The sequence below is a fragment of the Pontitalea aquivivens genome (assembly GCF_046507575.1).
Classification (GTDB): Bacteria; Pseudomonadota; Alphaproteobacteria; order Rhodobacterales; family Rhodobacteraceae; genus Pontitalea; species Pontitalea aquivivens.
Genome location: NZ_JBKFEY010000007.1, coordinates 1 through 56,870, shown reverse-complemented (window position 1 = coordinate 56,870; position 56,870 = coordinate 1). Strand labels below are relative to the sequence as shown.

General features: G+C 66.9%; 50 protein-coding genes and 1 tRNA gene (1 of these 51 running past the window's edge). 15 read left to right on the top strand and 36 right to left on the bottom strand.

What is annotated here, in order from left to right; genetic code table 11:
• Nucleotides 1-1,261, top strand: partial view of an efflux RND transporter permease subunit gene (locus ACK8OU_RS10420; RefSeq protein ID WP_410303331.1) — the 3' end only. It extends 1,826 nt beyond the left edge of the window; only the last 1,261 of its 3,087 coding nucleotides appear in the window; its start codon lies beyond the left edge, outside the window; the stop codon is at nt 1,259-1,261.
• Between the two features lie 247 nt (nt 1,262-1,508).
• Here ACK8OU_RS10420 and ACK8OU_RS10415 read toward each other — a convergent pair whose 3' ends face one another.
• From ACK8OU_RS10415 to recA, 10 genes are all read right to left on the bottom strand, one after another.
• Nucleotides 1,509-2,057: a chemotaxis protein CheD gene (locus ACK8OU_RS10415; protein WP_410303330.1), complete on the bottom strand. Its 549-nt coding sequence runs from the start codon at nt 2,055-2,057 to the stop codon at nt 1,509-1,511.
• A complete protein-coding gene (locus tag ACK8OU_RS10410) occupies nt 2,054-3,127 on the bottom strand; it encodes a protein-glutamate methylesterase/protein-glutamine glutaminase (protein WP_410303329.1) in 1,074 nt (357 codons plus the stop codon). The genes ACK8OU_RS10415 and ACK8OU_RS10410 overlap by 4 nt, the downstream gene beginning before the upstream one ends.
• 13 nt (nt 3,128-3,140) lie before the next feature.
• A complete protein-coding gene (locus tag ACK8OU_RS10405; protein WP_410303327.1) occupies nt 3,141-6,206 on the bottom strand; it encodes a methyl-accepting chemotaxis protein in 3,066 nt (1,021 codons plus the stop codon).
• A gap of 113 nt (nt 6,207-6,319) precedes the next feature.
• Nucleotides 6,320-7,105 (bottom strand): squalene/phytoene synthase family protein, encoded by a 786-nt coding sequence (locus ACK8OU_RS10400; protein WP_410303326.1) that lies wholly within the window; start codon nt 7,103-7,105, stop codon nt 6,320-6,322.
• Nucleotides 7,102-8,724, bottom strand: coding sequence for a citramalate synthase (gene cimA / locus ACK8OU_RS10395; protein WP_410303325.1), 1,623 nt, complete (start codon nt 8,722-8,724; stop codon nt 7,102-7,104). Before cimA ends, ACK8OU_RS10400 begins: the two co-directional genes overlap by 4 nt.
• Before the next feature lie 68 nt (nt 8,725-8,792).
• Nucleotides 8,793-10,157, bottom strand: a complete 1,365-nt coding sequence (gene cysS, locus ACK8OU_RS10390; RefSeq protein ID WP_410303324.1) for a cysteine--tRNA ligase — start codon at nt 10,155-10,157, stop codon at nt 8,793-8,795.
• Nucleotides 10,158-10,246: 89 nt separating this feature from the next.
• Nucleotides 10,247-11,041: a class II glutamine amidotransferase gene (locus tag ACK8OU_RS10385; RefSeq protein WP_410303323.1), complete on the bottom strand. Its 795-nt coding sequence runs from the start codon at nt 11,039-11,041 to the stop codon at nt 10,247-10,249.
• A gap of 101 nt (nt 11,042-11,142) precedes the next feature.
• Nucleotides 11,143-11,433: a DUF1330 domain-containing protein gene (locus tag ACK8OU_RS10380; RefSeq protein ID WP_250041022.1), complete on the bottom strand. Its 291-nt coding sequence runs from the start codon at nt 11,431-11,433 to the stop codon at nt 11,143-11,145.
• Nucleotides 11,433-14,090, bottom strand: a complete 2,658-nt coding sequence (gene alaS / locus ACK8OU_RS10375; RefSeq protein ID WP_410303322.1) for an alanine--tRNA ligase — start codon at nt 14,088-14,090, stop codon at nt 11,433-11,435. Before alaS ends, ACK8OU_RS10380 begins: the two co-directional genes overlap by 1 nt.
• Nucleotides 14,091-14,237: 147 nt before the next feature.
• Nucleotides 14,238-15,305: a recombinase RecA gene (recA, locus tag ACK8OU_RS10370; protein ID WP_410303321.1), complete on the bottom strand. Its 1,068-nt coding sequence runs from the start codon at nt 15,303-15,305 to the stop codon at nt 14,238-14,240.
• Nucleotides 15,306-15,503: 198 nt separating this feature from the next.
• On the opposite strand from recA, the gene ACK8OU_RS10365 reads away from it, so the two are divergent.
• Nucleotides 15,504-16,097, top strand: coding sequence for a hypothetical protein (locus ACK8OU_RS10365; RefSeq protein WP_410303320.1), 594 nt, complete (start codon nt 15,504-15,506; stop codon nt 16,095-16,097).
• A 6-nt stretch (nt 16,098-16,103) separates the two neighbouring features.
• On the opposite strand, the gene ACK8OU_RS10360 is transcribed toward ACK8OU_RS10365, so the two are convergent.
• From ACK8OU_RS10360 to ACK8OU_RS10340, 5 genes are all read right to left on the bottom strand, one after another.
• A complete protein-coding gene (locus ACK8OU_RS10360) occupies nt 16,104-18,449 on the bottom strand; it encodes an ATP-binding response regulator (RefSeq protein ID WP_410303319.1) in 2,346 nt (781 codons plus the stop codon).
• 58 nt (nt 18,450-18,507) lie between these two features.
• Entirely contained in the window at nt 18,508-19,674 is a 1,167-nt protein-coding gene (locus tag ACK8OU_RS10355; protein ID WP_410303318.1) for an RsmB/NOP family class I SAM-dependent RNA methyltransferase, read from the bottom strand.
• 54 nt (nt 19,675-19,728) lie between these two features.
• A complete protein-coding gene (gene guaB / locus ACK8OU_RS10350; RefSeq protein WP_410303317.1) occupies nt 19,729-21,177 on the bottom strand; it encodes an IMP dehydrogenase in 1,449 nt (482 codons plus the stop codon).
• Between the two features lie 69 nt (nt 21,178-21,246).
• The gene (locus tag ACK8OU_RS10345) at nt 21,247-22,224 is read right to left on the bottom strand and encodes a TDT family transporter (protein ID WP_410303316.1); all 978 of its coding nucleotides are present in this window, start codon (nt 22,222-22,224) and stop codon (nt 21,247-21,249) included.
• Nucleotides 22,225-22,315: 91 nt separating this feature from the next.
• Nucleotides 22,316-23,272 carry a GNAT family N-acetyltransferase gene (locus ACK8OU_RS10340; RefSeq protein WP_410303315.1) on the bottom strand — a complete coding sequence of 319 codons (957 nt, stop codon included), beginning with the start codon at nt 23,270-23,272 and terminating at the stop codon, nt 22,316-22,318.
• A 46-nt stretch (nt 23,273-23,318) separates the two neighbouring features.
• Here ACK8OU_RS10340 and ACK8OU_RS10335 point away from each other — a divergent pair, with 46 nt between their 5' ends.
• From ACK8OU_RS10335 to ppk2, 7 genes are all read left to right on the top strand, one after another.
• Complete coding sequence (locus tag ACK8OU_RS10335; RefSeq protein ID WP_410303314.1) at nt 23,319-23,486, top strand: hypothetical protein; 168 nt, start codon at nt 23,319-23,321, stop codon at nt 23,484-23,486.
• Between the two features lie 128 nt (nt 23,487-23,614).
• Nucleotides 23,615-24,751 (top strand): hypothetical protein, encoded by a 1,137-nt coding sequence (locus ACK8OU_RS10330; protein ID WP_410303313.1) that lies wholly within the window; start codon nt 23,615-23,617, stop codon nt 24,749-24,751.
• Nucleotides 24,752-24,902: 151 nt separating this feature from the next.
• Nucleotides 24,903-25,862 (top strand): DMT family transporter, encoded by a 960-nt coding sequence (locus ACK8OU_RS10325; protein WP_410303312.1) that lies wholly within the window; start codon nt 24,903-24,905, stop codon nt 25,860-25,862.
• Nucleotides 25,863-25,962: 100 nt separating this feature from the next.
• Entirely contained in the window at nt 25,963-26,823 is an 861-nt protein-coding gene (locus tag ACK8OU_RS10320) for an ATPase (RefSeq protein WP_410303311.1), read from the top strand.
• 27 nt (nt 26,824-26,850) lie between these two features.
• Nucleotides 26,851-27,771, top strand: coding sequence for a homoserine O-succinyltransferase (locus ACK8OU_RS10315; protein ID WP_410303310.1), 921 nt, complete (start codon nt 26,851-26,853; stop codon nt 27,769-27,771).
• Nucleotides 27,746-28,714, top strand: a complete 969-nt coding sequence (locus ACK8OU_RS10310) for an alpha/beta fold hydrolase (protein WP_410303309.1) — start codon at nt 27,746-27,748, stop codon at nt 28,712-28,714. Before ACK8OU_RS10315 ends, ACK8OU_RS10310 begins: the two co-directional genes overlap by 26 nt.
• Nucleotides 28,715-28,752: 38 nt before the next feature.
• Complete coding sequence (gene ppk2 / locus ACK8OU_RS10305; RefSeq protein ID WP_410303308.1) at nt 28,753-29,640, top strand: polyphosphate kinase 2; 888 nt, start codon at nt 28,753-28,755, stop codon at nt 29,638-29,640.
• A 107-nt stretch (nt 29,641-29,747) separates the two neighbouring features.
• Here ppk2 and ACK8OU_RS10300 read toward each other — a convergent pair whose 3' ends face one another.
• Nucleotides 29,748-30,371, bottom strand: coding sequence for an outer membrane protein (locus ACK8OU_RS10300; RefSeq protein ID WP_410303307.1), 624 nt, complete (start codon nt 30,369-30,371; stop codon nt 29,748-29,750).
• Between the two features lie 251 nt (nt 30,372-30,622).
• Between ACK8OU_RS10300 and ACK8OU_RS10295 the strand changes: the two genes are divergently transcribed.
• Nucleotides 30,623-31,384 (top strand): SDR family NAD(P)-dependent oxidoreductase, encoded by a 762-nt coding sequence (locus tag ACK8OU_RS10295; RefSeq protein WP_410303306.1) that lies wholly within the window; start codon nt 30,623-30,625, stop codon nt 31,382-31,384.
• Nucleotides 31,385-31,420: 36 nt separating this feature from the next.
• Here ACK8OU_RS10295 and ACK8OU_RS10290 read toward each other — a convergent pair whose 3' ends face one another.
• Entirely contained in the window at nt 31,421-32,260 is an 840-nt protein-coding gene (locus tag ACK8OU_RS10290; RefSeq protein ID WP_410303305.1) for a DUF2059 domain-containing protein, read from the bottom strand.
• Between the two features lie 168 nt (nt 32,261-32,428).
• On the opposite strand from ACK8OU_RS10290, the gene ACK8OU_RS10285 reads away from it, so the two are divergent.
• A tRNA-Ser gene (locus ACK8OU_RS10285) sits at nt 32,429-32,518 on the top strand.
• Nucleotides 32,519-32,872: 354 nt separating this feature from the next.
• Here ACK8OU_RS10285 and ACK8OU_RS10280 read toward each other — a convergent pair.
• The 10 genes from ACK8OU_RS10280 to ACK8OU_RS10235 form a co-directional block, all read right to left on the bottom strand.
• Complete coding sequence (locus ACK8OU_RS10280; protein ID WP_410303304.1) at nt 32,873-33,397, bottom strand: DsbE family thiol:disulfide interchange protein; 525 nt, start codon at nt 33,395-33,397, stop codon at nt 32,873-32,875.
• Entirely contained in the window at nt 33,390-33,551 is a 162-nt protein-coding gene (gene ccmD / locus ACK8OU_RS10275; RefSeq protein ID WP_410303303.1) for a heme exporter protein CcmD, read from the bottom strand. The genes ACK8OU_RS10280 and ccmD overlap by 8 nt, the downstream gene beginning before the upstream one ends.
• The gene (locus tag ACK8OU_RS10270) at nt 33,548-34,276 is read right to left on the bottom strand and encodes a heme ABC transporter permease (protein ID WP_410303302.1); all 729 of its coding nucleotides are present in this window, start codon (nt 34,274-34,276) and stop codon (nt 33,548-33,550) included. The genes ccmD and ACK8OU_RS10270 overlap by 4 nt, the downstream gene beginning before the upstream one ends.
• A gap of 63 nt (nt 34,277-34,339) precedes the next feature.
• Entirely contained in the window at nt 34,340-34,996 is a 657-nt protein-coding gene (gene ccmB, locus ACK8OU_RS10265; protein ID WP_250045620.1) for a heme exporter protein CcmB, read from the bottom strand.
• 94 nt (nt 34,997-35,090) lie between these two features.
• Nucleotides 35,091-35,723 carry a heme ABC exporter ATP-binding protein CcmA gene (ccmA, locus tag ACK8OU_RS10260; protein ID WP_410303300.1) on the bottom strand — a complete coding sequence of 211 codons (633 nt, stop codon included), beginning with the start codon at nt 35,721-35,723 and terminating at the stop codon, nt 35,091-35,093.
• Nucleotides 35,724-35,761: 38 nt separating this feature from the next.
• Entirely contained in the window at nt 35,762-36,133 is a 372-nt protein-coding gene (locus tag ACK8OU_RS10255) for an Mth938-like domain-containing protein (protein WP_410303299.1), read from the bottom strand.
• Nucleotides 36,120-37,103 (bottom strand): protein translocase subunit SecF, encoded by a 984-nt coding sequence (gene secF, locus ACK8OU_RS10250; protein WP_410303297.1) that lies wholly within the window; start codon nt 37,101-37,103, stop codon nt 36,120-36,122. Before secF ends, ACK8OU_RS10255 begins: the two co-directional genes overlap by 14 nt.
• A gap of 12 nt (nt 37,104-37,115) precedes the next feature.
• Entirely contained in the window at nt 37,116-38,780 is a 1,665-nt protein-coding gene (secD, locus tag ACK8OU_RS10245; protein ID WP_410303295.1) for a protein translocase subunit SecD, read from the bottom strand.
• A gap of 101 nt (nt 38,781-38,881) precedes the next feature.
• On the bottom strand, nt 38,882-39,217 hold the full coding sequence (gene yajC / locus ACK8OU_RS10240; protein ID WP_410303294.1) for a preprotein translocase subunit YajC: 336 nt from the start codon (nt 39,215-39,217) through the stop codon (nt 38,882-38,884).
• Between the two features lie 191 nt (nt 39,218-39,408).
• Nucleotides 39,409-40,572 (bottom strand): M20 aminoacylase family protein, encoded by a 1,164-nt coding sequence (locus ACK8OU_RS10235; protein ID WP_410303292.1) that lies wholly within the window; start codon nt 40,570-40,572, stop codon nt 39,409-39,411.
• Between the two features lie 61 nt (nt 40,573-40,633).
• Here ACK8OU_RS10235 and mazG point away from each other — a divergent pair, with 61 nt between their 5' ends.
• Nucleotides 40,634-41,458: a nucleoside triphosphate pyrophosphohydrolase gene (gene mazG, locus ACK8OU_RS10230; RefSeq protein ID WP_410303290.1), complete on the top strand. Its 825-nt coding sequence runs from the start codon at nt 40,634-40,636 to the stop codon at nt 41,456-41,458.
• Between the two features lie 76 nt (nt 41,459-41,534).
• Here mazG and ACK8OU_RS10225 read toward each other — a convergent pair whose 3' ends face one another.
• From ACK8OU_RS10225 to ACK8OU_RS10190, 8 genes are all read right to left on the bottom strand, one after another.
• Complete coding sequence (locus ACK8OU_RS10225; RefSeq protein ID WP_410303289.1) at nt 41,535-42,350, bottom strand: sulfite exporter TauE/SafE family protein; 816 nt, start codon at nt 42,348-42,350, stop codon at nt 41,535-41,537.
• Nucleotides 42,351-42,379: 29 nt separating this feature from the next.
• Entirely contained in the window at nt 42,380-43,399 is a 1,020-nt protein-coding gene (gene dusA, locus ACK8OU_RS10220) for a tRNA dihydrouridine(20/20a) synthase DusA (protein WP_410303288.1), read from the bottom strand.
• Nucleotides 43,400-43,579: 180 nt separating this feature from the next.
• Nucleotides 43,580-44,644, bottom strand: coding sequence for a glycosyltransferase family 4 protein (locus ACK8OU_RS10215; protein WP_410303287.1), 1,065 nt, complete (start codon nt 44,642-44,644; stop codon nt 43,580-43,582).
• A 4-nt stretch (nt 44,645-44,648) separates the two neighbouring features.
• On the bottom strand, nt 44,649-45,956 hold the full coding sequence (locus ACK8OU_RS10210) for a 3-deoxy-D-manno-octulosonic acid transferase (RefSeq protein ID WP_410303286.1): 1,308 nt from the start codon (nt 45,954-45,956) through the stop codon (nt 44,649-44,651).
• A 143-nt stretch (nt 45,957-46,099) separates the two neighbouring features.
• Nucleotides 46,100-47,191, bottom strand: coding sequence for a 4-oxalomesaconate tautomerase (locus ACK8OU_RS10205; protein ID WP_410303285.1), 1,092 nt, complete (start codon nt 47,189-47,191; stop codon nt 46,100-46,102).
• Nucleotides 47,191-48,246: an isocitrate/isopropylmalate dehydrogenase family protein gene (locus tag ACK8OU_RS10200; RefSeq protein WP_410303284.1), complete on the bottom strand. Its 1,056-nt coding sequence runs from the start codon at nt 48,244-48,246 to the stop codon at nt 47,191-47,193. The genes ACK8OU_RS10205 and ACK8OU_RS10200 overlap by 1 nt, the downstream gene beginning before the upstream one ends.
• A 4-nt stretch (nt 48,247-48,250) precedes the next feature.
• Complete coding sequence (locus tag ACK8OU_RS10195; RefSeq protein ID WP_410303409.1) at nt 48,251-50,188, bottom strand: tripartite tricarboxylate transporter permease; 1,938 nt, start codon at nt 50,186-50,188, stop codon at nt 48,251-48,253.
• 133 nt (nt 50,189-50,321) lie between these two features.
• Nucleotides 50,322-51,431 carry a Bug family tripartite tricarboxylate transporter substrate binding protein gene (locus tag ACK8OU_RS10190; RefSeq protein ID WP_410303283.1) on the bottom strand — a complete coding sequence of 370 codons (1,110 nt, stop codon included), beginning with the start codon at nt 51,429-51,431 and terminating at the stop codon, nt 50,322-50,324.
• Between the two features lie 166 nt (nt 51,432-51,597).
• Here ACK8OU_RS10190 and ACK8OU_RS10185 point away from each other — a divergent pair, with 166 nt between their 5' ends.
• Both ACK8OU_RS10185 and ACK8OU_RS10180 read left to right on the top strand, forming a co-directional pair.
• Nucleotides 51,598-52,269, top strand: coding sequence for a response regulator transcription factor (locus ACK8OU_RS10185; protein WP_410303282.1), 672 nt, complete (start codon nt 51,598-51,600; stop codon nt 52,267-52,269).
• Entirely contained in the window at nt 52,266-53,642 is a 1,377-nt protein-coding gene (locus tag ACK8OU_RS10180) for a sensor histidine kinase (RefSeq protein WP_410303281.1), read from the top strand. The genes ACK8OU_RS10185 and ACK8OU_RS10180 overlap by 4 nt, the downstream gene beginning before the upstream one ends.
• A gap of 241 nt (nt 53,643-53,883) precedes the next feature.
• On the opposite strand, the gene ACK8OU_RS10175 is transcribed toward ACK8OU_RS10180, so the two are convergent.
• Nucleotides 53,884-56,148, bottom strand: coding sequence for an adenosylcobalamin-dependent ribonucleoside-diphosphate reductase (locus ACK8OU_RS10175; RefSeq protein ID WP_410303280.1), 2,265 nt, complete (start codon nt 56,146-56,148; stop codon nt 53,884-53,886).
• 128 nt (nt 56,149-56,276) lie between these two features.
• Between ACK8OU_RS10175 and ACK8OU_RS10170 the strand changes: the two genes are divergently transcribed.
• Nucleotides 56,277-56,699, top strand: a complete 423-nt coding sequence (locus ACK8OU_RS10170) for a DUF1489 family protein (protein ID WP_410303279.1) — start codon at nt 56,277-56,279, stop codon at nt 56,697-56,699.
• Nucleotides 56,700-56,870: the final 171 nt, after the last annotated feature.

The following is a 56,870-nucleotide window of genomic DNA, read 5'->3' as shown; positions in this document are numbered from 1 at the left end:
GGGGTCGGGCTTTGGCGGGGGGGCGCAGAACATTGCGCAAATCTTCGTGCGGCTCAAGGATTTTCCGGCGCGGCCCGGGCGCAGCGCGGCGATGCTGGCGCAGACGGGCAATGCCCGCTTCCGCAGCCATCGCGCGGGCAACATCACCTTCATGCAGCCGCCCGCGATTCAGGGGCTGGGGCGCAACGCGGGTTTTTCCTTCTTCCTGATCGACCAGGGTGCGCGCGGCCAGGCCGAGCTTGAAACCGCCGCCCAGGCAATGGTGGCGCAGGCAACCGAGGCGGGCTTTGCCACCGGATTCAACGGTCATGAACGCACCCAGCGCCCGGCGCTGAAACTGGACATCGACCAGCAGAAGGCCCGTGCCATGGGGCTGTCGGTGTCCGAGGTCAATGCGATTCTGCCGGTCATCTTTTCCGGGCGCGAGGTCAATGAATTCGCCCTGGGCGTCGATCTGCGGCCGGTGATCGTGCAGGGCGCGGCCGACTGGCGGATGCAACCCGAAGACATTCTGGGCTGGTTCGCGCGCAACCGCAGCGGCGAAATGGTGCCCTTCACCTCGTTCATCAATCTGGTCTGGGAACAGAATTCCCCGACCCTGAACCGATTTGGCGGCACAAGGGGGCTGGAAATCTCGGGCGCGCCGGCCGAGGGCGTCAGCACCGGCGAGGCAATGAACCGGATCGCCGCGATCGTGGCCGGGCTGCCCGGCGGCTATGGCCTGGCATGGACGGGAATTTCCTATCAGGAACAACAAGCTGGAAATCAGGCGCCGCTGATGTTCGCGATGTCGGCGCTGGTGGTGTTCCTGTGCCTGGCAGCCCTTTATGAAAGCTGGTCGGTGCCCTTTTCGGTGATGCTGGCGGTGCCGGTCGGCGTGCTGGGCGCGCTGGTGGCGGCCTGGACCTTCGGTCAATCGAACGATGTCTATTTCAAGGTGGGGCTGCTGGCGACCATCGGCCTTGCCGCGCGCAATGCGATCCTGATCGTGGAATTCGCCGAAAGCCTGCGGCAGGGCGGCATGGCCGCGGCCCAGGCGGCGCGCCGCGCGGCCCAGATGCGGCTGCGCCCGATCCTGATGACCTCTTTCGCCTTCGCGCTGGGGGTGCTGCCACTGGCCATCGCGACGGGGGCAGGCGCGGCCGCGCAGCGCGCGATCGGCATCGGTGTGCTGGGGGGGATGGTGGCCTCGACCGTTCTGGCGATCTTCATGGTGCCGGCCTTCTATGTCCTTGTAAAAAAGCTGGTCCGGCAAACCTGAGCGCAAAGACCAGGGCAGAGGGGCCAAGCCGAAGGGGCACCGGGCATGGCAGCGAACCCGGGCATGGCAGCAAACGGGACGGCCCGGGCGGATAGGTCTTCGCTGCGCGGGCACGCCCTGTGCGACCAGGCCAGGGCTGCCTCCGCGTCTTGGCGCGATCAGACCCGCGCCCTGGTTCCCCGGGGCCTGTGACGCGCCGCACGGCCACGCGGCGCTGGCCCCGGGAAGGTGCGCCAGGCCCGATCTGTCAGAACAATTCGACATCGTTGCCTGCCACCGGCACCGGAATTTTTTCCGCCACATTCGCTTCGCGCAGCTGACGCTGGCGGGCGCGGCCGCTTTCAGGCCAGAATTCCACCCGCCGCGCCGAAGTTCCGCCCAGGCTTTGCGCGACACAGGCAATGCCCTCGCGGCGCAGGAATTCCAGCACAAAGGCCGCATTGCGCTGGCCGATGTCGGACAGTCCCGCGATCATCCGCGCACCGCCGAACACCTTTGCCCGCAACCGCCCCCGCACCGCCCCCTGCTTGATCAGCGCGTTGATCAAAAGTTCCATCGCATGCACGCCAAAGCTTGCAGCCTGGATCCGGCTACCATTGCCTTCGGGCAGCAGGAAATGATTCATCCCGCCAAGCCCCGCGCGCGGATCATGCAGGCAGGTGGCAACGCAGGATCCCAGGATCGTGGAGATCGCACCGCCATCACCAGTGCCCACCGCATATTCGCCTTGCCCGATGTGGCGAATGCGCCGCAGCGCGACACCCGGGCCGCCAACCCCATGCGCGATGTCCGTCATCGCCCTGCCCCAACCCGCATCTGTTCCGGGCGGGCACAGAGTTTCAGGATTTCGGCAGTCATGCGCGACAGCGGAACCGCCGCCTGTGCCGCCCCCGTTTCCAGCGCCGCACGCGGCATGCCGAAAACAACCGAGCTCGCCTCATCCTGCGCCAGACATTGCGCCCCGCCCTGGCGCAGACGCCCCATGGCCTCGGCCCCGTCGCGCCCCATCCCGGTCAGCAACGCCGCGACGACCCGGGGCGCATGCGGCAGGGCGGATTCGAACAGCGCATCAACCGATGGCCGGTGGCCACTGCGCTTTTCGCCGGCCCAAAGCCGGCAGGCGGGTCGGTCACCAGGCGTCACAAGCAGATGGGTGTCCCCGCCGGGGGCCAGATAGACCTGACCCTGACGCAGCGGCGCGCCATTGGTTGCAAGCTGCAACTGCGGGGCGATCCGCCCGGCCAGGCGCTGTGCGAAAGTCGCCAGAAACCCTTCGGGCATGTGCTGGGTGATCAGCGTCGGAGGACAATTTGCGGGATAACCTGCCAGAAGCGTCTCCAGCGCCTCGACCCCGCCGGTCGACGATCCGATCAGCACATAGCGCCCGTTCCAGTCAAAACCCGCGCTCGGGCGGATCTGCGCCTGGGGCGCACGATGGCGCAGCCGCGCGCCCGCAGCCATGACCAGCATGTCGCCGAGGTCGCGGAAAGCCTCACGCAACCCACCCGCAACAGGCTTTCCGATACAATCCACCGCCCCGAGCGAAAGCGCCTCAAGCGCCGCGCGCGCCCCCTTTTGCGTGAGTGATGAAATCATCACCACAGGCATCGGCCGCAACCGCATCAGCTTTTCCAGGAACTCAAGACCATTCATCCGCGGCATCTCGACATCCAGCGTCAACACATCGGGATGCAGGATCTTGATCTTCTCCCGGGCTTCATAGGGGTCGTTGGCTTCGCCAACCACCATCAGCCGGGAATCCTGCGCAAGAACCTGCCGGATCAAGGCGCGAATGGTGATGGAATCGTCGACGATCAGAACCCGGATCGGGCGGCGCGCCGAGGGGCTGTTAGTTGCTGGCTCCATGCCTGTGCGCCTTTCAGAAATCTTCCCAGTCGTCTGCCGTGGCGCGTAGCGCCGGGGCGGTCGCCTGTGTCAGCCGTGCCGCCACGCGTGGGGTAGCGGCCACCGGGCGCGGCACCCGGGCCGAGCGGAAGCGCGCCGGATCAAGATCGCCCGGCGCGGCCGCCTGCGCCGTACGGAATTGCGCCATGGTCGCGGTCAGCGATTGCGCGCCCCGGCTAAGCGAATGGCTGGCCGCCGTGGTCTGTTCGAACATCGCCGCATTCTGCTGGGTCACCTGATCCAGCTGGTTCACCGCGACATTGATCTCGGCCAGGCCCGCCGATTGTTCCTGTGACGAGGCGGCAATTTCCGATACGCGCGCCGCGATGTCGTTCACTGACGCCAGGATGCCGTCAAGTGCCCGGCCGGTTTCATCGACAAGATCGACGCCGCGCCGGACATGGCCCGACGAAGCCGAGATGAGCGCGTCGATTTCCCGGGCCGCTTCGGACGAGCGCTGGGCAAGGCCGCGCACCTCCGAGGCGACGACGGCAAACCCCCTGCCGGCTTCGCCCGCCCGTGCCGCCTCGACCCCGGCGTTGAGCGCCAGAAGGTTCGTCTGGAAGGCGATATCATCGATCACGCTGATGATGCGCGAAATCTTTTGTGACGATTGCTCGATCTCGCCCATGGCGGCAACGGCCTGCTGCACGACCTGGCCCGAAGTTTCCGCGCTTGTGCGCGCTTCGGTGACGACGCGGTTCGCCTCGGCCACGCCCGTTGCGGCCGAAGACACCGAAGAGGTCAGTTCGTCCAGCGCGGCGGCGGTCTGTTCCAGGGTCGCCGCCTGCTTTTCGGTGCGTCGGCTAAGATCCTCGGCCGCATTGGAAATTTCCTGCGCTTCGCCTTCAATCGCACCGGCGTTTTCGATCACGACGCGGATCGCACGCGACAAGGTTTCTATCGCGGCGTTGAAATCGGCGCGCAGCTTTTCATATTCAGGCGCGAATGCAGCATCGATGCTTGCACTCAGATCGCCGTCGGACAGACGGTTGAGCGAGACACCCAGGCTTTCGACCACCGCGCGCTGGGCCTCGATCATCGCGGCGTTGCGCCGTTCCGAGGCGCGCAATTCGCGCTGGCTTTCAGTGACATCCTTCGCGATCAGTGCCACCCGCATCACCCGCCCCTTGTCGTCGCGCACAGGCGTCAGGCTGCCGTCGGCCACTGCCACGCGATCGTTGCCCATGCGCAGCGTGAAGCGCCCGATCAGCGGTTCGCGCCGCGACAGGATATCGCCGCAGTCGCCATCCTCAGTGAAAACAATATCGGGCAGGCGCCGCCCGGTCACCTCGGCCATTGAGGTCCCCAGCACGCGATGGAAAACGCTGTTGGCGTTGAACAGGCGCAGATCCGTATCGAAGTTGCAGACGATCTGGGTGGCTTCGATCGCCCCGAACAGGGCCCGGTTCAGCCGTTCCTCGGTCACGTCGCGCCATTCAACCATGAATCCGATGCGTCCCTTGCCGGGCATCACCACCTCATTCATGTCCAGTGAGAAGCGGCAGTCGCCCACGGCGATTTCGGTATGGAAGGGCAAGGCGCCCGGGCGGTTGATGATCTCGCGCTGATGCGCGGGAACGGCGTGGAAGTCATCCATTGACCGCCCGACGACCCGTTCCGGGTCGAAATCGGGTTTGTGGCCCTGCAGATCCTTAAGACGGTTGACAAAGGTCGACTTCAGGGCGGCGTTGACATAGGTGATGGTGAAATCGAGATCCATCATCATCACGGCTGAACTGCCGCGTTCCAGCGCCGCGCCCTTCATCACCAGATCGGCCTGCGCCAGATCGGCCGCGGCAAGTGCGTCGCGGCAGTCCTGCAGGGCGCGCGCGATTTCGCCCACCTCATCGCCGCGGGCAAGGCCGGGTACCGTCAGATCATATTCCCGTCCGGCAATCTTCTGCACCGCGGTTTGCAGCCGGGCCAGCGGCGCCGATACGGATCGCGCGTAAAGCCAGGACAGGGCCGCCAGAACCGCCATCATCCAGGACGCATCGAACAGCATCATCCGGCCAAGCGCGCGCGCGGGCTGAACAACCTCATCGACGGATTGTTCGAACGCAAGGACATAGCGATGACCGAACAGGTCGACGGGGGTATAGGCCACCTCGGCCAGGGTGCCCGACAGGCCGGTTTGCCGGGCCATGCCATCCCGACCCTGCAGCGCCAGCGGGACAAAGGCCGCGTCAACCCGACGGGCCGTGGCGCCCGCGGGGGCGGCGCCCTGCTGATCGCTGAGGATGGTGTTCTGATCCGTCACAAGATAGCTTTGGCCGGTTTCGCCCAGACCATGGCCATGCGCCATCATCGCATCGATCGAGGCTGCGGAAATCTGATAGACGATCGCCCCCAGCAGGCGACCGCCCGCACGCACGGGTGCCGCGACAAAGCTGTAATGGCCTGTGCCAGCGGCCTCATAGGCGCGGAACGGGGACCCGACCGGATCCTGCACACCCGGCGCCGTTGCCGCCGCCACCGCGCCTGCAAGCGCGCCCGCGGCCCAGGGCCCGCTTTGAAGGTTGACCGCGAAATCGGTCTTCTTGCGCGCGGAATAGATGACATTGCCCGCACTATCGACCAGATAGATGTCACTGAACCCGAACTGTTCCATCTGGGTGACGAAGCCCGGGTGATAATTGCGATGCGGCAGGGAATAGTCCCGCTGCTGGGGCACCCCCACAAGCCGCTGGCGGCTGTCTGCGGGATGCGGATTGTCGGCGACAAAGACCTTTTGCAATGTGGCCGCGGGATCGGCGCCCAGCCGCGACCAGGCCGCGCCAAATTCCTGCAAGGCGCCCACGACCGATTCGTTGGTCGCGCCGGTCCGCGCCAGCGCCATCACCTGCGCGGTCCAGGATTCCAGTTCGTCATGACGCGCCTCAAGCGCGCTGTGAAGCCGCGCTTCGGCCTCATGCATAAGCAGGTCGCGCGCGTCGATGTAAGACGAAACCCCCATTCTTGTCATCGCCAGGGCAGAAATCGCCACAAGCATCAGCGGCAGGGTCACCTTGATCTTGAATTTGTGCAGAAAGTCCATGGTCCGGTCTCCGGCGATGCCGCGGATGCGGAATCGGGTCAGTGTTCACCGGGCATCCGCCCGTGCCCCGGACCATCGCTGCAGAACCTGAAGATTCGTTTAAGCCCCGCGCGCTACCAGCGCCCGGTCATCGCCATCCAGGCCAGACGGGCGCGGCGCGCGAATTCCGACTGCGCAAGCCCCCCGGCGGCGACAAGGCCGGGCGCACGCACGACACGGGCCAGGATCGCCCCCGCCCCGGCCCCGGGCAAAAGCGCGGGCAGGGCCGCACGCGGCACCGCCCCGCGCTGCGCCCGCGCGCGCGCCAGCGCCGCCAGCCCGCGCCCCGCCAATGCCGCAACCGCATCGGGACACCCATCCACAAGCGGCACGCGACCGCGCGCCTCAAGCGCGGGGATCGCGCGCAAAAATGCCGCCAGACCAGCCGCATAGCCATAATCGGCCAGCACGGGGCTGGCCTCCGCCGACGCGCCAAGCGCCGCCGCCGTGATCTGATACAGCCCGCCCGAGGTTGCCGCCAGATAGGCGTCCAGCGCCGCCGCATCGGCAAAGGGATCGCGCCAGCAATCCCAGCGCCGTGCCTCGGCCAGCGCCAGCATCGGCGACAGGTCCAGCCCGTCCGCGACCAGCTGCGCCAGCGCCGGGCCGATTTCATGCGCCGGGGCCTGCCCGGTCCGGACCAGCGCCTCAAGCGCGTCGATCCACCATTGCAGGCGCATCTCGGCCACCATCGGCTCGGTCGAGGCCCAGGGCGCGCGGGCCAGTTCCAGGTTCAGCGCATAAAGCGCCAGCAGCGCCGCCCGCCCCGGTTCGGGCGCGGCCATCGCGGCGGCAAAGCGCAGCGGATCACCCGCCCGCACCAAGCCCGCCGCCGCCTGCGCGCTGTCCCCGGGCGTCATGCGGGCGCCACCCCGTCGCGCTTCAGCTTCCAGACCATCGCATCCAGCAGCGCCTCGAACGAGGCATCCACGATGTTGGGCGACACCCCGACCGTGGACCAGCGCCGGCCCTGCCCGTCCTCGCTGTCGATAATCACCCGCGTCACCGCCTCGGTGCCGCCCTGGGTGATACGGACACGGAAATCGACCAGCTTCATGTCGTCGATGCAGGCCTGATAGGGACCCAGATCCTTGGCCAGCGCCTTGGCCAGCGCATTCACCGGCCCGCGATCATGGCCATCCTCGCCCATGCTTTCGGACACCGACAGCATCTTTTGCCCGCCGACCTTCACGACCACCACCGCCTCGGATACGCTGACCATCCGGTCATAGCGGTTCTTGCGCCGTTCCACCGTGACGCGATAGCGCTTGACCTCAAAGTAATCGGGCAACAGCCCCAGTTCGCGCAAAGCCACCAGCTCAAAGCTGGCCTGCGCGCCGTCATAGGCATAGCCCTGATCCTCACGCTCCTTGACCACTTCAAGAATGCGGGCCAGGCGCGGGTCTTTCGGGTCGACGTCAATCCCGGCGGCGGCCAGACGCGCGCGCAGGTTCGACTGCCCCGCCTGGTTCGACATCGGGATCAGCCGGGTGTTGCCGACCAGCGCGGGGTCGATATGTTCATAGGTCGAGGGGTCTTTCAGGATCGCGCTGGCATGCAATCCCGCCTTATGGGCAAAGGCACTGGCCCCGACATAGGGCGCAAACCGCAGCGGCACGCGGTTCAGGATGTCATCCAGCCTGCGCGACAACCTGGTGATGCCGCGCAGCGCCTCTTCGGAAATGCCGGTTTCGAACCGGCTGCGGAACGGCTCCTTCAGGATCAGCGTCGGGATCAGCGTCGTCAGGTTCGCATTGCCGCACCGCTCGCCCAGACCGTTCAGCGTGCCCTGCACCTGCCGCACGCCCGCCCCGACCGCGGCCAGCGAACAGGCGACCGCATTGCCGGTATCGTCGTGGCAGTGGATGCCCAGCCGGTCACCCGGTATCCCCGCCGCGACCACCTCGGCCACCACCCCCGCCACCTCGGCCGGCAGGGTGCCGCCATTGGTATCGCACAGCACCATCCAGCGCGCGCCCTCACCCATCGCCGCGCGCAGACAGGCCAGCGCATAGGACGGGTTTGCCCGGTAGCCGTCAAAGAAATGCTCGGCATCGAACAGCGCCTCGCGCCCCGAGGCCACCATATGCGCCACCGAGGCGCGGATGTTTTCAAGGTTCTCTTCCAGGGTGATCCCCAGCGCCGCGGACACATGATAATCATGCGTCTTGCCCACCAGGCAGACCGCCGGCGTGCCGGCATTCATCACGCCGGCCAGCACATCGTCATTGGCCGCCGACCGCCCCGCCCGCCTGGTCATGCCAAAGGCGGTAAAGATCGCCCGCGTCGCGGGCCGCGCGGCAAAGAAGTCGCTGTCCGTCGGGTTCGCGCCGGGCCAACCACCCTCGATATAATCCACCCCGATCGCATCCAGCGCCTGCGCGATCGCGATTTTCTCGGGTACCGAGAATTGCACGCCCTGCGTCTGCTGCCCGTCGCGCAGCGTGGTGTCATAGATGTAAAGCCGCTCGCGCGTCATCGCTGGCCTGCTCCTTCGCCCGATGGGGCTTCTTCTTGGCAAAAATACTCAAACCCTGACGGCACCGCCTAGCCAAGGCGCGGCAGGCGCGCGGCATCAAAGCCCGGCCCGGGCAGCAATTCCACCCCCGCCTTCGACATCCGAACCTCGACCCCCGCCGCCATCAGCGCCGCCTTCATCGCATCCACCGCCGCAAAATCCTTGGACTGCATCGCAGCCGCGCGCAAGGTGGCCAGATGCGCGGCATGGGCCGAAAGGTCAACCGCAGGCGCCCTGGCCCAGTCACCCATTTCATCGCCCAGCAACCCCAGCAGCGCCGCCGAGGCCTTCAATGCCGCCGGATCCCCGGCCAGGCCATGCAGCGCGGCAATGGCGCCCGCCGTGTTCAGATCATCGGCCAGCGCCGCGACGACCACGGGCGCCGGACCGGGCGCGGGGGTGATGCCCGCGACAAGCCCCCGCCACTTGCGCAAGGTGGCCTCGGCCTGCGCGGCCTTCTCGGCCGTCCAGTCCATCGGCTTGCCGTAATGCGTCTGCAGAAAGACAAACCGGATCACCTCGCCGGGGATGCCCTTGTCCAGAAGGTCGCGCACGGTGAAGAAATTGCCCAGGCTCTTGGACATCTTCCTGCCCTCGACCTGCAGCATCTCGTTGTGCAGCCAATAGCGGGCAAAGCCGCCCTCGGGATGGGCGCAGCAGCTTTGCGCGATCTCGTTTTCATGATGCGGAAACTGCAGGTCGATCCCGCCCGCATGGATGTCAAAGCCCGCGCCCAGCAGCTCAAAGCTCATCGCGGAACATTCGATATGCCAGCCGGGGCGGCCGCGGCCCCAGGGGCTGTCCCAGCCGGGCAGATCGTCGCTGGACGGTTTCCACAGCACGAAATCCATCGGATCGCGCTTGTAGGGCGCGACCTCGACCCGTGCGCCCGCGATCATGTCATCGACCGAACGCCCCGACAGCGCCCCGTATTCGGGAAAGCTGCGCACGTCGAACAGCACATGGCCTTCCGCCGCATAGGCATGGCCCCGCGCGATCAGATCCTGGATCATCGCGATCATCCGGGCGATGTAATCGGTGGCCCTGGGCTCGATCGTCGGCCGCAGCGCGCCAAGCGCATCCATGTCGGCGTGATACCAGGCGATCGTTTCCTCGGTGATGTCGCGGATCGGCCGCCCGGTCTCGGCGGCCCTGGCGTTGATCTTGTCATCCACGTCGGTGAAATTGCGCACATAGGTCACATGACCGGCACCATAGACATGGCGCAGCAGCCTGAACAGCACGTCAAACACCACCACCGGACGCGCATTGCCCAGATGCGCGCGGTCATAGACCGTGGGCCCGCAACAATAGACGCGCACATTGGCCGGGTCGATCGGCACGAAATCTTCCTTGCGGCGGGTCTTGGTGTTGTGCAGGCGGATCGTGGTCATGGCGTCCTCACGCGTGGTCCCGCGCGGACTTAGCAGGTTCGGGGCGGGTTTGAAAACCGCTGAAAGGACCGGCGCGGCAAAAGGCGCGATCAGGCGGCGGCGGCCTGTGCCGCGGGGACGAAAGGTTCGACCGTGACCCCCTGCCCGTCAAAGGTGCAAAAGCTGCTTTCGGGCACCACCTGCCAGTCGCATTCACCCGGCTCCAGGGGTTCGGACACGACCGCCCGCCCGCCGCGCGTGTCTGACCAGCGATGATACAGCGTCGGGGCCTGATCGTCGGTGGCATAGCGCACCGCATAAAGCCGCGCGCCATCCGAAAAGGCCGCCGTCAGCCGCATGTGGGGCGCGGCGCCGCGGGCGCGGCTTAGCGTCTCAAGGCGCGCGGTGGCGCGTTCCAGCGCCTGCCTTGGCGTGGTTTCAAGTCCCTCGGCCAGCGCGACCAGAAACAGCGCCTCGCTGTCGGTCGCCCCCTTGCGGTGCGGATAAAGCGCATCCGGGATCATCATTTCGGCATCGCGGCGCAGCGCATCATAGCCGCCGACCTGGCCATTGTGCATGAACGACCAGCGCCCCACGACAAAGGGGTGGCAATTGTTGCGGCTGGTGGCCGTGCCGGTCGAGGCGCGGACATGGGCCAGAAACAGCCCCGATTTCACCGTCGCGGTCAGGCTGCGCAGGTTCGGGTCTGACCAGGCGGGCATCACGTCGCGGTAAAGCCCGGGCTCGGGCCGTTCGCCATACCACGCCAGCCCGAAGCCATCGGCATTGATCGCGGTGTGGCATTGCGTGGCGCAATGGCTTTGCCGGATCAGCGAATGGCCGGGACGACTGATGATTTCATCCAGAAAGATCGGTTGCCCGATATACGCGGCCCAACGGCACATCGACCTGCCCCTTTTCGGGCGCGGTTGGCTCCGCCCCCGGATGCTGATACATGGATGTCATATACCGCAACCGGGGCGGGCCGGGAAGATGGCACGCGGGCTCAGGCGCTTTCCTCGACGATCACGAGATCGCGTTCCGAGGCGCCGCGCGCATGCGACAGCGCCGCCTGATATTCGGGGCTGTGATAGCAGGCCTCGGCGGCCTCAAGGCTGGGAAAGCGGGCGATCACGTTGCGCGCCCGGTCCTTGCCTTCCAGCTGCACATAGCGCGTGCCGCGCGCCAGAAACACGCCGCCATGCGCCGCGATCGCGGGACCGGCAAGGGCGGCGTATTTGCCATAGGCCTCGGCATCCAGAACCGTCACATGGGCGATCCAAAGCGCCGCGGGCATCAGTCTGCCCCCGCGATGACGGCCTTGACGGCGGCCACGGCCTCATCGGCCCTGGACGGATCGGCCCCGCCGGCCTGCGCCATGTCGGGCCGCCCGCCACCGCCCTTGCCGCCAAGCGCGGCCGCCGCCGCCTTGACCAGATCGACGGCGCTGATGCGCGCGGTGGCATCGGGTGTCACGCCCGCGGCCACGGCGGCCTTGCCGCCGGTATCGGCCACCACCAGCACCACGCCGCTGCCCACCCGGCCCTTCAGATCATCGACCAGCGCCGGAAGATCCTTGCCCGACACCCCGGACACCACCTGAGCAACAAAGCGCAAGCCATTGATGTCCTGCACTTCCGGCCCGCCAGCGGCACCGCCGCCCATGGCCAGTTCGCGGCGCAGCTGCGCCACTTCGTTCGCCAGCTGCTTGCGTTCCTCGGCCAGCGCGCGGACGCGGTCGGCCAGATCGGCGGGCGCGGTTTTCAGCACGGACGCGGCCTCGATCAAACGCTCGTTCTGCGCCTTGAGGTGATCAAGCGCGGCCTGCCCCGTCAGCGCCTCAAAGCGCCGCACACCGGCGCTGGAGGCGCTGTCGCCAAGCGCGACAAAGGCGCCGATGTCGCCGGTGCGGGCCACATGGGTGCCGCCGCACAGTTCCAGGCTGTAGGTCTTGCCATCCGCGCCCTTGCCCGAGCCCAGCAGCTCGCCCATGGACACAACGCGCACCTCATCACCGTATTTTTCGCCAAACAGCGCCTGCGCGCCAAGCGCACGGGCATCGTCGGGCGTCATGATGCGGGTTTCCACAGGCGTGTTCTGGCGGATGAACTCGTTCACCTCGGCCTCGACCTGCACCACCTCGGCCTGCGTCAGCGCCTTGGCATGGCTGAAGTCGAAGCGCAGCCGGTCTTCGGCATTCAGGCTGCCCTTCTGCGCGACATGATCGCCCAGGGCGCGGCGCAGCGCCTCATGCAGCAGGTGCGTGGCCGAATGGTTCGCACGAATGGCCGACCGGCGGCGGTGCGAAACCTCAAGCTTGGCGGGCTGGCCGCGCAGGATCGTGCCCTCGGTCACCTCGGCGATGTGGATGAAGACGCCGGCCACCTTTTTCGTATCGGTAATGCGCGCCGCGCCGGTATCGGTGCGGATCAGGCCCTGATCGCCCACCTGACCGCCGGATTCGGCATAGAACGGCGTCTGGTTCACCACGATCTGCACAACATCCTGCGCCTGACCGACCTCGGCCCCGTCCTTGACCAGCGCCATGATCTGGCCCTCGGCGGTTTCGGTGTCATAGCCCAGGAATTCGGTGACCCCGTGCTTTTCGGCCAGTTCGAACCAGATCCGCGCGTCGCTGGCCTCGCCCGACCCCGACCAGGACGCCCGCGCCTTGGCCTTCTGTTCGGCCATGGCGGCGTCAAAGCCCTCGACCTCGACCGCGCGGCCCTTTTCGCGCAGCGCATCCTGCGTCAGGTCCAGCGGGAAGCCGTAGGTATCATAAAGCTTGAACGCCGCCGCCCCGGGCAGCGCCGCGCCGTCGGGCAGGCCGGACAGTTCCTCATCCAGCAGCTTCAGCCCACGGTCGAGCGTCTGCTTGAAGCGGGTTTCCTCAAGCTTCAGCGTCTCCTCGATCAGGGCCTGCGCGCGGGTCAGTTCGGGATAGGCCGCGCCCATCTGGCGTACCAGCGCAGGCACCAGACGGTGCATCACCGGGTCCTTCGCGCCCAGCATATGCGCATGCCGCATCGCGCGGCGCATGATCCGGCGCAGCACATAGCCGCGCCCGTCGTTCGACGGCATCACCCCGTCGGCGATCAGGAACGAGGTCGACCGCAGATGATCCGCGATCACCCGGTGATGCACCTTGCCCGGGCCGTCAGGATCGGCGCTGGTCGCATGGGCCGAGGCCTCGATCAGCGCGCGCATCAGGTCGGTGTCATAGTTGTCGTGCTTGCCCTGCAGCAGCGCGCCGATGCGTTCCAGACCCATGCCCGTGTCGATCGACTGCATGTCAAGATCGCGCTTGGTTCCATCCTCGAACTGCTCGAACTGCATGAAGACGAGGTTCCAGATCTCGATGAAGCGGTCGCCATCTTCCTCGGCGCTGCCGGGCGGGCCGCCCCAGATGTGATCGCCGTGGTCAAAGAAGATCTCGGTGCAGGGGCCACAGGGGCCGGTGGGGCCCATCATCCAGAAATTGTCATTGGTGGGGATGCGGATGATCCGGTCATCGGGCAGGCCAGCGACCTTCTTCCAGATATTCGCGGCCTCATCATCGGTGTGGTAGACGGTGACCAGCAGCCGCTCCTTGGGGATGTCGAAATCCCTGGTCAGCAATTCCCAGGCAAAGGGGATCGCCTCGGATTTGAAGTAATCACCAAAGCTGAAATTGCCCAGCATTTCAAAAAAGGTGTGGTGGCGCGCGGTGTAGCCGACGTTGTCCAGGTCATTATGCTTGCCGCCCGCGCGCACGCATTTCTGCGCGGTGGTGGCGCGGACATAGTCACGCTTTTCCACCCCGGTGAAGCAGTTCTTGAACTGCACCATGCCCGAGTTGGTGAACATCAGCGTCGGGTCGTTGCGCGGCACAAGCGGGCTGCTGTCAACGATACGGTGACCGTTGCGTTCGAAAAAATTCAGAAAAGTAGAGCGGATATCGTTCAGGCTGGGCATGGTTTTCGGGCCTTCATGGGGCGGGATTGCCCCCGTTTAACGCCCGGCCCGACGCCTGTCCAGCAAAGCAAACGGCCGGGCGCAGGGCCCGGCCGTCTGGTGGCACATTCTGTGCCGCATCTGACCGTGTCAGGCGCGTTCTGCGCCCTAGTCCTCGGTCAGGGTATCATCCTCTTCGCTGGCCCCGAAATCGAGCCCGTGACTGGCGCGGATCTTGTCTTCAATCGCATGGGCCACATCGGGATGGTCGCGCAGGAACTGCTTGGCGTTTTCACGCCCCTGGCCAATGCGTTCATCGCCATAGGAATACCAGGCGCCCGATTTTTCCACCACGCCGGCCTTCACGCCCAGGTCGACCAGTTCGCCCACCTTGGAAATGCCCTCGCCATACATGATGTCGAATTCGACCTGCTTGAAGGGCGGGGCTACCTTGTTCTTGACCACTTTGACGCGGGTCGAATTGCCCACGACCTCATCGCGGTCCTTGATCGCGCCGATGCGACGGATGTCCAGGCGCACGCTGGCGTAGAATTTCAGCGCATGGCCCCCGGTGGTGGTTTCCGGGTTGCCGAACATCACGCCGATCTTCATCCGGATCTGGTTGATGAAGATCACCATGCAGTTGCTGCGCCCGATGCTGGCGGTCAGCTTGCGCATCGCCTGGCTCATCAGGCGGGCCTGGGCGCCGACGGTGGCATCGCCCATATCGCCCTCGATTTCCGATTTCGGCGTTAGCGCCGCGACCGAGTCCACGACGACAAGGCTGACCGCGCCCGAACGCACCAGCGTATCGACGATTTCCAGCGCCTGTTCGCCCGTATCAGGCTGCGAGATGAGCAGCTCATCCAGGTTCACGCCCAGCTTGCGCGCATAGTTCGGGTCCAGCGCATGTTCGGCATCGACGAACGCGCAGACGCCGCCCTTCTTCTGTTCCTCGGCCACGACATGCAGCGTCAGCGTGGTCTTGCCCGAGCTTTCCGGGCCATAAATCTCGATGATGCGGCCCTTGGGCAGACCGCCGATCCCCAGCGCAATGTCCAGGCCCAGCGACCCGGTCGAGGTTGCCTCGATCTCGGCCACCGGGTTGTCGGCGCCCAGCTTCATGATCGAGCCCTTGCCGAACTGCCGCTCAATCTGTGCCAGCGCCGAATCGAGCGCCTTCTGCTTGTCCGCATTCTTCTTGTCGTTCATGTCAAAAAGGCTCGCCGTTGCCATCATCCGCTTCCTTATCCCACAGAGCGATGGCTACGGCAATCAATGCCTGCCCCACCCGATGTTCGCACTATGTTCCATATTTCAATGGGGGAAAAGCCAGAACATTTCAATCGAATTCATCACGATTCCCATTCTTTTCCGATTTGGTTAAAGACAGGTTTACGGAAACGCCATTTTGCCAGCGCCAGGGGGGCCGACATGCTGATTTTCTGGGAACAGGAACTGGTGTTTCTGGCCACCCCCAAGACCGGATCGACTGCGATCGAGGTTGCGCTCGAGTCACTGGCAAGCGTCGCCATGCAACGCCCCGCGACGCTCAAGCATCTGACCGCGCGGCAATATCGGGCGCATCTGTCGCCGCTGCTGGAAACGACGGCGCGCGCGCGTTTCACCACCGTGGCCCTGATGCGTGAACCGATCGGCTGGTTGCGATCCTGGTATCGTTTCGCACAACGCGACGGGCTTGACGATCCGGTGCACGCCCTGCACGGCTGTTCCTTCGACGCATTCGCCCTGGCCCATGCCGCCGGCGATGCAGCCCGCTTTCCCCGGATCGCCAGCCAGTCCGATTTTCTTTGCGACACCGACGGTCGGCCGCTGGTAGACCGCATTTTCCGCTATGAAGACATGGACACCTTCGTGCAATTCCTCGAAGACCGGCTGGATTGCGCCATCACCCTGCCCCGGGTCAACGTGCCCCCCGCGGCGGATGTCAATCTGTCCGTGGATACCGAAACCCGCCTGCGCAGCGCGATGGGCGCGGATTTCACGCTTTACGCGGGCCTGCGCTGACCCCGATCAGTTCAGCTGTTTCTGTACTGTCGCCGTCAGTTCGCTAAGCGAGAAGGGCTTGGGCAGGAACACCGCATTCGGAACCGGCGGGCGCCCATCCTGAAACACATCCTCGGCATAGCCCGAAACGAACACCACCGCCGTGCCCGGCCGCGTCTTCAGCGCCTCACGCACCCAGGTCGGCCCATCCATCCCGGGCATGATCACATCGGTGACGAAGGCATCGATTTCCAGCGTTGCATCCTCCAGCAGCCGCAGCGCCTGTTCGGCATTCTCGGCCTCGAACACGGTATACCCCCGCAGCTTCAGCGCACGAGACGCAAAAGCGCGCACCGGTACCTCATCTTCGACCAGAAGCACGCTGGCCGTCGCCCGCGGCTGGCTTGCCACGGGCGCAGGCCGATCGGTGGCCTCTTCCGGTTCGGGGGTGGCCAGGCGATCATGGGCTGGCAGATAGATGACGAAGGCCGCACCCGAGCCCAGGACCGAATCGACAAAGATATAGCCCCCGGTCTGCTTCACGATTCCGTAGGCGGTGGACAGGCCCAGCCCGGTTCCCTCGCCGGTGCGCTTGGTGGTGTAGAAGGGTTCGAAGATCTTGCCCAGGCGGTCTGGCGCGATGCCGGTGCCTTCGTCGGCCACGGTCACCAGAACATAATCGCCCTTGGGCACCGAGGCGCGATCCCGCGCCAGATCCTCGGCCAGATGGCAGTTTTCCGTCTCGATCCGGATCTCGCCGCCGCCGGGCATGGCGTCGCGCGCATTCACCACCAGATTCATGATCACCTGCTCAAGCTGGCGCTTGTCGGCCCGGATCAGCCGCAGATCGGGGTCATGGCGCAGTGTCAGGCGGACCTTTTCCCCCACCAGACGATTAAGCAGATGGGTCAGGTCCGACAGCGTGTCGCGCAGGTCAATCACCCGGGGCTTGAGCGTCTGCTTGCGCGAAAAGGCCAGAAGCTGCCCCACCAGGCTTGCGGCGCGGTTGGCGTTCTGACTGATCTGGTCAAGATCGGCATAGTCAGGATCGCCCTTGTCGTGGCGCAGCATCAGCAGATCGCAATGGCCCGTGATCGCGGTCAGCAAGTTGTTGAAATCATGCGCGACACCGCCAGCAAGCTGACCGATCGCCTGCATCTTCTGGCTCTGGACGAACTGCGCCTCCAGTGTCTTGAGCTGGGTGGCATCCGACAGCACCGCGATCAGGCCCGCGCGCCCGTCCTCGACCACACGGCTCAGCGAGACCTGCAGGAAAACCTCGTGATCGCCGCGCCGCGCGCGCAACACCTCGGGACGGCTTTCCAGCCGGCCGGTCAGCGCATCGGCCACCCAATCCTCAACCGGGCGGCCCAGGCCTTCGAACAGGTCGGCCAGCCGCGAATTCGGCGCGATCTGCCCCAGAAGGCCGCGGGCGGCGCGATTCACGGCCAACACCTCGCCCCCCGCCGCAAGCCGCATCAGCGCCACCGGCAGCGCTTCGAACGAGGCCGGATCATGGGCCGATGCACGCCCTGTGGCCATCGGCAAAAGATAGACCTCGCTGCGCCCGCCCGGCCCTTCCAGTTCGGCCACCACCGCGCGCAGCGGGCCCGAAGGGGTCATGATCTCATGCTCTTCACCCGACCGCAGCGGCAATTGCACAAAGATGCGGTCCAGCGTGCGCACCCGTTCGCCCACCAGCCGGCGCAATGCCTCATTCATGAACAGGACCGTGCCGGTTTTGGATACCGTCAGCATCGGCAGGCTGATCGTTTCCGCCCCGCGCCCCCCCATCGGGCGTTCGGCCATATCCTCAAGACGCCACAGAAACCCGCCCCCGCCGATCTGATGCACCGAAATCCGCACATGGCCGCGCCGGGTCACCATATCCTCACGCGCCGCACCAAGCGCCGCCGCCTTGGTCTGCAGCCGGGTCAGCACCGACGCGGGATTGGCAAATATCTCGGCAAAGGCGCGCGCCAGCGTCTGGCCCCCGCGCGATCCGAACCGTTCCACCGCGGCCCGGTTCTGAAAGCCGATCCCCCCCTCGATATCGGTGGTGAAACTGGGCGCGGCATCATGGGCGACAAAGGTGGCGATCTGTTCCTGCAGGCGCGTCTGGCGCAACCGGGCATGGCGCGACAGGAAATGCACCATCCCCGCCAGCGCCAGCAGCGTGCCCGCCACCGACAGCAGGATCATCCCCAGAACCCGGTCCGGCACCAGAACCCCCGCGCCAAGCGCGACCGCCGCCCCGGCGACAAGATAGATGCCCCCGGGCGCCAGCAGGACCGCGGCGCGGGTCAGTGGCTGATTGGGGTGGACCGGATATGTCACGCGGAAAGCCCTTTGCACAGAATCGGCTTTCCGCATTGCGCGGCACAAAGATTAAAGCGCGATTAACGGAACCGGAAAACAGCTTGAAATTGTGTCAATCCGCCAGCTTCTTCTGCGTGAACAGCGCCATGTAGAACCCGTCCCCGCCATCAGGCGGGGTCAGCCGCCGCTGCGCCCCCGGCGACCAATGGCTGCGGGCGGCGAAGGCCCCGGCCTGATCCTCATTCTCTGCCCGCAGCAACGAACAGGTCATGTAGGCCAGCGTCCCGCCGGGGGCCACATGCGCCGCCGCCTTGTCCAGAATCGCGGCCTGCAGATCGATCAGTTCGGCCAGCCGCGCGGGCGTCAGGCGCCATTTCGCATCCGGTGTGCGCCGCCAGGTGCCCGAACCCGAACAGGGCGCATCGACCAGCACCAGATCAAAGCGGCCATGCACCCCCTCTGGTGGCAGGATCGTGACCCGAACCCCCGCGCGGGCCGCGCGCGCGGGCAGGTCACGCATCCGGCCCGGGTCGATGTCATGGGCGCTGAACTGGCCATCCAGCTGCGCGGCCAGCGCCAGGGTCTTGCCACCGCCACCTGCGCAATAATCCAGAACCCGCATCCCCGGATGTCGCGGCAGCGCGTCCACCACCGCCTGCGAGGCGGCATCCTGCAGCTCGACCATGCCCGCTTGAAAGGCTTTTGATTTTTGAATTTTCCTTGCGTTTCCAGTGGCTTCCAATGCGGTCTTCGCAAGGGGATGGGGCTGGGCCGCGATCCCCTCACGGGCCAGCGCGGCCTGGGCCTGCGCCAGGCTTGCACGGCGCGGATTGACGCGCAGGAACACCGGCGCCCGGGCCTGCTGGGCCATCATCACCGGGGCGAAATCCGCCCCAAGGCTGTCTTCCAGCTGCGGGCCAAGCCAATCCGGGCAATCCACCGCCGCATAGCCCTGCGCCGGGGCGCCCGCGTGCCGTTCGTCCTGTGACAAGGGCGCCGGGGCGTGTCGGTCGCCTGTAAAAAGCGTATCCGGGTCAATGCCTTGCGCACGACACTTGCCAAGGATCAGGCCGCGCCCGGTGCGCGCGCCACCCAGGGCCGCAAACGACTCGCGGCAGCGCAGCGCATCAAAGACCAGATCGCGGATCGCCGCGCGATCGCCGGAACCGGCAAAGCGGTTGCCCCGCGCCCAGGTGATCAGCGCAGGCTCGGCCGGTTGACCCGCCAGGATACGGTCGAGGATCTTGATCGCGGCGTCCGCGCGGGCGGCGGGCGTCACCGCCCCGCCCCCGCGCCAAACACATCAAGAACGACAGGCATCTGCCTGACAACCCTAGCCAATCCGGTAGTTCGGGCTTTCGCGGGTGATCTGCACGTCATGGACATGGCTTTCCTTCAGACCGGCGCCGGTGATGCGGACGAATTCGCAGCCGCCGCGCATTTCGGCCACCGTGCGCTTGCCGGTATACCCCATCGCGGCACGCAGCCCGCCGACCAGCTGATGGATCACGGTGCCCGCCGGGCCCTTGTAGGGCACCTGCCCCTCGATCCCCTCGGGCACCAGCTTGTCGGACGCCGCATCCTTCTGGAAATAGCGGTCGGCCGAGCCCCGTGCCATCGCCCCAAGGCTGCCCATGCCACGATAGCTTTTGTAGCTGCGGCCCTGATACAGGATCACCTCGCCCGGGGATTCATCGGTGCCCGCGATCGCGCTGCCCACCATCGCGCAGGATGCGCCCGCCGCGATCGCCTTGGCGAAATCGCCGGAAAACTTGATCCCGCCATCGGCGATGATCGGGATGTCGCCCGCGGCCGAACAGGCATCCATGATCGCGGTCAGCTGCGGCACGCCCACGCCTGCCACGATCCGCGTGGTGCAGATCGACCCCGGACCGATGCCCACCTTGACCGCATCGGCGCCCGCGCCGATCAGGGCGCGCGTCGCCTCGGCGGTGGCGACATTGCCGGCCACCACCTGCACCGCCGGCGCAAAGACCTTGATCCGCTCGACCGCCCTGGCCACACCTTCGGAATGGCCATGCGCGGTATCGATCACGATCAGATCGCAGCCCGCCTCGATCAGCGCGCAGGACCGCTCATACCCCGCATCCCCCACCGTCGAGGCCGCCGCCACCCGCAGCCGGCCCAGTTCGTCCTTGCAGGCCTGCGGATGCAGCACGGCCTTTTCGCTGTCCTTCAGCGTCAGAAGCCCGGTCAGCTTGCCCTTGCCATCGGTCACCAGAAGCTTCTCGATCCGGCGCGCGCGCATCAGGTTGCGCGCCTCCTCCAGATCGGCAGGCTCGGTCAGCATCGCCAGATTGTCCGAGGTCATCATGGTGCGCACCGGGGTGCGGTCGTCATTGGCAAAACGCATGTCGCGGTTGGTCACGATGCCGACGACGCGGCCCTGATCATCCACCACCGGAAAGCCGGTGACGTTGAAGCGATCCTGCAGATCCTTGGCATCGGCCAGGGTCTGATCGGGGCGCAGCGTGATCGGGTTGAAGACGATGCCGCTTTCAAATCGCTTGACGCGGCGGACCTCGGTCGCCTGCTGGTCCACCGTCAGGTTGCGGTGGATCACCCCCATGCCGCCCGCCTGTGCCATGGCGATGGCCATGCGCGCCTCGGTCACGGTATCCATCGCCGAGGACAGCAGCGGGATGTTCATCCGGATCGATCTGGTGACATGGGTCGAGACATCGGCCTCGGACGGCAGCACCGAAGATGCGGCCGGAACCAGAAGAACATCATCAAAGGTGAGCGCCTCGCGAATCTGCATCGGGGTCCTCCGGGACTTGCATTCGTTTGGCGGTTCCCTGTTTCACGCAAATGCCGCGATGGCAAGCCCTCACGCGGCGACGGCGCCGGTTTTTGCCGCCAGCTGGCCCTTGGCCCAAAGTTGCAGCACCTTGATCGCGATGGCCGGAACGATCACCGAAGCCGCCGCCAGCAGAACCCCGCCCGGGATCAGCCAGACCCCGCCAAGCGCGACCCAGAACCCGGCCGTGGCCGCCAGCGGGAATGTCAGCGCGCCCCAGAGCGGGCTGAACCCCGCCGCCAGAAGCCAGCGCAGCCGCAGCACCCCCGCCGCCAGGATCAACGCCGACAGGATCGCCAGCACCCCTGCGATGCCCTGCGCGTCGAACCCGGTCGCCACCGTGCCCATCAGCGCCGCAGGCGCCAGGTGGATCGCCATCAGCGGGCGCAGCGGCGCGGGCACACCGGCGCGCGACAGCTGCTGCAACGAGATCAGCCAGATTGTCGATGCCGCCGCCAGCGCCACCCAGAACAGTGCCGAACCCAGCCCCGCATAGCCCAGCGGCTGCGCGGCCAGCGCGGTGACGATGACGCCGGTAAAGCTCAGGTGCCAGACGGGGGTGACGCGGCGCTGTTCCGCGGGGCCGGTGGCGAAGACGAACAGAATCGCCCCGATCAGCGCGCCCTGCAGCGCCAGCGCGATCCAGAACACGATCCGCGCCGCCCCGGGGGCGACCGGCCCCAGCAGGACCGAAAACATCAGCCCCGCCAGCACCGCCGCCGCCAGCCCCGCCCGGCCCGGCAGAATTTTCAGATCCGCGATCGCCACCCCCGGCCTGCGCATCATCTTTGCCGCATAAGCCACCAGGACGAACAGGAAAAGCAGCGCCACCGCCCCGGCCAGAAGATCCGCCAGCCCCGCGGGGATGCCAAAGCCCCCGACCGCCCGCCGCCAGCCCAGCGCCAGCCCCATAAGCCCAAGCACCGGCGGAAAGATGGCCGGCGGGGTGCGCAGCCACAATGCGGGCCGGGTTGCGGGTTTCACGGTCAGGTCGGGGGGAAGGGTCATGCGGGGCCTCCGGGTTGATCTGCCTTCTTTTCGCCCAAACCGCGCGCCAGTGCCAGTGCCTGCGCGCCGCAGGCGCCGCATATCGCCCCGATCAGCCCGGCGGCACCAGACCCGGCAGCACCAGGCACGTCGCGCCAAGGGGCCGCACCTCGGCGCCGGTGCCCGATTTGAACCGCATCAGCCCCGCGCCCCGCGCCCCATCCACATCGCCCAGGTCCAGCCGCCGCACACCCGCCGCACGCAGCCGCAGCGCGCCCTGCCACAGCAACAGCGGATGCGCGCCCAGACGCCGCCCCCCGGCCCCGGTCCAGCCCAGATGATAGCTGGCCCAGCTGCCATGGCGCAGAAAGATCATCCCCGCCAGCGGCACACCGTCCCGCCAGACCCCCAGCGCCAGCACCCCGCCCGGAACCGCGCGGCCCCAGGCCTCGACAAACCCCGCCGGCAAGCCGCGATACCCCCGCGCGCGCCGCTGCGCCGCCTCGGCCCGCAACAACCATCCGGGGTCGCGTTCTACCCGGACGCGCAGCCCCGCGCGTTCGGCCGCGCCCAGCCGGTTGCGCCATTTGCCCTGCAGCCCGGCCCGCAGCACATCCGGCGCGGGCGCCAGATCCCAGATCGCACGGTGGCGCGCGGTGATCAGCGGGATCAGGCCAAACCCCGCCATGGGATGCTCGGGCGTCACCAGCAGCGGCCCGCCGCCCCACGCCAGCGCCCGCAGCCCCGCCCGGCGCAGCCCGGCATCCGCAGGCCCCAGCCAGACCGGCCCACGGCTGGCCAGCCGCAGCCCCGCCCGCGCCGTCAGCTGCACCAGCCCGATCACCCGGGCCCCCAGCACAAGTTCCAGCCGCGCCACGCGCCGCCCCGCCGCCACGGCCAGATCGCCCCAGCCCGGATGCTGCGCCATCGCGCCGCCCCCCGCCGTTTCAAGCGCGGCCAGCCAGTCGGCACCACCCCCGGCAAAGGGACGGATAGCGATCGCCGGCCGTCCGGTCCGGTACGCAGGGCAAGCGGGGGCATCATGTCGGGGCGTGGTGATCTGGTCCATGGTCCCGTTAAGCCATGATTCACCTAACACAGGCTTAATCGCCGCCATGACACGCGAAAAAAGCCCCCGCCCCCGCATCCCCCCCGATCCGGCCCCGCCACGGCCGACGGCCTGGGCGGCGTTGCTTGTGGCGGGGGCAGCCTCGGGCCTGTGGCTTGCGGGGCTGGGGCTGTGGCGGCTGGCGCAGCTTGTGATCGGGGCGGACGGGCCCTGACCGTGATCCGATTGTCCCGGACGGGCCGAAAACGGACGCCACGTCACACCGCGGGGTTGATTGATTCACGTTTTCTTGATGATAGGCTTCATACCCAAGAAGAATGCAAACACGCAGGGATGAGGATCATGATGAGACGTGTTGTGACGACCGCCAGCGCCCTGGCGCTGGCCGCAGGCGCCGCTGCCGCAGGGGGGATCGAGCGTTCGACGCAATCGGTGGCGATCCTGTTCGAACAGGGGACCTATGCCGAGGTGAACTTTGGCGCCTTTTCGCCCGATGTGTCGGGGTCGGTCGGCGGGGCTTTGCACTCGGACGACATGGCATTGGGCTATGGCACACTGTCGCTTGGCTACAAACAGGCGCTGAGCGACCGGCTGGACATGGCGATCATCTTCGACCAGCCGATCGGCGCGGATCTGAACTACGGCCCGGATGCCGGGGGGGCCACGCAGCTGGGGTTCCGGTCCTATCCGCTGGCGGGGTCCAATGCGTCCATCGATTCCAACGCGATCACGGCGCTGTTGCGCTACAAGATGGAAAACAACGTCTCGCTGATCGGCGGGGTCCGCGCCCTGCGCACCTCGGGTGAGGTGGCGTTGCAGGTTCGCCCGGACCCGGTGATGGACCCCGCAGTCATCGTGCCCTATGGCATGAGCACCTCGACCGAAACGGACTTCGGCTATGTGCTGGGCGTGGCCTGGGAAAAGCCCGAAATCGCCGCCCGTGTCGCGCTGACCTACAATTCCGCGATCACGCATGATTTCGACGCTGCCGAAAGTTCGCCCCTGGGCGTTGGGCGGACCTCGGTGTTTGAAACCGAGGTGCCGCAGTCGCTCAACCTGGAATTCCAGACCGGGATTGCGGCCGATACGCTGCTGTTCGGCTCGGTCCGCTGGGTGGACTGGACGGCGTTCAGGATCCCGCCGCAGGATTATGCCACCGTTCTGGGCGGCAACCTGGTCGATTACAGCAACGATGTGATCACCTATTCGCTGGGCGTGGGGCGCAAGTTCAACGAACAATGGTCGGGCGCGGTGGTGCTGGGCTATGAAAAGCAGAACGGCGATCCGACAGGCAACCTGGGCCCGACCGATGGCTTCAAATCCGTTTCGCTGGCCGCGACCTATACGATGGACAAGGTCAAGATCACCGGCGGTCTGCGCTATGTCGACATCGGTAATGCGACCACACGCGGGATCGGCGCCGAATTCACCGACAACTCGGGCTGGGGCGCGGGCCTGCGGGTTGGCGTGACCTTCTGATCCGCCCCACCGGACACTGCCAAGGCCCCGCCCCCGGCGGGGCCTTTTGCGGTCGGACCTGTTGCGGCGCCCGGCGCTGGCCTGCGGCGCGATTGTGACTGGCACAAGATCGCGCTGGAAAGGCCCGCCGCATCGGCCTAGCGTGCCGGCCATGACCGCACCCGACCGCCCCACCCCACACCGCCCCGAACCGGCCCGCCCCGACCAGACCCGGCTGTCGCCGCGCGCCTGGGCGCTGCTGATCGGGCTGGCCGTGCTATGGGGCGGGGCCTTCCTGTCGAACCGCGCCGCGCTGACGGAACTGGGTTTTTTTTCTGTCGCCGCGCTGCGCGTGATCGGCGCGGCGGCGGTGCTGTGGACCTATATCGCGATCCGGCGCCTGCCGGTGCCGGCCGATGCGCGGCTGTTGCCGCGCTTTGTGATCCTGGGCGGGCTGAACAATGCCATTCCCTTCGCGCTGATCGCCTGGGGACAGATTCATATCGACAGCGGGCTGGCGGCGATCCTGAATGCGGCCAGCGCGATCTTTGCGGTGCTGGTGGCGGCGCTGGCCTTTGCCGATGAACGGCTTAGCCCGCGCAAGGCGGCCGGGGTCGGCCTTGGCTTTGCGGGGGTGGTTCTGGCGATGGGCCCCGGCGTCCTGCGCACGCTGGACCCTGGATCGCTTGCACAGATCGCGGTGCTGGGGGCCTCGGTGTCCTTCGCGCTGGGGGCGGCCTATGCGCGCGTGGCGATCCGCGGCCTTGTCCCCGAGGTGGCGGCGGCGGGCATGCTGACGGGGGGCGCGGTCTGGCTGGTGCCGGCGATGATCCTGTTCGAAGGCATGCCGGGATTTGACTGGTCGGGGCCGGTCTGGGCGGGCCTGGGCTGGCTGATCCTGGGCTGTTCGGCGCTGGCCTATCTGATCTATTACCGGGTGCTGGCGCTGGCGGGGGCGGGCAACCTGATGCTGGTGACGCTGCTGGTACCGCCCGTCGCGGTGCTGGCCGGCTGGGTCGCCTATCGCGAGGCCCTGTCGTTCAACGCCCTGGCGGGTTTTGGGGTGCTGGCGCTGGGGCTTGTGGTGATCAATGGCGGCATCGGCGGCGGCATCGGGCGCAAAACCCCGTGACGCCGCGCGCCGCGCGCGCTAAACCCGGGCGCAAAGGGGTGGCCTTGGCTGTGCCAGCCCCGAATTGTGCGGGCAAGGGCAGCGGGCAAGGATGGGCGCGATGATCTATTCCAACCGGAACGAATGGCTGACGGCCGCGCGCAAGCGGGTGTTGCTGTTCGGCATGTCGGGTCTGGGCAAGACCTATCTGGCCTCGATGCTGCGCGGGTCGGGCGAATGGTTCCACTATTCGGTCGATTACCGCATCGGCACGCGCTACATGGGCGAATACATCGCCGACAACTTCAAGCGCGAGGCGATGAAGAACCCGTTCCTGCGTGAATTGCTGCTGTCGGATTCGGTCTATATCGCCTCGAACATCACGTTCGACAATCTGGCGCCGCTGTCCACCTATATGGGCAAGCCGGGCAGCCCCGCGCGCGGCGGCCTGCCCTTTGACGAATACATGAAGCGCCAGAACCAGCACCGGGTCGCGGAAAAATCCACGCTGATGGACACCACCCATTTCATCGAACGCGCCGGGGACATCTATTCCATCCCGCATTTCGTCTGCGATTCCGGCGGATCCATCTGTGAGGTCGTCGACCCCGAAGACCCCGCCGACCCGATCCTGCGCGAATTGTCGGCGAACCTGCTGATGGTCTGGATCGAAGGGTCCGAGGCGCATACCGAAGAACTGATCCGCCGCTTCGACCGCGCGCCCAAGCCCATGTATTACCAGCCCCAGTTCCTGGAACGTAAATGGGTGGAATACCGGGTGGACCGCGGCCTGAAGGAAGATGAGGTCAACCCCGATGATTTCGTGCGCTGGACCTATTCCCAGGCGCTGGCCCACCGCCAGCCGCGCTATGCCGCGATGGCGCGCAACTGGGGCATTCGCGTGCGGGCCGAGGATGTGGCCCTTGTCCGCGACGTGAAAGACTTTACATCGCTGATCGCGGATGCGCTTGCCGCGCGCTGACGCCTGCTGACCGACCGGAGAAAGACCATGCCCATCACCCTGCCCGAGACGCTGCCCGCTTTCGAGATCCTCTCGAAGGAAGGCGTCATGGTGATGAGCCCGGGGCGCGCGGCGATGCAGGACATCCGCCCGATCCGCATCGGGTTGCTGAACCTGATGCCGAAGAAGATCCAGACGGAAAACCAGTTCGCCCGGCTGATCGGCGCGACACCCCTGCAGATCGACTTTCAGCTGATCCGCATGACCGAACATCAGACCCGCAACACCGCCGCCGAACATATGGAGGCCTTCTACCGTCCCTTCGCCGAGGTCGAGGCTTCGGGCGAGAAGCTGGACGGGCTGATCATCACCGGCGCGCCCATCGAACATCTGCCCTTCGAAGAGGTCACCTATTGGGACGAACTGACCCGCATCTTCGACTGGACGCAAAGCCATGTGCATTCCACCTTCGGCGTGTGCTGGGGCGGCATGGCGATGGCCTATCACTTCCACGGCGTGCAAAAGCACATTCTGGATCACAAGGCCTTCGGCTGCTTTCGCCACCGCAACTGCGTGCCCGCCTCGCCCTATCTGCGCGGCTTTTCCGATGACCTGCTGATCCCGGTCAGCCGCTGGACCGAGATGCGCCAGCCCGAGATCGCGGCCGCGGGGCTGACGACGCTGCTGGCCTCGGATGAGGTCGGCCCCTGTCTGGTCGAGGATGCCTGTCACCGCGCGCTTTATGTGTTCAACCATTTCGAATACGACAGCGGCACGCTGAAAGAGGAATATGACCGCGACGTGGCCTCTGGCAAGTCGGTCAACGTGCCGGTAAATTACTACCCCGATGACGATCCCGGCCAGACCCCGTCCAACCGCTGGCGCAGCCATGCGCATCTGCTGTATGGCAACTGGGTCAATGAGATCTATCAGACAACGCCCTATGAGCTTGAGAAGATTGGTCTTTAGTTCGGTTTTTCTGGCGGCGGCGGGGCTTGCGGGCGCCACCGCATGGCGCGCCGCGGCCCGCGAGGCGGCGGCCGAAGCGGCCTATCCCCCCGCGGGACAGTTCGTCACGGTCGATGGCCGGCGCGTGCATGCGCTGGTGCATGGCGCGGGGCCGGATCTGGTGCTGATCCACGGTGCCTCGGGGTCGCTGCGCGATTTCAGCCACGGGCTGGTCGAACGGCTGGGCCGCGAATTCCGGGTGATTGCCTTTGACCGGCCCGGTTTTGGCTGGTCCGATCCCCTGCCCGGCGGCGGCACGCTGACCGAACAGGCCCGCCACCTGCGCCGGGCCGCGCGCCTGCTGGGGGCGGACAAGCCAGTGGTTCTGGGCCACAGCTATGGCGGGTCGGTGGCGCTGGCCTGGGCGGTGGATGCGCCCGACAGCGTGGCCGCGCTGGTGCCCGTCTCGGCCCCCTCTTTCGGCTGGACCTCGGGTCTGCCCTGGCTGTACCGCCTGACCGCGCCGGCGCCCGGACAGGTGCTTCTGGTGCCGCTGATCACCGCCTGGACACCGCGCAGCTATCTGATGTCCGAGCTCGCCGCCGTCTTTGACCCCGATCCGATGCCCGCCGGTTATGCCGACCATTTCGGCCCGGAAATGGTGCTGCGCCGCGTCAGCCTGCGCACCAATGCCCTGCAGCGCGCCAGCCTGCGCGATGAAATCGCGGCGCTGGAACCGCATTACCCCGGCCTGACCCTGCCGGTCGAGCTGATCCACGGCACGGATGATACCACGGTTGGCCTTTCCATCCATTCCGAACGGCTGGCCGGCGTTCTGCCCGATGTGCGGCTGACCCCGCTGGAGGGTGTGGGCCACATGCCCCATCACGCCGCCCCCGATGCGATCGTCAGCGCCGCCAGACACGCCCATGCGCGCGCCGTGCTGGCATCGCGCGCGCCCTGAGGCCATAGTGACCGGGCAGACCATACCCGGAGCGCACCATGAAAACCCCACCGCCCGATGCCATTCCCTTTGTCGGTGACATCACCCGGTTCCTGAAGGACGAAGCCCCCGACGACATCCGCCACGCGATCGAAACGGGCGGCAAGGATGACATCCTGACGCCCGGCTATCCCTACCGCGAAGAGATGAAGAAAAAGGACTATGCCGCGCAGATGCAGGCGCTGCAGGTCGAACTGGTCAAGATGCTGTGGGATCTGCGCGCCACCGGCAAGCGGCTGGCGGTGATCTTTGAGGGGCGCGATGCCGCCGGCAAGGGCGGCACCATCGAACGGATGCGCGAAAACCTGAATCCGCGGTCTGCCTATATCGTCGCGCTGCCAAAACCGACCGAGCGCGAGGCGACACAGTGGTATTTTCAGCGCTATGTCGACTGGCTTCCGGCAGCGGGCGAAATCGCCCTGTTCGACCGCAGCTGGTACAACCGCGGTGTGGTCGAACATGTCTTTGGCTTCTGCACGCCTGCGCAACGCGAACATTTCTTTTGCCAGCTGCCGGATTTCGAAAAGATGCTGGTCGAGGAAGGCATCACGCTGGTCAAGCTGTGGCTGAACGTGGGCCGGGCCGAACAGCTGCGCCGCTTTCTGGCGCGCGAACGTGATCCGCTGAAGCAGTGGAAGCTCAGCTGGATCGATGTTCAGGGGGTGCGCAAATGGGATGCCTATTCCCAGGCCATCGGCGAGACGCTGACGCGCACCGATACGGCACATGCGCCCTGGACGGTGATCCGCGCCGATGACAAGGCCCGCGCGCGCATTGCCGCGGTCCAGACCGTGCTGAATGCGGTTGATTACGCTAAGAAGGATCCCAAAGCCATTGGAAAGACTGATGAAAATATTGTTGGCGGTATAAGGCTCTGGTCCGCGTGACGGGGCCTTGTCCGGCCCGCGACCGCGTCACCGCGGCGACGATTGGGGGGCGCCCCGAAAGGCGCCCCCCCCAGACAGCCAGACCCGGACAGCCAGATCCGGTCCGGTCAGAACCGGAACGAGGCGCGCAGACCCAGCGTGGTCATGTCGCCATCCACGCCCGTGCCGTCGAAATCGTCGGCCCAGTGGCGCAGTACCTCGGCGCCCATCGACCAGCTGTCGTTCAGCGCGTAATCGGCACCCAGACCCGCGAAATAGCCGGTGTCGGAATAATCCGTGCCCGCGACCGTGGCTTCGTAATGTCCGGCGCCCGCGGTGCCATACAGCAGCCAGTCGCCCATGTCGGCACCGACCTTCAGCTTGGCCAGCAGCATCGAATCGACGCTGGCATCGGGCGTATCAAGCGCGATATCCGCACCCGAATAGGCCAGTTCGCCACCCAGCACCCAGTTGCCGAAATCATGCAGATAGCCCGCATGCACGCCGCCAAAGGCACCGCTGGCATCATCCGACAGCCCGTCTGCCGACGCCTCGCCATAGCCAAGCTGGCCACCGGCGTAGAAGCCGGTCCAGTCACGCCCAGCGACAACGACCGGCGCAGGCGCGGCCACCACCGGCTCGACCACTGGCGCGGTATAGCCCCCCGCCAGCACGGGCGTCATCGCGGCCACCAGGCCCGCGCCCGCGGCACCAAGGCCCAGCAGCATCGTTTTCGCAACAGATTTGCGCATGTCCCATATCCTTCCACTTGGTTCCAAGGGTCGTTCCCCTTGCCTGGCAAACGCCCGGCGCGGAAAACGGTTCCCCGGATATAGGATACGCGGCACGCGATACGACCCCGTCCGCCGCCTGCCCCCGCCCTGTCGGCCGGGTTTTGCCAAAACCCGGTCACCCTTGGCGAAATCTGGCCGATCAGGCCCGCTCTGGACAGTGGCGCAGGCCCGCGTCACAGATATGTTAAGTTTTGTGGGGAGGAGTGAGCATGAAACTGACAGAGGTCCGCGCCATCGTGACCGGCGGCGCATCGGGGCTCGGGGCGGCCACCGCGCGCCATCTGCGCGCCGTCGGCGCCGAAGTGACGATCCTGGACCGGGACGAACGACGCGGCGCTGCCCTGGCCCAGGACATCGGCGCCCACTTCGCCCAGGTCGACGTCACCAATGCCAGCAGCGTATCCGGCGCGCTGACCCAGGCCAAGGTCGGGATGGGCACGATCAACGCGGTCATCAACTGCGCGGGCATTGTCACCGCAGAACGCGTCGTGGGCCGCGACGGGCCGCATCAGCTGGAAAGCTTCCGGCGCACGATCGACATCAACCTGACCGGCAGCTTCAACGTGATCCGGCAGGCCGCGGCGGAAATGGCGCGCAATCCGGGGCCAGAACGCGGCCTGCCCGAACGCGGCGTGATCGTGAACACCGCCTCGGTCGCGGCCTATGACGGGCAAAAGGGCCAGGCCGCCTATGCCGCCTCGAAGGCGGGGATCGCGGGCATGACCCTGCCGCTGGCCCGCGATCTGGCCAGCCAGGCGATCCGCGTCTGCGCCATCGCGCCCGGCCTGTTCGCCACGCCCATGCTGCAAAGCCTGCCGCAAGAGGTGCAGGACGCGCTTGCCGCCGACGTGACCTTCCCGCGACGGCTGGGCGATCCGGCGGAATATGCCGAACTGGTGGCCTTCATCCTGCAGGCGGGCTATATGAACGGCGAGGTCATAAGGCTGGATGGCGCCCTGCGCCTGCGCTGAACCACCCCGGGCACGGGGCGCGGGCGGGCGGGCGGCCTAAAGGTCCTGCCCGCTCAGCCGCCGGGCGGTGGCGGCACCCAGATCCTGCGACACCTGCACGAAAACCGCGTCAAAACCCGCGAACACCGCCGCCATCAGCGCCCGCCCGGGCGCCGATGCGCTGAAATCGCCATAGGCGGTCAGTTCCGCCTCGGTCAGCGGGTGATAGGCCAGAAACAGATAGCCCGACAGCCACTGCGTCATTTCGGCGCGCACCTCGGGTTCCTGTGCGCGCACATCGGCCAGCATCTCGGCCTCGGACATCGCATAGGGAAAGGCCCCGCCCGCCGCCATCGCGCGGTAAAAGGCCAGGTTTGCGTTCAGCCCGCCCGCCACGTTCGGCTCGATCAGATCGGCGCGGTCGATGAACGCGCGCACCGCCAGCGCGCGAAGGTCGCCCTGTTCCAGCGCCGCGTCAAAGGCCGCGCGCGCCGCCGCTTCCAGATCGCGGTCCAACAGCGCGCGGCGCGTATCGATTTCCAGCGTGATGACGCGCCGGCCAAGGTCCGAGCCCAGAAAGCCCTCGACCGGGCGCAGGTCCAGGTCACCAAGCGCCGCGGCAAAGGCCGCCTCGAACACCGGGCGCAGCCGATCGGGCGCGTTGATCGCGGCAACCTGCCCGCGCCACAGCGGATCTGGGCCCTGTTCAAACAATTCTTCCGCCAGTTCATCGCCATAGACAACGGCTTCATCACGCAGGATTTCAAACAGCGCCTCGGTCTGCAAAAGCCGTGCAATCTGCGCCGCATCCGCCCGTGCCGGCGCCGCCAGAACCAGCAACGACAGCATCAGGACAGCGCATCGCGACACTGTTCGGGAAAGCACAGCGGACAGCATGACCAGACCCTTTCGCACCCTTGCGCGCCCCTTTCAGACCTACTCTTCCCCCGCCCGCTTGCCAAGCCTGCAGAACCGCCGCGATGCGCGATCCGCGCGGGGCGAAAAAGGGGTTGCAAGCCCCGCAACTCCGCTATAAATCCCGCTGCATCGACGACCCCTGATCGCGGAGAGGTGGCAGAGTGGTCGAATGCGGCGGTCTCGAAAACCGTTGTCGGTTTGCGCCGACCCAGGGTTCGAATCCCTGTCTCTCCGCCATTTCCCCATGTAAATAATTGATTTTATTTAAATTTCCCCAGGCCAATTGCTTTTGCAGGCCATCTTTCAGGTGCAGCTCGTCTTGCAGGTCTGGATCAGGCCTTGTCGCCCAAGGTATTCAACGCATTCGTGAACACACCGCTTTCGCCGCGCCGCATAGCTGGATGGAACACCCCGGTCAAAGACCACGGGCGTCCCTCCGCAAAGCCTTGAACGGACGGTATCGGGCTGGCAGACCAACGCCCCCCGAACGTCCCGAATACAAAGCGCAACCACGAAAGGCAAATGTTCGCGGCTTCCGACGCGAAGGCCCGCATGGATTCCGCCCGGCGGGATCCCGCCCCTCGCTTCGCGTCAATCCCCGGCCAGAAGCGGGCGCAGGCTGGAATCGATCACGCGTTGCGTGACGGGGCCGGCAAAGCGGAACAGAACCGTGCCCTCGCCATCGACGACAAAGGTTTCCGGCACGCCATAGACGCCCCAGTCCAGCGCCATGCGGCCCGTCGCATCGGCGCCGATCGCCTGATAGGGGTTTCCAAGCTCGGCCAGAAAACCCAGGGCCTTGTCCGGCTGATCCTTGTAATTCACGCCATAGACCGCGATCCCCTCATCGGCCAAAGCCTGCAGATGCGGATGTTCCACCCGACAAGGCGCGCACCAGCTGGCCCAGAAATTCACCAGCTTCAGATCGCCGTCACGCAGATCGGCATCGGTAAAGGGCACACCCTCACCCAGGGCCGTCAGCTGCACCGGCGGCGCCGATTTGCCGGCAAAGGCCGTCGGCAACTGGTTCGGGTCCTCACGTCCCATGCCCCAGATGAACAGGCCCGCCAGCCCGGCAAAGACCAGCGGCGGCAGCAGCATCAGCGGCTTAACCATCGCGGCGGCCCATCCGTTCTTCCTGCGCCTGCAACGCGCGCTTCACCCTGGCGCCCTGCCACAGGCTGACACCGACAAGCGCCACCAGCAGCGTCAGCGTGGCACCATAGGACCCCAGCACCGTGACCGCATATTTCCCCAGATCCGGCATCATGCCATGCGCTCCCTTGCTTCCAGCGCCTTCAGGCGGCGGGCGCGGATCTCGGTCCGGGTACGGACCAGAACCAGCGCCACGAACACCAGGATGAATCCGGCAATGCACAGCAGAAGCGGCAACCAGTAGACATCCGAGATGTTTTCCTCCTTGTCCAGCGACAGCGTCGCCCCCTGATGCAGGCCCTGGTTCCAGAAATTCACCGCATAGCGCGACAGCACCGCGAAAACCGACCCCACAAGACACAGCACCCCGGTCAGATCGGCGGCAGTGTCGGGATTGTCGATCGCCCCCCACAGCGCGATATAGCCCAGATAGAACAGGAACAGGATCAGGAATGAGGTCAGCCGCGGATCCCATTCCCACCAGGTACCCCACATCGGCTGGCCCCACAGCGCGCCGGTGATCAGCGCGATCAGCGTCATCACCATGCCCACGGGGGCCGCGGCCTTGGCCGCCAGCGCGCTGACATGGTGACGCCGGACCAACCAGACCAGCGACGTCACCAACATCATCACCCAGATGTTGATCGCCATCATCGCGGCGGGCACATGCAGGTAGATGATCTTGACGGTGGACCCCTGCTTGTAATCATCGGGCGTCAGGAAGAACCCCCAGACCAGCCCCGTGACCAGCGTCAGCGCCGCCAGCGCCGCCACCCAGGGCAGCAGCCAGGCAGAGGTTTCCATGAATTTTTTCGGGTTGGCATATTCCCAGATCGACATGGGGTATCGCTACTTTCCTGTTACTCGGCGCTCAAGTCACTATCACGAGAGGGGCGCGCGTCTCTAGCGCAGATTGACGCGGATCGCCGCGGCCGACGCGAAAGGCACCAGCGCCACGGTGGCCGCGGTGATCCCCCCCAGCATCAGAAGGGGCGTTGCCGTTGCCATGTCACCGGCGCCACGCCGGACCAGTTCGGCCCCGAAGATCAGGGTCGGCACATACAGCGGCAGCACCAGCAACGACAGCAACAGCCCGCCCCGCTTCAAGCCCACCGTCAGCGCCGCGCCAAAGGTGCCCAGCACCGACAGCGCCGGCGTGCCAAGCGCCAGCGACAACACCAGCCACCAGACCGCCGCCCCGTCCAGATGCAACAGCACGCCAAAGACCGGCGCGGCCACCACCAGCGGCAGCCCCGTGGTGATCCAATGCGCCACCGCCTTCATCGTCACCACGCCTTCAAGCGGAATCGGTGCCGTCGCCAGCAGATCCAGCGAGCCATCCTCGAAATCCAGCGCAAAGATGCGGTCCAGCGACAAAAGACAGGCCAGCAGCGCGCCCAGCCACAAAATGCCGGGCGCGATGCGGCCCAGCATGCCACCCTCGGGGCCGACGCCAAAGGGCACCAGCGTGACCACGATCAGAAAGAAGGCCAGCCCCAGCCCGAAGCCGCCCCCCGCGCGTACCGCAAGCCGCAGATCCCGGAACAACAGCGCGATCATGCCCGCCCCCCGCCAAAGCCGCGGCTGCCCGCTTCTTCTTGGCCCAAATACTCCCCGCGGAGCGTCCCGCCCCCGCCACTCATCCCGCCGCCACTCATGCGAAGGCCTCGTCAAAGCCGCCGGTGATCCCGCCCTCTTCGGGGCTGCGCGCCTTGTAGGGGGCAAGGTCCAGAACCCCGGCCTCGGATATGCCCAGATCGATATGCGTGGCCATCAGCGCCGATCCGCCGCCCGCCAGATGCGCGCGCACCGCGTCCGCGAACAGCGCCACCGAATCGACATCCAGCGACACCGTCGGCTCATCCAGCACCCAGACAGGACGCCCCGTGACCAGCAGCCGCGCCAGGCCCAGACGGCGCTTCTGCCCGGCCGACAGGCTCATCGCCGCGCGATCGGCCAGGGCGCGCAGGTTCATCCGCACCAGCGCCGGGGCAATGTCACCCGTGCCATAGACCGCCGCCCAGAACCGCAGGTTTTCCGTCACGCTCAGCGTGGCCTTCAGCCCATCGGCATGGGCGGCATAGGCGATCGCCTCGGGCGGCACCGACACCTGCCCGGCCAGCGGCGGCTGCAGCCCCGCCAGCGTGCGCAACAACGTGGTCTTGCCGATCCCGTTGGGGCCGCGCAGCACCAGCGCGCGCCCCGGCTCCAGCCGGAAGCTCAGCCCCTCCAGAACAGGCAGGCCGCCACGGCTGACGGCAAGATCGGTAACGGTAAGCGCATTCATGCCTTTGCCTTATCGGATGCAGGCCGCGGCGGAAAGGGTCACGGCGCGGTTTCGCCCGGCATGGGATAAAGCGCCGCAGCCACGCGCCGGCCTTCGGACAACAGCACATTATAGGTGCGCGCCGCCGACGGCGTGGACATCGGTTCCGCCATCAGCCCGATGCCTTCCAGCGCCGCCACAAAATCGCGCGGCAGATGGGCGATCCCGGGGCCCGTGCCGACAAAGACCACGTCAACCAGACCCTGCAGCGCGCGCAAAGGTTCCAGATCGTCATAGCCCGCCCAGTCGCAGGCCGCTTCGGCCCGGATCAGCATGCCGCCGCGATGCACCTGCCCCGCGACCCGGAAGAACCCCGGCCCATAGCCGTCAATGGGCAGGGCCGCGCCGAAATTCGTCTCAATCAGCGGCATCGGTCTTTTCCGTGAAGAACCGCGCGTCGCCGTCGTCCTTCTTCTTCGGATCGCGGTTCAGCCCCAGGAACAGCACGATGTTCTTGGCCATGAAGACCGACGACCAGGTGCCGATGATCACGCCAAAAGTGATCGCAAAGACAAAGCCGCGGATCACGTCGCCGCCCAGGATCAGCAGCGCGATCAGCGCGATCAGCGTGGTGCCCGAGGTCATCACCGTGCGCGACAGCGTTTCATTGACCGACAGGTTCATCACATCACGCAGCGGCATCGTCTTGTATTTCATAAGATTTTCGCGCAGCCGGTCGAACACCACCACGGTGTCGTTGATCGAATAGCCCAAAATCGTCAGCAGCGCCGCGATGGTGGCCAGATCAAACCGGATCTGGAACAGCGCAAAGACCCCCATGGTCACGATGACATCATGCACCAGCGCCGCCACCGCGCCGATGCCGAACTGCCATTCGAAGCGCAGCCAGATGTAGAACAGGATCGCCGCCATCGCCCCCAGCACCGCCAGGATCGCGGTCTGCACCAGTTCCCCCGACACCTTCGGCCCCACCGATTCGACCGAGGCGAAGCGGATCGACGGGTCCGCCCCCTGCAGCGCCGCCTCGACCGCGGCGATCATCTGCGGCGTGACCGATTCCGCCCCCTCCTGCGCCTGGATGCGGATCATCGCCACATTCTGATCGGGGCCGAAGGTCGGGTCAAAGACCTCGGTGATGGATACATCGCCCAGGTCCAGCGGCGCGATCGCCTGACGATAGCCGCCCACATCCACCGCCGCCGTGCTTTCGGTGCGGATCGTGGTGCCGCCGCGGAAATCGATGCCGAAGTTCAGCCCCATCGCCAGCACCACGATCACCGAGGCGATCATCGCCACGACCGAGATGCCAAAGGTCAGCCACTGGGCGCGGAAGAAATCCCAACTGGTGGTCTCGGGGACAAGTTTCAGACGGAATGCCATGGTCGTTGCCCCCTATACCGTAATCGTCCTGGGCCGGCGCCAGTCGAACCAGACCACCAGCAACAGCCGCGTCACAAAGATCGCCGTGAACACGGACGTGACGATGCCGATGCCCAGCGTCACCGCAAAGCCCCGCACCGGACCGGATCCGACCATGAACAGGATCGCCGCGGTCATGAAGGTGGTGAAGTTGGCGTCAAAGATCGCCGACATGGCCTTTTCATAGCCAAGCTCGATGGCGCGGGCCGGGCCACGCGCGGTCTTCAGCTCTTCCCGGATACGCTCGAACACCAGCACATTGGCGTCAACCGCCATGCCGATGGTCAGCACGATCCCGGCGATGCCCGGCAGCGTCAGCGTGCCGCCGATCATCGACAGGATGCCGAAGATCAGCGCGATGTTCAGCCCCAGCGCCACCGACGCGATCGCCCCGAACAGGCCGTAGCTGGCGATGATGAAGACCACCACCGCGATCAGCCCGACCAGGGCCGCGATGCGCCCCGCATCGATGCTGTCCTGCCCCAGTTCGGGGCCGATGGTGCGTTCTTCCAGGAAGGTCATTTCCGCCGGCAGCGCGCCCGCGCGCAGCAACACGGCCAAGTTGGTCGCCTCTTCCACGGTGAAATTGCCGGTGATGATGCCCGACCCGCCGGGAATGTGCGAATTGATCCGCGGCGCCGAGATCACCTTGTCATCCAGCACGATGGCGAACAGCTGGCCGATGTTGTTGGCGGTATAGTCGCCAAAGGCCCGCGCCCCGGTGGGGTTGAAGCGGAAGGCCACGGCCGGAAAGCCGTTCTGGTCCACATCGGGGCGGGCATCGACCAGATCCTCGCCGGTGACGACGGGGCTGTCTTCCAGGATGTAGAAGGCGCCTTCGCGTTCGGCATCGGCCAGGATCACATTGCCCACGCCCGGATTGGCCGATCCGTCGCCGGTCGATCCGATGACCGGGTGGAAGGTCAGCTTGGCGGTGGTGCCGATCAGCGCCTTGAGTTCCTCGGCGGACCCGATGCCGGGCACCTGGATCAGGATACGGTCGCTGCCCTGGCGCTGGATCGTGGGTTCGCGGGTGCCCACCTCATCGACGCGGCGGCGGATGATCTCAAGGCTTTGCTGGATCGTGCGGTCATCGCTGGCGGTGCGCTCGGCCTCGGACAGGGTGACGACGATCTGGTCGCCTTCGGCGCGCAGCACGATATCGGTCTGGCCCACCCCGGTCAGGGTGACGACCGGGCTGGCAAGGCCGCGGGCGATTTCCAGCGCGCGTGCCATCTGCGACGGCTCGCCGATCTGGATGCGCAGCTCATCAGGGGCTGAAGGCGCGCGGCGCACCGCGCCGATCGTGGCGCGGTCATCGGCCAGCGCCCGGCGCATCTCGGGCCAGAGCCCGTCCATCCGGGCCTTGTAGACATCGGCCACCTGCACCTCGGCCAGAAGATGCGCGCCCCCGCGCAGATCCAGCCCCAGGTTCACCAGCCCCGAGGGCAGCCAGTCGGGCCAGGCCGCGCGCGCCGCTTCCTGTTCCGGCGTCAGAAAGCCTGCCCGTTCGGCCGCGGCGATGGCGTCGTTATGCCCCTCAACCCGCGAATAGAACAGATTCGGCGCGGCGGTGATCACGCCCAGAAGGCAGATCGCTATGATCAGCAGGCGCTTCCAAAGCGGAATTTGCAACATGGCGCGGTCGGGTCCCCCGGTCGGTTCTGGTCGGATGCGTTGCGACCGGCGCCCCGCCCGGCCCCATCAGGCCGGCCCGGGGGCCGATCGTCTGGGTCAGCTCAGCCGGCGTTGGCGGCAGGTTCGGTCTTGCTCAGAACCTGGACGATGGTCGATTTCACCACACGCACCTTGACGCCCTGGGCGATTTCCACCTCCAGCTCGCCATCTTCGCGCACATGGGTCACCTTGCCGATGATGCCGCCCTGCGTCACCACCTGATCGCCCCGGCGCAGCGCCTCGACCATGGCGCGGTGTTCCTTGACCTTCTTTTGCTGCGGACGGATCAGCAGGAAATACATGATCACGAAGATCAGGATCAGCGGGATGAACTGGCCGAAGGCAGCGGCGCCACCGGCGCCACCGGCGGCCTGGGCAAAAGCGGGGGATGCGAACATGGGTTTTCCTCTGTCGTTTTCTGTCGTCAGGAACGGTCTTGCGGGCCCTGTCTGCGGCCCGGGACCGGCCCGTCAATCCGGCGGCACCCTATCCGCCCCCCTGCCCCTTGGCAAGGCATCCGGGGGCAGCGCGCGGGGCCGCCTGTGGCAGATAGGAACCGCGCGGACCCGCCGCAAGACGCAGGCCCCGTTCACCCCACCGGCAGCGCCCGTTCCACCAGCCGGGCGAAGAATGAGGCGCCCAGCGGCGCGGCCTCGTCGTTGAAATCATAGGCCGGATGATGCAGCCCCGCGCCGGGCCCCGTGCCCAGGAACAGATAGGCACCGGGGCGGGCCTGCAGCATGTAGGAAAAATCCTCGGCGCCCATTTCGCGGCCCGCATTGTCCTGCACCGCATCGGACCCCGAGATTTCGCGCGCCACCGCTGCGGCAAAGGCCGCGCGGGCAGGGTCGTTCACGGTGGGCGGATAGCCGCGGTCATATTCGATGCGGGCGCTGACGCCATAGGCCGCGGCATGGCCCTGCACGATGTCATGGAACCGCTTTTCGGCCAGATCGCGCACCTCGGGGGTGAAGGACCGGATCGTGGCGCAGAACCAGCCCTCTTCGGGGATGATGTTCGAGGCGGTGCCCGTGTGGATCTGGGTGACGGAAATCACCAGTTCGTCCAGCGCGAACAGGTTGCGGCTGACAATGGTCTGCAGCGCGCCCACCATGCCGACGATCGCCACCACCGGGTCGATACAGTCATGCGGCGTCGCGCCATGCCCGCCCTTGCCGGTGACATAGACCCAGGCCGTATCGACCGCCGCCATCAGGGGCCCGGGCGTGGTATGGAAATGGCCCAGCGGCACGTTGGGCGCATTGTGGATGCCATAGACCTGGCCGATGGCGAAACGGTCCATGACACCTTCGCGCACCATCACCTCGCCGCCGCCGCCCTCTTCCTCGGCGGGTTGAAAAATCAGTGCAACCGTGCCCGCGAAGTTACGGGTTTCACACAGATATTTCGCCGCGCCCAGCAGCATCGACGTATGCCCGTCATGGCCGCAGGCATGCATCTTTCCAGGCCGGGTCGAGGCGTGATCGGCGCCCGTCAGTTCCTGGATCGGCAGCGCGTCCATGTCGGCGCGCAGGCCGATCACCGGCCCATCCGCCCGCCCCCGGATCAGCGCCACCACGCCCGAGGTCGCAATGCCCTGATGGATCTCGTCCACCCCGAAATCGCGCAGCCGCGCCGCGACGAAAGCCGCCGTTTCATGGCAATCGAATTCCAGTTCCGGGTGCTGGTGCAGATGGCGTCGCCAGGCGGTCATCTCGGGGGCGAGTGCGGCGATGCGGTTGATCACGGGCATTGTGGACTCTTGTCGTTGGGTCGGGCTAAGCCCAGATCATCCGAAAGCGGGGGCAAGGGCAATGGCGAAACCGATCGACCCGATCATCTTTGACGAAACCGGCGGGGCCGGATACCAGATCGCGCGACTGGGCCGCATCATGCAGGCGCTGCGCGACCCGCAGACCGGCTGCCCCTGGGATATCGAGCAGGATTTCGCCTCGATTGCGCCCTACACGATCGAAGAGGCGCATGAGGTGGCCGATGCCATCGCGCGCGAGGCCTGGGATGAGCTGGAGGGCGAGCTGGGCGATCTGCTGCTGCAGGTGATCTATCACGCCCAGATGGGCGCCGAGACGGGCCGGTTCGATCTGGCCGGGGTGGCGCGGGCGATCTGCGCCAAGATGGTGGCCCGCCATCCGCATGTCTTTGGCACCGACAACCGCGACAAAAGCGCGGCCCAGCAGACCGAGGATTGGGAAAGGATCAAGGCCGCCGAACGCGGGGCCGCGGGCGTGCTGGATGGCGTGGCGCTGGGGCTGCCGGCCCTGACCCGCGCGCTGAAGCTGCAAAAAAGGGCGGCACGGGTCGGGTTCGACTGGCCGTCCACCGATGAGGTTCTGGCCAAGATCGTCGAGGAAGCGGGCGAGTTGGTCGAGGCGCGCGACCGGCTGGGCCCGGATCAGGTGGCCGAGGAATTTGGCGACCTTCTGTTCGTCATGGTGAACCTGGGCCGGCACCTGGGCGTGGATGCCGAGGCCGCCCTGCGCGCGGCGAATGGAAAATTCACCCGTCGATTCAAGTATATCGAGGATGAACTTCGGGCGATTGGCAAGGCGCCCGCCGACAGCGACCTGGCGGAAATGGACGCGCTGTGGAACGCCGCCAAGGCGCGCGGCATCGGCTGAGGCCGGGGGCTGCGCGCCCCCGGACCCCCCGGAGTATTTTGGCCAAGAAGAAGGGGCGATGGCGCAGGGGCCGCGGTCAGAACAGCGCCTTGCGCAGCATGTTCAGCGCGACGATGGCCAGAAAGCCCGCGAAGATGCGTTTCAGCGGCTTGGGGTTCAGCCGATGCGCCAGCGCCGCCCCCCAGGGCGCGGTGATCGTGGTCATGGCGATCACGATCAGGAAGGCCGGGACATTGACCGCGCCCAGCGTATAGGGCGGGGCCTGGGGAACCGGGGTGATCAGGAAGGCGATCGCCGCGGGCAACGCGATGGTGATGCCAAAACCCGCCGCCGTCGCCACCGCGCGGTGGATGGCAATGCCATGCAGCGTCATCAGCGGCACGCCGAAAGACCCCCCGCCGATGCCCATCAGCACCGACAGAAAGCCGATGACCGGCGCGATGGCGGCGCGGGTCCCGCCCGTGGGCATCTGCGTTCCCAGCCGCCAGTCGGCCCGGCCAAAGGCCATGTAAAGCGCGATCAGGAACACCAGCACGCCAAAGATCGCCTGCAGCGTGGGCGTGCGCAGCTGCGCGACGATCATGACCCCCACCAGCGCGCCGATCGCGATGCCCGGCGCCCAGGCGCGCAGGATCGTCCAATCCACCGCGCCCTTGCGGTGATGGGCCAGAACCGAGCGCGCCGAGGTCACGATGATCGTGGCCAGCGAGGTCGCCAGGCACACCTGCATCAGCTGATCCGAGCCATGGCCCATGCCCTCGAACAGGTAAAAGAAGGCCGGCACCAGGACAATGCCGCCCCCCACCCCCAACAGGCCCGCCAGAACGCCGGCGAAGGCGCCCACCGCCATCAGCGTCAGGACAAGGGGGACAAGCGTGGCCAGATCGGGCATGGGATTCCTCCGGGGTCTTTGGCGCAGCTTTAGCCTGCCGGCAGGACCTGGGCCAGAGCCTTGTCGTAAACCGCAAGATCCGCGCCGTCGCGCGTGGCGCCCTCGGACAGGACACGGCGCCAGCCGCGCGCGCCCGGCATGCCGTGAAACAGCCCCAGCATGTGGCGGGTGATCTGATGCAGCCGCCCGCCCGCGACCAGATGCGCCGCGATATGGGGCCGCATCGCCTGTGCCACCGCGAAGGGATCGGCGGGGCTGTCGTCGCCAAACAGGCGCGCATCGGCCTGACCCAGGATATGGAACGGTTCATGATAGGCGGCGCGCCCGATCATCACCCCGTCCAGCCCCTGCGCCAGCAGCGCCTCGGCCGCATCCAGGCTGTCCACCCCGCCGTTGAGCGAGATGTGAAGCTGGGGGAATTCCGCCTTCATCCGCAGCACAAGGTCATGATCCAGCGGCGGGATTTCGCGGTTTTCCCTGGGCGACAGCCCCTGCAGCCAGGCCTTGCGGGCATGGATGATGAAGCGGCTGACGCCCGCGGCCGCGACGGTATCGAGAAAGCGCGGCAGCACCGTCGCCGGGTCATCGTCATCCACGCCGATGCGGCATTTCACGGTCACCTCGACGGGGCTGCTGGCGATCATGGCGGCGACGCATTCAGCCACCAGATCCGGCGTCTTCATCAGCACCGCGCCGAAACAGCCCGATTGCACCCGATCCGACGGGCAGCCGCAGTTGAGGTTGATCTCATCATAGTTCCAGTCGGCCGCGATCGCCGCGGCGGCCGCCAGTTCAGCCGGGTCCGAGCCACCCAGCTGCAGCGCCACGGGATGTTCGGCGGGGCTGTAATCCAGCAGCCGGGCGCGCTTGCCATGCATGATCGCAGGCGCCGTGACCATTTCGGTGTAAAGCAGCGCATGGCGGCTGATCTGGCGGTGAAACAGGCGGCAGTTGCGGTCGGTCCAGTCCATCATCGGCGCCACGGACAGCCGCGCCGCCTGCCGGATCGCGGCCTTTCGGGCCAATGCGTCTTTCACTGGTGTTGCCATCGTCCTTGCCCCCGGGACCGCCCTGCTGCCTGATGCGCCCCGCCTGATGTGCCCCTTTTCCGGCCCGGCCCCCGGGCGCGGGGGGCGCCGCCGCAGGTTCGGGCCGCTGGTCTGGCGGGCTTCTAGCCGCGCGCGGGCGCAAGGTCAAACCCCGGCAGGGGCGGGATCCGTATGTGGCGGTCAGGGTGCGGTCGCCGGACCGATCAGCCTGCGATAGATATCGACCAGCGCCTGCGCCTCTGCCCGGATGTCGAAATGCGTCAGCGTGTGCTGCCGGGCCGCGCGGGCAAGGGCGGATCGGCGCGCGGGATCCGCGACCAGCCCGGCCACGGCGGCGGTGATCGCCGGGGCCGAGCCGGGGGGCACGACATGGCCGGTTTCCCCTTCCTCGATCAGTTCGCGGAAGGCGCCGACATCGGTGGCCACCACCGGCACGCCGCAGGCCATTGCCTCCAGCGGGGTCAGGCCGAAGCCTTCCCAGCGTTGCGGGGCGACGTAGATGTCCAGCGCGCGGTACCAGTCGGGCATGTCCCAGACGGGCACCTCGCCGGGAAAGACGATCCGGTCCTGCAATCCCGCCGCGCGCACGCGCGCCCTGAGCCCCGCCAGAAAGGCCTGATCCTTTTCCGTGGCCCGGCCCAGCACGACCGCATGGACCGTATCAAAGCGCGCGCACAGATCGATCGCCGACTCGACGAACAGATCGGTGCCTTTCTGCGCCCGGATGCGGCCAAAGCAGCCCAGGATGATCCCGTCGCGCGGCAGGCCCAGCCGGTCGCGCAGGGCGGCGCGATCGGGGGCCGGGCTGAAGCTGTCGTTGTCGATGCCGTGATAGATCACCTGCGAGGGCCGTTCCAGATAGGCCGCGGTCTTTTCCGAGGTCGAGACCACGGCATCCATCCGCCCGATCAGCCAGCGCGTCAGCGCGGTGTGATGGCGCTGCGAGGCCGAGGTGAACAAAAGCCGCAGCCGCTTGCGCAGGACATGGCGCAGGACCAGCCCGGCGATCATCTCGACATTGCGCCGCGCATGCCAGACGCGCCAGCCCGACGGGCCGCGCCGCGGCATGGTCAGAAGCGACCGGACCGGGATCTGCGGCACCTCGGGCGGCAGGCTGGGGGCGACGGCGGCGATGCGGATCATGCCGGCCTGGATCGGCACCAGCCGCACCACGGTGGCGGTCACGCCCGACAGACGGCGCTTGAAATTCGGGACGATAACGTCAAGGTCGCGCGCAGGGTTCATCAGGTCACCTTTCGGTCTGGTCCGGGCCACCGGGGGGCAGATAGCGGTCGATCAGCGCCACGGCGGCATCCGTGGCGCCGGACTGGGCGCGCAGCACGGCGCGGGCGGCCCCGGTCAGGGCGGCATGGGCCGCGCCGTCCTGCAAGGCGCGCAGATGGCCCGCAATTTCTTCGGGCGTGGCGGCGGACCGGGCCGCCCCCGCCGCCGCCAGCTTGGCGTAGATCCCCGCGAAATTGAACACATGCGGCCCGTGGATGACCGCGCAATCCAGCAGGATCGGTTCATAGGGGTTGTGCCCGCCGACCCGCGCCAGCGACCCGCCCAGAAAACAGATATTGCACAGCCGATACCACAGCCCCATTTCACCGATCGTATCGGCGATGTAGATCGCGGTCCGCGCGTCCGGCAGCTGCCCCGCGGATCGCAGCGCGACCGCCCTGCCCGCTTCGGCCAGCCGCGCGGCCAGCGCGGGGCCCCGTTCGGGATGGCGCGGGGCGATGATCAGCACGGGCGCCCCGCGCCCGGTGCCAAAGGCCAGATCATGGGCGCGCAGCAGCGGCTCTTCCTCGCCCTCATGGGTGGATGCGGCCAGCCAGCAGCCCCGCCCCGCCAGCGCCGCGCGCATCCGGTCCAGATCGGCGGGATCGGCGGCGGGGGGCGGCAGTTCCTCTTTCAGCGAACCGCTGACCTGCATCCGCGCGGCCTCAACCCCCAGCGCGCGCATCAGCGCCTCGGTGCCCGCTTCCTGCACCAGAATGGCGCGGAAGGGCGCCAGCAGCGCGCGCGCCGTGCGCGGCCAGCGCCGCCAGCGCGCCGCCGTCCGGTCCGACACCCGCGCGTTCAGCAACAGCATCGGCACCCCGCGCCGGTCGGTTTCCCGCAACAGCCGCGGCCAAAGTTCGCTTTCGATCCAGATCGCCAGATCGGGGCGCCAGTGATCCAGAAACCGGCGCACCGCGGCGGGCGTGTCAAAGGGGGAAAACTGATGGATCGCGCGGTCCGGCAGCCGCGTGGCCAGCAACTGCGCCGAGGTCAGCGTGGTGCTGGTCACCAGCACGCGGGCGTTTGGACGGTCGGCCAGAAGCCGGTCGATCAGGCCCAGGATCGACAGCGTCTCGCCAACGCTGGCGGCGTGAAACCAGATCAGCGGCCCCGGCGCGCGCGGGATGGTGCTGATCCCCTGCCGTTCGGCGGCGCGACCGGGGCTTTCCTTGCCCTGACGCAGCCGGCGGCGCTGCGCCAGCCGATAAAGCGGGCCCGCAACGGCGCTGAAGCCGAGATAGGCCCACAGGGCGGGTGTCCTGGCGTTCATGCGCATCCCGTCGTTCCGGCTTTGGCGGCCTGCGCAATCTAGGCCCGAGCGGCGGGCGAGGCAACCTTTGCCCCGCCTTAAGAAGGCCGCGCCCCGGCGTCAACCCGCCGATCACGGTCCGGCCCTTCCCCGGCCCCGTCTCGTTAATGCCCGGCCCAGACCGCGCCGGGCACAAAGACCTCACCCCGCGCCAAAAGCCGCGCCGTGCGCAGCACCCCGGCCGAGCGTAGCTGAAAGCCATCCGGTCCGTTGTCGTAATCGACCGTCACATCCATCACGCCTGCGGGATGTTCCAGCAGCACCAGCGCGGGCGTGCCTTCGGGCGTGGTGAACAGCCCTTCGGCCACGGTGCCCGGCGTCAGCACACAGGACGCCAGGCACTGCGAGCCCGTCACCGCCAGCGTCGGGTGGCAGTTCCACGGCATGAAATAGCGCGTGGCAATGGTGCCCCCCGCCCGCGCCGGTGCCAGCAGGCCGAATTTCGGCGTGACCGATTTCGACACATCGCCCATCCCCATCAGCACACCTGCCTGCAGGCGGATCGTCTCCATCCGGGCAAAGAAATCGCGGTTGGCATCCAGCTCGGCCACGGTTTCATGCCCCGTCAGCCCGAAATCCGCCGCGCGGGCGATGACCATCGGCATGGCGACATCCATGCAGGTGACCTCGATCCCGTCGATCCGGTCGCGCAGGTTTCCGGTCGGCAACAGCTTGCCGGTGGCCGATCCGACCACATCCATGAAGTTCAGATAGATCGGCGCCGCCGTGCCCGGCACCCCGTCGATCGCGGCGGGGCCGTCATAGCGGATCTGCCCGCCGGGCGTCTGCACCACCGCCTCGACCAGCGCGCCGGTATTGACCGAATGAATGCGGATGCGCGTGGTGTCGCCCGTGGGCGCGACCAGCCCCATCTCGATCGCGGCGGGGCCCACGCCCGACAGGATATTGCCGCAGGTTGGCTTGAAATCGACCAGCCGATCCTCGACCGAGACCTGGGCGAAGAAATAATCGACATCCGCATCCGCCCGGCCGGATCGTGACAGCATGGCGACCTTGGTCGTCACCGCCGCGCCGCCGCCCAGCCCGTCGATATTCAGCGGATGGCCCGATCCGGTGACGGCGATCAGCACCTGCGCCAGCGTGTCCAGATCCTGCGGCAGGTCGGCGCGGTTGAAATACGGCCCGCGCGAGGTGCCCCCGCGCAGAAAATGAAAGGGAATGGCGGTCTGGGTCATCATGGGCCCTCTTTCAAACGGGTGGCAAGGTGGTCGGCAAAGGCGCGCGTTCCCAGCGCGCCGCCCAGATCGCGGGTGCGGGTTTCGGCCCGCGCCAGCGCCTGATCCAGCGCCGCGTCAATCGCATCGGCGGCGGCGGCCTGGTCCAGATGGCGCAACAGCATCGCCGCCGACCCGATCAGCGAGGTCGGATTGGCCAGATCGCGGCCCGCGATGTCGGGGGCCGACCCGTGCTGTGCCTGCGCCACCGCATAATCCGGGCCCAGGTTCAGCGAGGCGGCCAGCCCCAGCCCCCCCGACAGTTCAGAGGCCAGATCCGACAGGATGTCCCCGAACATGTTGGTGGTGACGATCACGTCAAAGCGCGCGGGGTCGCGCACCAGCAGCGCGGCGGCGGCATCGACCAGCACCTCTTCATAGGCGATCTGCGGATGGCGGGCAGCAACGGCGCGCACCTCATCCAGGAACAGCCCGTCCGAGATGCGCATCACATTGGCCTTGTGCACGGCGGCCACGCGCGGCCGCGCCCGGCCCGCCGCCAGCGCAAAGGCCGCCTCGGCAATCCGGCGCGAGGCCCGCGCCGTCACCTTGCGCAGCGCCAGCGCCACGCCCGGTTCGGGCATGAATTCGCCCCCGCCCTGATGCATGTTGCGATCGGCGTAGAACCCTTCAAGGTTTTCGCGCACCACGATCAGATCGACCTCGGGGCGGATCGGGCGCGGCACGCCGGGGCGCGACCGGGCCGGACGGATATTGGCGTAAAGTTCCAGGTCCCGGCGCAGCACCCCCGAAGGGTTGCGCCCGCCTTCCGCCACCGGCGGGTAGGCATTGTGCGACACCGGCCCCAGGATCACGCCATCGGCCGCACGGGCCGCCGCGATCACCGTCTCGGGGATGGTGGTGCCACTGGCCGCCAGCGCGGCAAAGCCGATCTCGGCCCGGTCCAGCCGCAGCGCCAGGCCAAAGCGGTCGGCCACGGCGCGCAGGACGGTTTCGGTGGCGGCGGTGATTTCGGGACCGATGCCATCGCCAGGCAGGACAAGAATCCGTATCATCGCATCACCGCAAAGGCCAGGGCAGGTCGACCAGATCCTGTAACAGACCCGCGGGGAAATTCAAGGCCAGCGCATTGGCCAGCACCAGAACGAACCCCGCCGCACAGGCCGTCAGCACCCCCGTGCGCAGCCAGCCCGCGCCCGCCCGCACCCGCAGGAAGACCGCGAAAAAACCGATCATTGCAAGGAAAAAGCCCGCCAGCGCCGTGCCCGCGACCAGCCCGCCGATCCAGGCCAGCCCGCCCCACAGGCTGCCGATGCCGGGCTGGCCGACATGATCGCCCGTCAGCTCGGCATCGTAATGCGAGACATGGCCGCGATGCCCGCGCCACAGTTCCGGCACCAGGATCGCCGCCATCACCAGCCCGATCACCGCCACCGCGCCGGGAAAGACCGCGCCCAGAAAGCTGTGACCCAGCGCATCGGACAGTGCAAAGACGAACGCCCCGGCAATGGCCAGCGCGAAGGCCAGCTGCGGCAGGCGCGCTTTCACGCCGCCATCGCCCTCGGGCAGGTCGGCATCGGCCGGGATGACATGGCCGGTGTCATCCACCCGCCGGCGCAGGCCGAACACCACCGAGGCCACCGTCAGCAGGCCGATGATGATGACGCCCGGGCGCGTGACAAAGCCCCAGTCATAAAATTGCAGCGCCTGGTAGAAGAAGGTCTCGGCCTGCGGGGCCAGCACATAACCGATCAGCAGCGCCGGGCGTGGCCAGCCAAAGCGTTTCATGAACACCCCCAGCACCCCCAACGACAATAGCGCCACCAGATCGGCCAGATCGCGCGTCGCCTGAAAAGCGGCAAAGGCGATCAGCGCGATCATGAACGGCGCCAGCAACTGGAACGGGATCTGCGTCAGCCGCGAAATCGGCAGCGCCAGCAGCAGGCAGATGCCCGCCCCCATGATATTGGCCACCGCCAGCGACCAGATCACCGAATAGGTGATGTTCAGATCGGCGCCCACCATCGCAGGCCCCGGTTCGATCCCCAACAGCACCATGCCGCCCAGGAACACCGCCATCGCCCCCGACCCGGGAATACCGAACAGCATGGTGGGCAAAAGTGCGCCGCCCTGCATCGCGTTATTGGCGCTTTCGGGCGCCACCACGCCGCGGATATCACCCTTGCCAAAGGTTTCGGGGTTCTTGCAGGTCTGCACCGCATGGCCATAGGCGATCCAGTCCACCACAGACCCGCCCAGGCCCGGAATCGCACCGATCATGCAGCCGATCCCCGAACAGCGCATCGACAGCCAGATATTGGCCCACCAGTCGCGGAAGCCCATCAGCCAGCCCGACCCCAGCGGCGGGCTGGACGAAATCGCCGCGTTGCGCCGCAGCAGATCGGAAATTTCCGGTATCGCGAACAGCCCCAGACCGATGATCACCAGCGGGATGCCGTCATACAGATAGTCAAAGCCCAGGATCATGCGGAATTCGCCCGTCGCAGGCGCCCCCCCGACCGAACCGATCAGCAGCCCCACCGCACAGGCCGCAAGCCCCTTGGGCAGGCTGCGCCCGGCCAGAACCGCCACCATCGACAGCCCGAACAGCGCCAGCATGAACAATTCGGCCGAACCGAACATCAGGATCAGCGGACGCGCCACCAGCACAAAGCCCGTCAGCACGATCGCGCCAAAGATGCCGCCGAACATCGAGGAAATGAACGCCGCCGACAGCGCCCGCGCCGCCTGCCCCTGCCGGGCCAGCGGAAAGCCGTCCTGCACCGTGGCCTGGCTGGCCGAAGACCCCGGAATCCCCATCAGAACGGATGAAAACGTGTCCGAGGTGGGGATCACCGCGACCAGACCGATCAACATCGCCAGCGCCGAAATCTCATCCATGCCATACAGGAACGGGATCAGCAGCGACAGGCCGGCAATGCCGCCCAGCCCCGGGATCACCCCGATGACCAGCCCGACGGAAACGCCAAGCAGCATGTAAAGCAGGTGATCAAAGCTTAAAAGCGCAGAGAGCGCCGCCAACAGGGTCTCGGCCACGGGGTCCTCCGGGGTTGGGTAGATGGAAATGCGAAGGGGCGGCCCGCAAGCCGCCCCCCCGAACCGGGTGCGATCAGTCCTCGCCCAGCTTCACGCCATATTCGGCGGCCAGCAGCTCAACCACACGCTGGCGGTTTTCGGCGGAAATGCTGGTGCCCTTTTCGAACAGCGCATCGGCCAGCGCGCCGGTGACCTGGCCATAAGTGCCCAGCACCGCTTCGGCATTGGCGACATAGTCGGGATCGGCCTTCATCGCCTCGAAGGCGGCCTGATAGGCGGCCACGATCTCATCCGGGGTGTCCTTGGGCAGGAACACCATCTTCTGCGCCGGGAAACCTGCGGTGAAGAAGGCGAAATAGGCGTCATAATCGGGGCCCTCGGGGGCCTTGCCGGTCATCATCTGATAGGCTTCGCCGAAATGCGGCAGATCGGGGAAGGTCGGGTCGCGGACCAGATCGCCCGCCTCGTTCAGCGTCCCCCAGGAGAACAGCGGAACCGCCTGGCCGGCCTCGACCAGCGGCACGACGTTCTTCAGATATGCCGAAGAGGTCTGATAATCGATGTTGGTCTCGCCGCGTTCAAAGGCAAGGCGGCCATCGCCCCGGCCCTTGAAGCCAAAGACGTGCTGCACATCCAGCCCCAGCAGGCGCAGGCCCAGCAGCGGCACCAGATCCAGCGAGGTCGCGCCCTGGCTGGCATAGACCAGCTTCTGACCGGCCAGCCTGGCGATGTCCCCGGGCTGTTCCAGGCCCAGTTTCGGCGTGGTATAGACGACGCCGCCGGTGGGGCCGGCCATCGCGATCTTCCAGTCCTTGTATTCATAGCGCACGCGCGGATCGCCCAGCAGATAGGGGAACTGCGTCGACCCCGAGGTGCCCAGAATCGTCAGCCCATCGGGCTTGGCGCGCGCGGCGAACAGATTGGTGCCCTTGGTCGAGCCGCCACCCGGTTCGTTCACCACCACGACAACCGGCGCGCCGGGCAGGTATTTCTGCAGCAGGGGCGCATTGAACCGCGCCCAGGTGTCCGAGCCGCCGCCCGCCGAGAAGGGGATGATCCATTCGATCGTCTTGCCCTCAAAGCTCACCTCGGCCTGCGCCGGGGCGGTCATGCCAAGGGCAGCCGCCGCCCCAAGCGCCAGAGAAAGCGCGCCGCGGCGCGTCAGTGTGAAGATATTGGTCATATGTCCTCCCAGACCGTTAAACCAGGGGGCGCCCTGCCGGACCGGCCCTGCCGGACACCGCAGCCACGCCCCCCCAATTCGACCGCACTTGAATTTTCTTCGATCGCGCGGCTTGATGGCCGTGATTAATTCACATTCCTGTCAGAAAGCTGTCGGAGTCCGAAAGATGCGTGTGGCCCTGATCGAGGATCACGAAAGCCTCGCCCGGGGCATAGAAAATACCTTGCGCGATCAAGGCTATGCCGTGGATTGGCTGGCCGATGGGCTGGCCGGCGCACAGTTCCTGAAATCGGCCGGGGCGGATGTGGCGATCATCGATATCAACCTGCCGGGGATGAACGGCCTGGATCTGGTGCGCGAAATCCGCGCGCGCGGCGACAGTCTGCCGATCCTGATTCTGACCGCGCAGGGCAAGACATCGGATCGCGTGAAGGGGCTGGATGCGGGGGCCGACGACTATCTGGTCAAGCCCTTCGAAACGGCCGAACTGCTGGCCCGCATCCGCGCCCTGTCGCGCCGCAGGCCGGGCCTGTCGCAGCCCGCCGAGACAGTGGGCCGGCTGGTCTATGACCGCGCGGCCCGCACCCTGACCGGCCCCGACGGGCCCATCGACCTGCCCCGGCGCGAACGGGCGCTGTTCGAATGCCTGCTGGAGGCCAAGGGCCGGATCATCGACAAGGACCGCCTGGCCGACAGCCTGTATGGCACCGGCGCCGAGGTCGATACCAACGCGGTCGAACTGTTGATTTCGCGCCTGCGCCGCAAGCTGGACGGCAGCGGCGCCGCCATCCGCACCGCGCGGGGGCTGGGCTACATGCTGCATGATGACAGCGCATGAACCGGCTGTCGCTGCGCACGCGGCTGTTCGCGCTGATCGTGGTGCCGCTGGTCCTGGTGGCGGGTCTGACCGTCGTGGGCCGCCAGATCAGCGCCGAACACCTGTCACAACGGCTGTATGACAACACGCTTCTGGCGGTCGCGCTGACGATTTCGCGCGATGTCGTCCTGAGCGAGGGCGACATCCTGACCGAGGATCTGCTGGAGGCGCTGACCAATTCGCTGGGCGATGCGGTCTATTACCGCATTACCGGCCCGGATGGCGCCTTTGTCACCGGCTATTCCAGCGCGCCGCGCGCCACCCGGCACATCGAGGTGCCCGGCGGCATCCCGCGGTTCTACAACGGCACCTACCAGGGCATGCCCGTGCGTGTGGTGGCGCTGCGGGAATTCTTCAGCGAACCGGGACTGGACGGCTGGGTCACGGTCGAGGTCTGGCAGACCACGCTGCAGCGCCGCGCGCTCAGCCGCGATCTGCTGCAACAATCGATCCTGCGCATGGGCGCGGTGGTCATGACCGCGGCGGTTCTGGTCTGGTTCAGCATCAACCTGGGGCTGCGGCCGCTGTCATCGCTATGCGAGGCGGTGCAACAGCGCACCCCCGATGAGCTGCGCCCGATCCGGCGCTGGGTGCCGCCGGAACTGCAAAGCCTGTCGGGCGCGATCAACGGGCTGATCGGGCGGCTGTCGGCGGCGCTGCAGGTGCGCGATGCCTTCATCTCGGATGCCGCCCATCAGCTGCGCAACCCGGTCGCCGCGATCCAGTCGCAGGCCGAAGCCGCGATGACCGCCCCCGATGAGACCGAATTGCGCGCCCGGGTCGCGGCGCTGGCGGCGACCGCGCGCGCGACGGGGCGGCTGACCAATCAGCTTTTGTCGATGGAAAAGGTGCGCGGGCGCGCGATCAGGCAGTTGCAGGCCCAGACCGATCTTGTGGCGCTGGTGACCGGCCGGGTCCGCACCTTCGCCGAGGCGCAGATGCCGCGTGGCGTCGCGGTCGGGCTGGACATCGCCGGCCAGCCACGCCCCGTGCAGGCCGACCCGGTGATGATCGAGGAGATGCTGCAGAACCTTCTGGACAATGCCGCGACCTATGGCACGCGCCCGGACGCATCCCCCGGGCCCGAGATTTCCGTGACGCTGGATTTCACCCCCGATCAGGTCCGCCTGGTCGTGCGCGACACCGGCCCCGGCATTCCGGCGGCATTGCGCGAACGGGCCTTTGACCGCTTCTTCCGCGTCGACGACCGCGCCCCCGCCGGCAGCGGTCTGGGCCTTGCCATCGTGCGCGGCGTGGCCGAGGCACATGGCGGCAGCGCGCGCATCCTGGACACACAGACTGGACTGGCGCTGGAAGTCGTCATGGCGATCTGAGCCGGGGCGATCTGAGCCGGGGGCAGGCCTCTGCGTCCCTTGATGCCAGCAGCCACACCCCGGGGCAACCGGCCGCCACAAAGCGGTTCAAACAAGGTTTCCGAAATTCCACCCGACACATTGACCACACAGAAAACCACCGGAGCCATCAGCCCCGGTGGTCACCTCATGCGATCAGAATGGACACCCCCGGGAACAGGGCCATTTCATGCGGTGACGCACAGGCCCCTTCCCCGGCTCCTCAGCCGCACTTGCTGTGTCCGCATTCGGCGCAGGTCATGCAGCCCTCGATCATCCGCATCGCATAGGCGCCGCAGCTGGGGCAGGCCGGCGCGCGCGGCGTGTCGCCCACCGCCATGCGTTCGGCATGCGGGTCGGCCTTCAGGCCCATGCCCTCGCCCTCGATGAACCCGATCGAGATCAGGTGACGTTCGATCACGCCACCGATCGCCGCCAGGATCGAGGGGATATAGCGCCCCTCCATCCAGGCGCCGCCGCGCGGGTCGAACACGGCCTTCAGTTCCTCGACCACGAAGGACACATCGCCCCCGCGCCGGAACACCGCCGAGATCATCCGCGTCAGCGCCACCGTCCAGGCGAAATGTTCCATGTTCTTGGAATTGATGAACACCTCGAACGGGCGGCGGTGGCCGGCCTGGATGATGTCGTTGACGGTGATGTAGATCGCATGTTCCGACCCCGGCCATTTCAGCTTGTAGGTCGACCCTTCCAGCGCCGCGGGGCGGTCCAGCGGCTCGGTCAGATAGACCACCTCGGCGCCCTTGTCGGCCTCGGGCGCCTTTTCCCCGGTCTCGGATACCGACAGGACGGACCCGGTCACGTCATTCGGACGATAGGTGGTGCAACCCTTGCAGCCCTGATCCCAGGCGGCCATGTAGACATCCTTGAAATCGTCGAAGGAAATGTCCTCGGGGCAGTTGATCGTCTTGGATATGCTGGAATCGATCCATTTCTGCGCCGCCGCCTGCATCCGCACATGATCCAGCGGCGCCAGCGTCTGGGCGTTGACGAAATAGTCGGGCAGCGGCGCATCGCCCTTCAGGTCGCGCCACATCTGCACGGCGTAATCGACCACCTCTTCCTCGGTGCGCGATCCGTCCTTTTGCAACACCTTGCGCTTGTAGGCATAGGCGAAGACCGGCTCGATCCCTGACGACACATTGCCCGCATAAAGGCTGATCGTGCCCGTGGGCGCGATCGAGGTCAGCAGCGCGTTGCGGATGCCGTGGGTGCGGATCGCGTCGCGCACGTCCTCATCCATCTGCATCATGTTGCCCGAGGCCAGATAGCGGTCTGCATCGAACAGCGGGAAGGCGCCCTTTTCGCGCGCCAGATCGACCGAGGCAAGGTAAGACGCCCGCGCGATCTGCTTCATCCAGATTTCGGTCCGGGCCGCGGCATCAGGGCTGCCATAGCGCAGACCCAGCATCAAAAGCGCATCCGCCAGCCCCGTGACGCCCAGCCCGATGCGGCGCTTGTTGCGCGCCTCTTCGGCCTGCTGGGGCAGCGGGAAGCGGCTGGCATCGACCACATTGTCCATCATCCGCACCGCAAGGCGGACCAGATCGTCCAGCGCGGCAGGGTTCAGTTCGGCCTTGTCCGTGAACGGATCCGTCACCAGACGCGCCAGGTTGACCGACCCCAGCAGACAGGCGCCATAGGGCGGCAGCGGCTGTTCGCCGCAGGGGTTGGTGGCCGCGATCGTCTCGCAATAGTTCAGATTGTTCATCTGGTTGATGCGATCGATGAAGATCACGCCCGGTTCGGCGAAATCATAGGTCGCGCGCATGATCCTGTTCCACAGATCGCGCGCCTGCACGGTGTGATAGATCTTGCCGCCAAAGGCCAGATCCCACGGCCCGTCGGCCTTCACCGCCTCCATGAAGGCATCTGTCACCAGCACCGACAGGTTGAACATCCGCAACCGGGCGGCATCCTGCTTGGCGGTGATGAACTGCTCGATATCGGGGTGGTCGCAACGCATCGTCGCCATCATCGCGCCACGCCGCGAGCCCGCCGACATGATCGTGCGGCACATCGCATCCCAGACATCCATGAACGACAGCGGCCCCGAGGCATCCGCCGCCACGCCCTTCACCTCGGCGCCGCGCGGGCGGATCGTCGAGAAGTCATAGCCGATCCCACCGCCCTGCTGCATCGTCAGCGCGGCTTCCTTCAGCATGTCGAAGATGCCGGCCATCGAATCAGGAATCGTGCCCATGACGAAGCAATTGAACAGCGTGACCGACCGCCCCGTGCCGGCCCCCGCGGTGATCCGGCCCGCGGGCAGATATCTGAAATCCTCCAGCGCGGTGTAAAAGCGGTCTTCCCATTGCGCGGGATCGGCCTCAACGGCGGCCAGCGCGCGCGCGATACGCCGCCAGGTATCCTCCACGCTCGCGTCGATCGGGCTGCCGTCAGCCTCTTTCAGGCGATATTTCATATCCCAGATCTGTTCGGCGATCGGGGCGGCAAAGCGGGTCATGCGGGCTCCTTGCGGTCTTGCGCTGCTTCGGGAAGAAGCGACAAGATACGCCCCACGCCGGGGCTGGTCAACGATTGCCCCGACGCCAGACCGCATTATATAGCGGGTGAAGTCTGAGGAAGAACGAGATGGCCGGTCCATTGCACATGATCAAGCTTTGCGTCGGCGCCGAACGGGTCGAGGATCTGACCGATTGGCAGACCGCGCATTTCGGCGGCGGCGTGGCCGAACACGTCACCCGGATGTGGCCGAAACGGGCCGAGGAAATCCTGGCCGGAGGCTCGCTCTACTGGGTATTCAAGGGCGTGGTGCTGGCCCGCCAGCGTATCGTGGGCCTGCGCGAACGCACCGGCGCCGATGGCGTGATCCGCTGCGGCATCCAGCTGAACCCCGAGGTGATCCGCACCGAGGCCCAGCCCCGCCGCCCCTTCCAGGGCTGGCGCTACCTGAATGCCGCCGACGCCCCGCGCGACCTGCCCCGGGGCCGCGACCGCGAAGAACCCCTGCCCCGCGCCCTGATGACCGCCCTGTCCGAAATCGGCCTGCGCTGATCGCCCCCCGCACCACGCCCGGGAACGCCCGGCAGGATCGCGTAACGGAATTTCGCGACCGCTTTCCCCTTCGGCTTTGTCCAAATATCCCGGGGGGTCTGGGGGGCTGGCCCCCCAGTCTTGCCACAGGCCCAGCCGGGGGGGGGGGGGGGGGGGGGGGGGGGGGGGGGG

Bases quoted from the DNA above. Each gene is read 5' to 3' on its own strand.
- ACK8OU_RS10365 (WP_410303320.1), top strand. From the start codon at position 15,504: ATGCTGATTTTCTGGGAACAGGAACTGGTGTTTCTGGCCACCCCCAAG.
- ACK8OU_RS10345 (WP_410303316.1), bottom strand. From the start codon at position 22,224: ATGACCCTTCCCCCCGACCTGACCGTGAAACCCGCAACCCGGCCCGCA.
- ACK8OU_RS10410 (WP_410303329.1), bottom strand. From the start codon at position 3,127: ATGGAGCCAGCAACTAACAGCCCCTCGGCGCGCCGCCCGATCCGGGTT.
- secF (WP_410303297.1), bottom strand. From the start codon at position 37,103: ATGGCATTCCGTCTGAAACTTGTCCCCGAGACCACCAGTTGGGATTTC.
- ACK8OU_RS10170 (WP_410303279.1), top strand. From the start codon at position 56,277: ATGGCCGGTCCATTGCACATGATCAAGCTTTGCGTCGGCGCCGAACGG.
- ACK8OU_RS10205 (WP_410303285.1), bottom strand. From the start codon at position 47,191: ATGACCCAGACCGCCATTCCCTTTCATTTTCTGCGCGGGGGCACCTCG.
- ACK8OU_RS10405 (WP_410303327.1), bottom strand. From the start codon at position 6,206: ATGGACTTTCTGCACAAATTCAAGATCAAGGTGACCCTGCCGCTGATG.
- ACK8OU_RS10330 (WP_410303313.1), top strand. From the start codon at position 23,615: ATGATGAGACGTGTTGTGACGACCGCCAGCGCCCTGGCGCTGGCCGCA.
- ACK8OU_RS10255 (WP_410303299.1), bottom strand. From the start codon at position 36,133: ATGCCGCTGATTGAGACGAATTTCGGCGCGGCCCTGCCCATTGACGGC.
- ACK8OU_RS10315 (WP_410303310.1), top strand. From the start codon at position 26,851: ATGCCCATCACCCTGCCCGAGACGCTGCCCGCTTTCGAGATCCTCTCG.
- ACK8OU_RS10325 (WP_410303312.1), top strand. From the start codon at position 24,903: ATGACCGCACCCGACCGCCCCACCCCACACCGCCCCGAACCGGCCCGC.
- ACK8OU_RS10200 (WP_410303284.1), bottom strand. From the start codon at position 48,246: ATGATACGGATTCTTGTCCTGCCTGGCGATGGCATCGGTCCCGAAATC.
- ACK8OU_RS10400 (WP_410303326.1), bottom strand. From the start codon at position 7,105: ATGACGCCCGGGGACAGCGCGCAGGCGGCGGCGGGCTTGGTGCGGGCG.
- ACK8OU_RS10195 (WP_410303409.1), bottom strand. From the start codon at position 50,188: ATGCTGCTTGGCGTTTCCGTCGGGCTGGTCATCGGGGTGATCCCGGGG.
- alaS (WP_410303322.1), bottom strand. From the start codon at position 14,090: ATGCCCAGCCTGAACGATATCCGCTCTACTTTTCTGAATTTTTTCGAA.
- ACK8OU_RS10235 (WP_410303292.1), bottom strand. From the start codon at position 40,572: ATGCCCGTGATCAACCGCATCGCCGCACTCGCCCCCGAGATGACCGCC.
- ACK8OU_RS10175 (WP_410303280.1), bottom strand. From the start codon at position 56,148: ATGACCCGCTTTGCCGCCCCGATCGCCGAACAGATCTGGGATATGAAA.
- ccmB (WP_250045620.1), bottom strand. From the start codon at position 34,996: ATGATCGCGCTGTTGTTCCGGGATCTGCGGCTTGCGGTACGCGCGGGG.
- ACK8OU_RS10185 (WP_410303282.1), top strand. From the start codon at position 51,598: ATGCGTGTGGCCCTGATCGAGGATCACGAAAGCCTCGCCCGGGGCATA.
- ACK8OU_RS10180 (WP_410303281.1), top strand. From the start codon at position 52,266: ATGAACCGGCTGTCGCTGCGCACGCGGCTGTTCGCGCTGATCGTGGTG.
- recA (WP_410303321.1), bottom strand. From the start codon at position 15,305: ATGGCAACGGCGAGCCTTTTTGACATGAACGACAAGAAGAATGCGGAC.
- ACK8OU_RS10320 (WP_410303311.1), top strand. From the start codon at position 25,963: ATGATCTATTCCAACCGGAACGAATGGCTGACGGCCGCGCGCAAGCGG.
- ACK8OU_RS10295 (WP_410303306.1), top strand. From the start codon at position 30,623: ATGAAACTGACAGAGGTCCGCGCCATCGTGACCGGCGGCGCATCGGGG.
- ACK8OU_RS10360 (WP_410303319.1), bottom strand. From the start codon at position 18,449: ATGCGGAAAGCCGATTCTGTGCAAAGGGCTTTCCGCGTGACATATCCG.
- ACK8OU_RS10280 (WP_410303304.1), bottom strand. From the start codon at position 33,397: ATGGTTAAGCCGCTGATGCTGCTGCCGCCGCTGGTCTTTGCCGGGCTG.
- ACK8OU_RS10380 (WP_250041022.1), bottom strand. From the start codon at position 11,433: ATGCCCGCGGCGCTTTGGATCGCCCATGTGACGGTTCTGGATGCCGAG.
- ACK8OU_RS10270 (WP_410303302.1), bottom strand. From the start codon at position 34,276: ATGTCGATCTGGGAATATGCCAACCCGAAAAAATTCATGGAAACCTCT.
- ACK8OU_RS10340 (WP_410303315.1), bottom strand. From the start codon at position 23,272: ATGGACCAGATCACCACGCCCCGACATGATGCCCCCGCTTGCCCTGCG.
- cimA (WP_410303325.1), bottom strand. From the start codon at position 8,724: ATGACGCGCGAGCGGCTTTACATCTATGACACCACGCTGCGCGACGGG.
- dusA (WP_410303288.1), bottom strand. From the start codon at position 43,399: ATGGCAACACCAGTGAAAGACGCATTGGCCCGAAAGGCCGCGATCCGG.
- ACK8OU_RS10385 (WP_410303323.1), bottom strand. From the start codon at position 11,041: ATGTGCCGTTGGGCCGCGTATATCGGGCAACCGATCTTTCTGGATGAA.
- ppk2 (WP_410303308.1), top strand. From the start codon at position 28,753: ATGAAAACCCCACCGCCCGATGCCATTCCCTTTGTCGGTGACATCACC.
- mazG (WP_410303290.1), top strand. From the start codon at position 40,634: ATGGCGAAACCGATCGACCCGATCATCTTTGACGAAACCGGCGGGGCC.
- ccmA (WP_410303300.1), bottom strand. From the start codon at position 35,723: ATGAATGCGCTTACCGTTACCGATCTTGCCGTCAGCCGTGGCGGCCTG.
- ACK8OU_RS10190 (WP_410303283.1), bottom strand. From the start codon at position 51,431: ATGACCAATATCTTCACACTGACGCGCCGCGGCGCGCTTTCTCTGGCG.
- ACK8OU_RS10290 (WP_410303305.1), bottom strand. From the start codon at position 32,260: ATGCTGTCCGCTGTGCTTTCCCGAACAGTGTCGCGATGCGCTGTCCTG.
- yajC (WP_410303294.1), bottom strand. From the start codon at position 39,217: ATGTTCGCATCCCCCGCTTTTGCCCAGGCCGCCGGTGGCGCCGGTGGC.
- ACK8OU_RS10210 (WP_410303286.1), bottom strand. From the start codon at position 45,956: ATGAACGCCAGGACACCCGCCCTGTGGGCCTATCTCGGCTTCAGCGCC.
- ACK8OU_RS10310 (WP_410303309.1), top strand. From the start codon at position 27,746: ATGAGCTTGAGAAGATTGGTCTTTAGTTCGGTTTTTCTGGCGGCGGCG.
- cysS (WP_410303324.1), bottom strand. From the start codon at position 10,157: ATGACCACGATCCGCCTGCACAACACCAAGACCCGCCGCAAGGAAGAT.
- guaB (WP_410303317.1), bottom strand. From the start codon at position 21,177: ATGCAGATTCGCGAGGCGCTCACCTTTGATGATGTTCTTCTGGTTCCG.
- ccmD (WP_410303303.1), bottom strand. From the start codon at position 33,551: ATGATGCCGGATCTGGGGAAATATGCGGTCACGGTGCTGGGGTCCTAT.
- ACK8OU_RS10335 (WP_410303314.1), top strand. From the start codon at position 23,319: ATGACACGCGAAAAAAGCCCCCGCCCCCGCATCCCCCCCGATCCGGCC.
- secD (WP_410303295.1), bottom strand. From the start codon at position 38,780: ATGTTGCAAATTCCGCTTTGGAAGCGCCTGCTGATCATAGCGATCTGC.
- ACK8OU_RS10215 (WP_410303287.1), bottom strand. From the start codon at position 44,644: ATGAACCCTGCGCGCGACCTTGACGTTATCGTCCCGAATTTCAAGCGC.
- ACK8OU_RS10225 (WP_410303289.1), bottom strand. From the start codon at position 42,350: ATGCCCGATCTGGCCACGCTTGTCCCCCTTGTCCTGACGCTGATGGCG.
- ACK8OU_RS10300 (WP_410303307.1), bottom strand. From the start codon at position 30,371: ATGCGCAAATCTGTTGCGAAAACGATGCTGCTGGGCCTTGGTGCCGCG.
- ACK8OU_RS10415 (WP_410303330.1), bottom strand. From the start codon at position 2,057: ATGACGGACATCGCGCATGGGGTTGGCGGCCCGGGTGTCGCGCTGCGG.